This is a genomic window from Thioalkalivibrio sp. ALgr1, from assembly GCF_000378285.1.
Lineage (GTDB): Bacteria > Pseudomonadota > Gammaproteobacteria > Ectothiorhodospirales > Ectothiorhodospiraceae > Thioalkalivibrio.
Window position 1 is genome coordinate 1 of sequence record NZ_KB905136.1, and the last position, 57,671, is coordinate 57,671.

Below are 57,671 nucleotides of genomic sequence, written 5' to 3' on the forward strand. Positions count from 1 at the left end.
TCCAGCTCCCGGATCCGTCGCTGCTCCGGCGTCAAAGGCCGGCCATCGCCGGCCTCCCCGGCACGATCCGCCTTGAGTTGCTCGACCCAGCGCCGAACGGCCGTCTCGCCCACCCCGGTGTCCCGCACCACTTGCGGCACACTCTGGCCCTCATCCACCACCATCCGGGCCACCCGAAGCTTGTACTCCGGATCAAAATTCCTGCGTCCCATATCGTCTCCTCGATCAGATCCCAATCATTCCACCGATCGAGGTGTCCACGAAAATTAGACCAGCACACATCAAATGCGCTGATCGCCGGGCGTTCGTCATCTCCTTTCGCTTGGAACCTGAACGCACTTATCATCGTCCGCTGTGACAACGTATATCGAAACATTCGACCAGCGGGGCCGCTCGTACAACAACGCGATGGCAGAGTTCCCTAATGCCCGTGATCAGGAACTTGCCGAGCTACTGAAAAGGCTGTCGCCCCTTGCAGGGGAAACGATCGTGGATGCCCCAGCGGGGGGTGGGTACGTTGCCGACCGGTTGAAGACCCGGGGCGCTGAAGTGGTGTGCATAGAACCCTCGTCCGAGTTTGCGACGCCGCTCGAAGCAAACCATACGACGATCATCTCTCCAATCTGGGATATACCCCTTCCGGATCAAAGCGTTGACAAGGTTGCGAGCCTGGCGGGGCTGCATCACCTTTCTTCTGCGGAACGTCGCGGCTTCTTCAACGAAGCCTGGCGGGTGCTGCGGCCCGGCGGGCAGATCGTTGTCGCCGATGTTCGGACAGGATCAGCCGCTGCAGCTTTCTTGAACGGACCCGTGGATCGTTGGACCGAGACTGGCCACCGCGGCGTCTTCTTTGCCCTCGGTGAATTGCGCAACCACCTAGTTCAAGCCAAATTCCTGAACACATTCGAGACCGAAGAACGCGTCACTTGGCAGTGCCCCGACTTGCCCTCCCTGGCCCGCTTTGTCCACCAGTTGTTCGGTATGGTTCGACTGCAGCCACCGGACGTTATGGGGCTCATTGTCGACCACTTGGAAGCCTACGAATCGCTCGGTGGCGCCTACATGCCATGGTCTCTCGCCTATGCTTCAGGTACCAAGCCCTCAGATCCGAGTTCCGCGTGAAGTACCTGAACCGAACCCTACTGGCGGGGATTACACTCTGGTGCTGGATTCGGTATCCCCTTCCCACATTACACACCCTCCGCCGCGCACGTCGTCTCCCTTGTGCCGGCCTGCCCGTCACCGGAAACGACAAGTTCTTCTGGCGCAAGATATTCGATCACGACCCCCGCTTTGTCATCGTCAGCGACAAACTCGCCTGCAAGGAGTGGGTAGCGGCCCGCGTCCCCGAGCTCTCCATTGCTTCGGTGCTCTGGAAGGGTACTGACCCGCGTGACATACCGGATACCCTCCTTCGGCGCCACGCCGTATTCAAGGCGAACCATGGTTCTGGCACCAACCATCTGATTCACCAAGGCCACTACGACCGGCGCCACGTCGAGCAGCTGGGATCCCGGTGGATGTCTCAGGCTCACGGCCGACGGCATCACGAGTGGGGCTATTTCGGGATCACCCGCCAGCTATTCCTCGAAGAAATGATTGCACCCGACACAGGCGGACCGGACGAACTCAAAATCTACACCTTTGGTTCTCGTGTGGTGCGCCTCATCCACATCAGCGGCCGTTTTCAGGACATGCGTGCGAACGTCTGGAATTTCGACCAATCGGGAGAACCTATTCGCAGCGAGGAGCGGGCCGCAGTCGCCCCGCCATCCCCCACCCAGCCATTGCCACCATCGATCGATGAAGCTCTGGCGATCGCCCGAAAACTGGGACAGGAGTTCGACCACGTGCGGGTCGACCTTCTCTGGGATGGCGAACGCCTCTGGTTCGGAGAACTAACACTCTATAACCAGGCCGGACACTTTCCGGGCCGTTTGGGAACCCACAAAGACTCACCACTCACCCAACACTGGACTGTGCTCGACAGTAGCTTCTTTCGACGACAACTATCAGGCTGGCGCAACTGGTACAGACATGCGCTCCAGCGCGAGCTGACCTGAACCACCCGCAGCCTGAGCACACGTTTTCCCCCTAGCTCCGCCTATCAGTAACCCCTGACAAACTCAACGCGGCCCACAAGCCCATGGCATGCCCGATCGACCCGGCCAGCTCATCCCGACCCAGCTACCCCACCACGGTCATCCCGGCCACAGCGCAGCTAAGAGCCGGGATCTCCCGCGCTGGCATTACCATCCGGCCGTGCCCCGGCCCCAACGCCGAGATCCCGGATAACCGCAACACGGTTTCCGGGAAGACGATGCCGATACCCCCTGTAGGAGCGGCCTCGGCCGCGAAGCCCCCGCCAAACCCCGAAAACCACCAATGGCCCCACGGAACTTAACCCCGAACCCGATCCCCAGAACCCTTCCCCGTAACCGTCAAAACCAGATACCGGAAATAACCCACAAGCGTCAGCGACTCAATCATCTGCGCATCCACCTCGGCCAGCCTCTCGGGGTCCGACATATCGATCCCGTTCACCTGCGCCAGCCCGGTGATGCCCGGGCGCACCGCAAACACCCCGCGAGCCTCCCGCGCCGCGATCAATTCCACCTGACCCACCAGACAGGGTCGCGGCCCTACCAGGCTCATCTCCCCCTTCAGCACATTCCAAAGCTGCGGCAGCTCATCCAGCTTGGTTTTGCGCAGAAAGTGGCCCAAGCGCGTAATCGACGAAGCCTGCGCCAGATGCGTCGCCACCGACGCCGTATCCGGCCGCATCGTCCTAAACTTGACCAGCACAAACGGCCGCTGATGCCGCCCTACCCGCTCCTGCCGAAACAACGGCGAACGCGACTCCAGCCAGCCCAGCACCCACAACACCGCCATCACCGGCGCCGCCACCACCAGCCCCACCAACGCCAGCACCACATCCAGAACCCGAATCAAAACGCCTCCCAAATCCCAACTAATAACCCCCGTCCCCTGGTCCCCCCGCAGGAGGACAGCCCCCTGGCCGATTGGATGTTGGACAAGCCCCATCGGCCAGAGGGCTGGCCTCCTACACCGAGTGCCGCCCCCTGCGGGCCTGGCCTCAAAGAACCCGCTCCAGCGACTGAATACCCGCTTCCACCGAACGCCGAACGGCGTCATGGATGCCAGCCGGGAACCCCGCCGGCAATTCATATTCCACTCGATCCAGTGCGGATGGGGCCTGCAGAACCACGGATGCCAGGACCTCGTGCACCATCGCCGCAGGCAGTCGTGCCGAAGCGCCCGTCTGCAGAAAATGGCGACCCTGGATGCCATCCACCCGATAGTGGTTGCGCCGCCCCACAGCGAGCGCCAGCCGAACCTGCTTGCGCTCAACCTGGCGGCTAGCCACGCTGGGTAAAATCGTCAACACGTCATACAGCGGCGTCAGCCGGTACCCGCCGCCGGGTTGCAGGAACACACTGAAATTCTTGGCGTGCCCATCCGTGGCGCCGATCAGCCAGAACAGGACTTGCGCCTTCAGCACCGTCGCCTGGTCCGCCCCCGGCGTATCACTGCCCCGCAACAGCCCCAGCACATCCACCAGCCCGGGGCCACCTTCGCTCTGATACTTGCGGCTTGGCGGCACGCCCAGTGCCTGGCAGCAGTCCTCCTGCGGCAAGCGCAGTAACCGCCCATCGCGCGCCCAGTGTCGATCAAACCGCTCCACTACCAGCGCCCGCGCGCCCCCAAAGCGCCCGATCTCCGCACGCGCCACCGGCATACCGAACGCCGCCAGCAATCGCAGGCAGTAAAACTCGTTCTCCACACTATCCGACAGATCCAGCCCATTGGGTAACTGCCCAATCGCGGGCTTCAGGATATGCGTCGTCGGCGTCGAGCCATGCGGCTTGAGCCAGCGACCCTCATGCCACAGTAGTGCCGTCTTCTCCTGGGCACCAGCAATCGAAATGCGGAAAGCATCGTCGTCGCCCAGACCCAGCGGCGCCTGTGCCAAACCGCCCAGCAGCTCTTCGATGCCCCTATCATCGAGCGGCTCCCCACGAATCCCTCCAGCGGGCTCGGACTCCTGCGCATCCGACAGCGAAAACTGCAAAGCCCCCACACAATCATGCCCGATCGCCGCCAGCAGGCTGTAGGCATCGGTGCCGGCCGCGCCCACGCGTTGCGCCACGCGCCGTCGCAGGGCATCCGCATCCGGCAACAGGTTCTCGAACACCGCGGCCACGGCCGCACCGTGGTAGGCATCTTCCCGCAACGGAAGCGACAGCGAGACCGGCAGCGCATGCTCCCAGCCTAGCCAACTCACGTCATACTGAAAGCGAACCGCCCCGGCCGCCGACTTCTCCAGAAACCCCACCAGGCGACCATTCAGCAAGACACGCAGCGGCGGATGGCGGCGCGTGCGCGGCATCAGAAGATTTCTTCAATGGACGCAGCCGACCGCGCACGGGGAGAAACCTGAAACTCCAGATCCAGCGCCGCCAGAACCGCAAGCAACGTCTCCAACCGGGTGGCCGGGTTCCCGTTCTCGATCAGGGAGATCGTCTCCTGGCGCAAGCCCGACTTCTCGCCAAGCGCGGCCTGCGTAAGGCCCTGCTTTCGCCGGACCCGGCGCACAATCGTCCCAATCTGCTTAGGTGTTCGCGCAAGCAATGTCATAACGCCCAATTATGCGCCCAAACCGATAACCAATCAATATCGGAATCAACCCATAAACCAAGCACCCCGCCGCCCTCTGGCCGATCACCCACGCAAAACAACACCCCCCCTGTAGGAGGCCAGCCCCCTGGCCGATTGGATGTTGGACAGGCCCCATCGGCCAGAGGGCTGGCCTCCTACACCGACTGCCACCCCCCGTGGGAGCGGGCTCGCCCGCGAAGCCCCCGCCAAACCCCGAAAAACCACCAACCCTACCCAACCAACGACACCACCGCCCGCCGCAACCCCTCATCCACACTCACCGGCGGCTCCCACCCCAGCGTCTCCCGCGTATCCGAAATATCCACCTGCAGCGAATCCAGCAACCGCCGCGCCATCTCCCCACGCCCCACAGCACGCGCCCCGGCACGCAACAGCGCCGGCGGCACCGGCACCAACCGCGCCCGCCGCCCCATCGCCGCCGCCACCCGGCGCAACAGATCCGTAGTGGACAAGTCCTCCCCATCCCCCGCCAGAAACACCCGATTCGCCGCCGCCGGATGCTCCAGGCACGTCACCAGCAGATCCACCAGGTTATCCAGTCCCACCAGCGAGCGCCGGTTCCGCGTCACCGCGCCCAGCGGCAGCGGCACACCACGCGCAACCCATTCCATCAGCTTGCCAAAATTGCCCGGCGCATTCGGGCCGTAAACGAGCGGCGGCCGAACGATCACCACCTCCATCCCGGTCTCTTTGCTCAGCTCGGCCAACCCCTGTTCGGCTTCCAATTTGGAAACCGCATAGTGGTCCTCTGGAATGGGCTCATCATCAAAACGCAAAGGGCGCTCACTTGAGCGCCCCAGCACACCAATCGAACTCAGAAAGACGAACCGCCGCACACCTGCTTCCGCCGCCTGCCGCGCCAACTCCAGCGTGCCCTCCACATTGCAACGCCGAAACTCGGCCAACGGGTCAACGGCCGCTTCCTCCAGCACATGCGCCCGAGCCGCTGCGTGCACCACCGCATTCACGTCGTGCAGCGCCGCACTCCAATCCGCACCTTCCTCCAACGAAGGCGTAACCACCCATTCCCCGCCTTCCGACGAAGCTCCCTCTCGCCGCGACCCGGCCACCGGTAACCAGCATCCTTCCTGCGCCAGTCGAGACACTAGTGCCTTCCCAACAAAACCACTCGCCCCGGTAACCAGCAACCGCTCCATCATCTCGCACCGACCGTCATTGCGAGGGCCCACAGGGCCCGTGGCACCGCCCAGCCGAAGCCCCGTCTACCGGATGCAGCCATCCCAGCTTTCGCGCCAATCCAGGTAACCGATTGCGAACCATCGCCCGCCCCGTCTGATGCGCGAAACACCAAGCACTTCGCGCCAGTGACAGCTTCTCGAACTCTCGATAGACCCGCCAAGTGTACGTAGAAGTCGTTAACTTGTTGGAGGAGACCGAACCCGACCGAACCGTATAGCGCACCAGCGGCTCATTCAGCCCATGGGCGAACTCCACCCGCTTCAACAACCGCAACCACAGCCCATAGTCCTGCCGCCGAGCGATTAGCGGCATCGCTACCTTGCCAAAATACTGAGTGTCATACATCGCCGTAGAACAACCGATGTAGTTCGTCTTCAGCAAATCGCCATATGTAACCCGCTCCGGCACACCCGCAGCAGACAAACGATTCCCTTGCTCGTCGAACCGCTCCATGGCGGTAAAGCTGAAGACTGCACCCTCGCCCATCAATAACAACTGGCACTCCAGCTTCTCGGGCAACCACGCATCGTCACTATCGAGAAACGTGATATACCTCCCCCGAGCGGCCTCGATAGCGGTATTGCGAGCTACGGCGGCCCCTCCCTTTCGCTCAAGCCGGAACACCCGTATCCGATCGTCATCGGACGCAAACGCCTCGACGATCTCGGCCGAATCGTCCTCGGAAGCGTCGTCCACAACAAGGAGCTCCCAATCGCCCCACGTCTGCGACTGGACAGAGGCAATGGTCTCTCCAATAAACGTCGCCCCGTTGTGAACAGGCGTCACTACCGACACCACCGGCGTCATTCAAGCTCCCCCCGCGAGAATGGAAATCCGCCGCGCCGGCTCGTACGAACGGGCCGCTCCCGAAATTCCCCCAGTATGGAAATGATGATGGAGATACGTCATCTTCCAGTATATCTCGAGTTCTCTTGGTGTCCGTCGATGGCGGCCTGATACACCTCTTTCATCTTCGCAACACAGGCCGACCAACTGTAATTCTGGGCTACATGCTTCTGCCCTTCTTTTCCCATGTCGGCTCGAAGTACCGGGTCGCGCACCAACTTCAAGATAGCCTGTGCCGCAGCCTCCGGATCCTCCCGAGGAACAACGAAGCCTGTCTCACCATCTAGCGTGACCTCGGGCAACCCTCCAGCGTCCGACACAACAACCGGCCGGCCTGCAGCTCCCGCTTCAATGATCGCAACCCCGAAACTTTCACTATCCAGCCGGCTCAATGCCACATAGATATCCAATCGATCCAGTTCTTCCGGAACTTTTTCGTGGGCCACCCGCCCAACAAATTTGGTAACGCCCGCGACACCGCATTTTCTCGCCAGCTCTTCTAGTTCAGCCAATTGAGGCCCATCACCTACCAACCGCAAACACAGCCGCGAAGCCCTTGCATCCCCTTCATCCAACAACCGCCTGCGGGTACACGCGAAGGCCTGTATTAGTGTATCCACACCGTACTTCGCCGCCATACTCTTGACAGTTCCTACGACGATTGGCCGGTCCGGCCCTTCGTCCCCTCCGTCTCGCTGCCCCACGCCTTCGAACCGATCCCGCTCCACACCGAATGGCGTGATCGGTATCTCAGCCAGGTCCGGGGCCAGACCTTTCGTATGCGCGGCCATGCACCTGCTAGTAGATGCCACGATGTCCGCCGCCTCAAGATTCCGCCTCACCCAGTAACGGTGGAGCCGGCTTTTCGTGGGAAAGTCGTAGACATCACTACCCCAAACCGAGAGAACATAAGGCCGATATCCCACCAGCCGCGCCGTGGTGCCATATCCGCTGGCATAATGCGCGTTGACCACATCCGGCGCCAGCCTCCGAATGAGGCGCCTAACCGTCGGCACCATCGTGAAATACCCCAACGAACCCCGGTCGGGGAGAACATGAACGTTGACCTCATCACGAACCGGCTCCAAAAGAGGCTGCTGTGTGATCAGGTTCACCTCGATGCCCGCATCCGCCAAACCATTCGCCCAGCGGATCGTATGGATAGATGCACCACCGCTTAACAATACGAGACGAGTCACGATTTAATGCTTCCAACTTTCCGGTCATTAACAATAATTCTAACCACCAGTGCATTCATCCACCCATAGGCTCTCCCCAGCACACCCAATACGGTCACATGCCACCCCTTCTTACCCCGAACCCACCTTCGACGGGTCTGAAGGCGTTCCGCCTCGACCGCCCCTAACAATCTCTCCCGTTTCAAGGAGACCGGTGCGCACCGAAGATACCCCTCCAAGAATGCTCTCCCCAATCGAATCGGGTTTCGGCGCTTTTGCAGCCCCAAGAGCACCAAACACGACAACATATATCCCACGTCCAGCTCCGGGGCCTCGATCTTACCGCACTCTTTACCCGGATCGATCAGCGTTACCGTTCGCAGCACCCGATCCACGAAACAATGGTCCGGGCCGAAATCGCCAAACCTTGGACAGCCGTCTTTTCCTCCCGACGAATGAAAAATCGCAAGCCACCTCCCGGCCTGAGCCGCGCACTCCACACTTGGCAGTACCCGTAGTGGAATGCCATGCGCACGAGTCATCGTTATCACCCGCTCATGCTCATTCACATCGAGGACACTAGGCGCCTGATACCTCCAACCTTCGTACAGAACACCTCCGCCAATAATATCCTCGAGCCGCTCAACCGCGCGAACCTCTGAATATAGATCACGTCCTGCATCCAGTTTTTTAGTACACCATCCTGGACCCAACGTCACCACCCCGGTCCTCGAACGAATCACGAGCTTCTCACCGGCCATCGCTTCTATCACCTAAGCCTTTTTACCAAAATCCGGCTGGCCTCAACGGCCCAAACGCACCAAGGGAGCCCGCACAGTAGTTCAAAAACGCCGGGGCAATAAAGCCTTCTGAGATCGACAACCCGCAACAAGTACAGCACTGGCGTAAAACATCACCGCAATCATTGCCCAATGCGAATAACGGAAATAACTCACAATAAACCAATCTTGCCCAAACCAGAATACTGCCAACGAAACAATCAAAATACGCCAATTTTTACCGTCTTCACATCCCCGCTTAATCCAAACAAGCCACAAGGCGAGAAGAAGCGGAAGATAAAACAAAACGAATCCCATGACCCCGAAACTATACAAGACCTCAACATAGTTATTGTGCGAATACCCCCCGAAACCAGACAGATACTGAAATGATCGCGCCCCCTGGCCTATGATCGGTGATTCAAGCCACGCGACCGCACCATATTCCAGGAGCGCCAAACGGTGCGGGATGCTACCCTCACCCCTAGGGATTCCCGTTCGCACTAGATCGAACACATTGCCTAGGCGTTCAAGCTGAGGCACACCCTGAATTGTTGCGATCAACAATGCGACCAAAGCGAGCAAACCCAGACTTAACCAGCGCCAACTCGCCCCCATATAAAGCATAACTAGAGACGTTACCACACTTAGCAAAAGTGCCTGCCTGGAGCCGGATAACAGCACTGCCAACAAAAGGATGGCTAAAACCAAAAGTAATAAACCACTACGGGCCAGTGAAAACATGGGATCACCATAACTCTTAGTGGTCGGCCTCATAGAAGGCAGCAAAAGCCAAACCGACATGACTACCGCCAGCGCCACCCAAAGTGCCGCTTGGTTGGTAGCCCCCCCATACAACCAATGTTCTCGCAAATCCCAACCGAACCATCCGACTCCGATATAGTACCCTCCAATAACGAGACCAACTGCCGGGAACGCCCACAACCACCCACGGCGCAATTGATCTCCAATCATCACGACCATTGCTGCTGTGCCCGCTTGATACACCACGGCCGCGCCAAGCGCCGGACTAGTTATTTCCCTAACTAGCACGTCCACCATCACGAATACACCGAACGCTAAGGTGCAAGCCCCCATAATCAACAGTAAGCGTGATACCAGACGCTCTGCCGCGGCTCCCGACATTGCGCCAAGCACTATAAAAACAACCCCAGCGCCCAAAACGGGAACCAAGTATCCAAAGTCCGAATAAGTTAACACCCCAAGCCCGAACACGTACAACGCTAAGAGGGGCGTTAGAACCCTACCGCAGCTCATTTCGCCCTTCGATGCTCAAGCAACCCACGAACCATCGCTTCAATCATCTCAGCGCCCCAATCAAACTCTAATCGATCGACAAGACGTTTTGACTGCGATTCTAACGCGTGATATTCGGATACGTCTTGCATAATCCGACTGATTTTTAGCGACAACGCCTTATCGCTCGGCTCAAAAAGTAATCCACTCTCCCGTCCGCAAATCTCTTCCGTCATCTCTGTTCGTGCGACTATAAACGGAACATCCCAACGTCCAGCCTCCAGCATTACGTTAGGGAACGAATCGTATAGGCTTGGCACCACAACGAGGTCCACCACATTATAGAAGTCATCCAAATCCGAGATGAAGCCGAGGCAACGTACTTTTCTGCCCTTAATTGCAATGCCTCTTACACCCCCCAACACCAGTTCAATGGATGCACCTTTTGCCCACAGTCGTTCAACCGCGTCCAACAGCAGGAACAGCCCCTTCCTAGGTGAGGCGTTGCCGATAAATCCCACTCGAAACTCCGCCTTCACTCCTTTCTTTCGGTCCCACTTGGCTCCAGGCCGGATCCACGACGCGTTCGAATTATTCGGCACAACCGCATAATTCCAGCTAGTTTTATACATACGCTCGAACTCTTTTGCTTGTGCTGACGTCTGAAAAATTGCGAAATCACATGGAATGTACAAGACACTAAACAGAATCTTATAGATCCTTAAACGAAAACGAGAATACGACCACGAAAAATGGGAAACCTTGTTTCCGCGCGGGCAAAAGGCAATCCGTGCCCCGCGTGCTTTTAGTAGCCACGCGTAAAACAGATATCTCTCGTCGAATACAACGACTACCGCCCCTTCAAGACCAGGGCCGATTAACGCTCGGGAAAGATCTTTGACGCCCGCTACCATCCTCGTTTTGTACCCGAGCCGTCGACTGGATTCATACAGTTCTGAAAACCGCCGCACTCCACCTGAAACTAAACCGCTCCCATTGGGACCCGGTGGACCGCAGAAAATAAGTGTCAATAGCTTTTTCATGGGCACCTTGTATCTAGCCAGCACCGATCCTGGGCCACCGAATGTCCGGCAACGATTGCAATCGCACCGCGCCCATATCGTAAACACGAAGCTTTCACGGCAAACAATACATTAGACCCTCGATACCTTGCGGACCTCCGAACTTTCCGACTTATAACGAGTGTCTTGTGCATACCTAGACCAATGGCATACTAATACGGAAATTCGTATCCAAATGTCTCCAATTCACGCGAATGTATTCGCTCGACCAAACTGACGCACTCTCCATCGTAGAGTGACTTCGGATCAAGGTTCTTCCTATGGCCGCTTTTCGCATTAGGCATGTTTGCGCCGTCCAGACTGATTCCAATCCGCATTCCGACTTCCATTAAGTCACTTGACAGCGTTTCGTACCGTCCAACGAAATCGAGAGCAACCTCATCATTAATTGAGTAGATCATCCAGTTACTTTCGGGAAATGGAACCAGCCCCTCGGGATCGCTTCGAAGTCGATCTGCTTTCCGACGGAGGAATTCCTTGAATGAAACGATCGCATGACAGCGTTTGGCACGCCACCAATAATCACTAACCTCAAACTCAAATGGATTTCGCGTAAAAGAGAATTTAAAGTATTTTTCCCAAGTTACTGGATCAAATTTTTTTACCGACTCCGCTGGAGGACAGGATGCATTAGGACCCAATTCGTTAATGTACTTTTTCTTGATAGACCCATTAGCTACATATCCAATATCCAAAGCGCCAAATTTCTTGACACTACTTAACGCAAGGCGAGCTACCAAAGGCCACCGAAGAGGCGAGCCGCATGCATCCACTAAGGCCTTCCGGTTGATTCTACCACCAGCCGCAAGCGACTCAGACCAAGAGCCTATCTGAATATCTTGCGGCCCCAAGGTTTGGTTAAGCATTACTTCGATCGAGCTTCCAGCGCATTTTCGACCGTGCATAAAAATATATTTGTGCTCGTGACTTATGATCATGATTGCCCCTCAAATGTAGCCGAAAACCCCACGTAGCCAACCGGTCATCTGCCAATCCGGGAATGTGGATTTCTCGTACGCTCCCCGTAAAACTCGAGGCATGGCTCATCGCGCAACACCCCAAAGCGACGAGTTACACGCTCATGGCTTACCATAGCCTCTCATGTTGTAGGTCCGCATCACATGAGATGAGTCGACGACGAAATGAGAGACGAGGCAGCCTCCGCGATGGACAAAGGACGCATAGGCCACGCCAGAGTTGCACCTATCGTCTCCCTGTAAGACTCACTTGGATCTCTGCGAGCACTGAAACCCTGGGTCATGTCAGCTGGGATAAGCAATGCTCGAGCCTCTCATCTAACGCGCTCCCGGGCGATTGGATCTCAATTACCTCGATTCCCTGAGCGCGCAGCATACCAACCGCCAGCCGTGAAAGCCGTTCTGATTCCTCTAAATATGGCAAGAGACGCGCGTTGCTGCCATCACGTGCGATTAATCGTTCACGTAAGCTGATAAGAGGTCGGCTAACATGGATTGCCAAATTTGGCGGCGGCATGATATTAAGGAATTGCCTCAGGGTTCCTAAAGCGTCGCGCTGCATTAGGCTAAGCGCTATCCCTTTTTGAATAATCCCTTCATCAAATACCACACACTCGTCATCCCTGCATTTATCTTCCAGATAGATTCGGTCCGCGAGTGCTTGCAAAAACCATTGGTAGCGTCGGACCGTGTCCGCAAGCGGGGCGCACGATCCATTCTCAAGACCATACAGCACATAGCGGATGAGCGGCGACCACTGACCACTGGATCTTTCGAGGCTATCCCATACGGACGGCGATTGATAGGGGGCGATTATCGCGCGCCGCAATCTGTCATTCTGGCCAAGAGCCCAATACAACGTCCCAATTACTTTTGACCGGCTATATTTTTCTTTCCAGACTTCCTTGAATTTTGCATCCAGGAAGCCTGTCCACTTGGTTTCCGCGCTTTGCGGACGGGTTAGGCACTTGAAAAGTGTAGACTTCCCAGCGCCCATCGGGCCAAAAAGCTCCACGGGTTTCATATTGCAACTCCGGAATTTATTTCTTCGGCCGGGAGCACTGTAGAGTTCACATGGAGACTGAGCGAATTATTGGTTTATCGGAACCTAGCGGCCTTGAGCAGCGAGATCGAGGTCTATGATTTTATGACACTTATCGACCGTCGCAAGCCGATGCGCGATGGTTATTATCGTCTTGGAATGCGAAAGTGTATCCACGGATTGCATCACCGCATTCTCAGTCTTATGGTCCAATGCGCTGGTCGCTTCATCTAACACAAGTACCGGTGGATCGTGATACAACGCTCGCGCAATACCGATTCGCTGGCGCTGCCCGCCTGAAAGGCGTACACCACGCTCGCCAACGACGGTGTGGTAGCCCTGAGGCATATCACCAATGATGAACTCGTGTACCTGCGCCATGCGGGCACAGCGCTCCACCTGCTCGTGGTCGATCTGTTCCGGCGGTACACCCAGGGCGATGTTCTCGGCCACCGTGGAGTCAGTCAGGAAAATGTCCTGCGGCACGTAGCCGAGCGCCTGCTGCCAGGCGCGCAGGTTGTCGTCGGTTATGGGCTCGCCGTCGACCACGATAGCGCCTTCGGTAGGGCGCAGTAGGCCCAGGAACACATCCACCAGCGTGGTCTTGCCGGCGCCGGAGGTACCGATGATACCCACTGAGCTGCCCACGGGAATCTCCAGGTCGATCCCCTGCAGGGCCGGCCGCTCGGCGTTCGGGTAGGTGTAGTGGATGTTCTGTACCGCGATGGTCTGTTTGGGCTCCAGCGGCTGCGGGGCGCGCTTGTACAACTCGGCCAACGCGGACCGCTGATATAGGTCGTTGTAGACACCATCCACGGCGGCGGCGCCGAAGCGCAGCTTGGCCATTCCTTTGTAGATTTTCTGAGCAGCCGGCAGCAGGCGGTATCCGGCAAAGGCATAGAGTCCGAGGATGGGCAGGATGTTACCCAGGGCGTTCCCGTCGGTGCCGCCCTGGGTGGCCAGCAACACCAGTGTGAGCGCTATGACGCCGCCGAAGCCGACGGCCTCGATGATGAACTTGGGCACCTCGCCAAGCGTCTGGTTGGTGGCCTGGTGTCGGGCCTGTCGTCTGGAGGGGCCGTCGAATCGGGAGAGGTAGGCGTTTTCGCGGCCGAGCAGTTTGATGTCCTTGATGCCGCCCAGGGCCTCGCTGGCGGCGGTGAAGCGCTCCTGGTTGGCGCGGGCCCGGTCGCGGCCCACCCGGCCCAGGATGCCGCGCACGGCACCAAAAATAAGCGCATACATGCCGCCAATCACCACGGCCACGCCCAGCGCCAGCCAGGGGTCCACTACGATCAGCAAGATGACCAGCGCGAGGATGACCACGCTGTAGGCGACCATCTGCATGCCGGGGCGGAAGACCTGCTGCACGAGCTGGTCCACTTCGGAGAGGATATTCTTGGCCATGTCACCGCTGTGGCGGTCGAGGAAAAAGGCATAGGGCTGACGCAGGTAGGTCTCCAGCAGCCGCTTGCCGATGCTGTGGCGGCGCATCTCGACAAAGCGGTTCATCGCGTAGTGCGTGAGCGAGCGGAAGAAGGCGGAGAACAGGATGAGCCCGAAGGCGGCCGCACCCAGCGCGAGGACGAACGCATCCACCGAGGCGAAGCCGAGCCCTTCGTAGACGGTGTTGAGCACCGGGTTGGTCTGCACCACTTCGGGGTTGCCCAGCACGCTTAGAAACGGCATGACCGAGGCGACACCGGCGGTTTCCAGTACGGCCATGATGATGACCATGCCGAGGACGAGGCCGCCGCGGCGTTTTTCCCTGGGGGTTAGGAGGGCCAGGGCTTTGCGGTAGGTGCTGAACATTGCTGGGTACTGGATTCCGGGTGCTGGTTCTGGAGGGGGCAGCGCATGCGAGAGGGGGTATGGCTCGCCTGGGTTTTCGCGTGCAAGCACGCTCCTACAGGGGTGTGTTCAGCGGTTGAACGCCGATTGGACCATGGTTGGGGGGTTGGGCTCAAGGTTTGGGGGGTGGCTCGGGCACCAGAAAGCACGCTGGCCGGCCGCAGGTAACGATGAAGAGCCCAGTGCTCTGGTCAGATGGATTCGGGTTGTGCCCCATCGCGCAGGGAATAGCGCTTCTGCGACCGCGGTGCAATTTGCCGTATGAGCGTGTCTGTAGGCGAAGCCTCTGCCGGCGTCCGACGCGGGCAGGGGCTTCGCGGCCAAGGCCGCTCCCACAGGGGGGCTAGCATTGGGTAGGGGACGCCAGGCCTCCTACAGGTGGGGTTGAGACCTCTGGCTGTGGCGGGAATCAAGCGGCCCGGGATCGCAGGAGCGGCCAGGCACCCTGTTTGGATGCTTCAAGGATCACGACTTCGACGATCGTTCCGTCTTCTGCGTAGCTCACGTGCGTATTCCAGTCCTGTGAGCATTCCCGCGTAATCGGCTTTTCCGAGAGGTGGAGTACGAGAATGTCGTCCGCTTCGTCATAAGTAGTGCGCATTGTCACTCTCCCCAGTCAAAGTGGTGCATAACGGTTTTGACCACCAACTGCTCCTTAAGGAAACACTGATTAATGTACACACTCGCGTTGGTACCCCAGGTTTTCCGAGACAAGGCGCGTCGTGCAGCGGGTAGTGGTTCTACCCGCCCGTTTCTGATTGATTCGGGGCGCAACGCAGGATCGGGGAACCTGGGGTACCAACCCCACAAGCCATTTAATGCGGGGGCTCGGCCGCTTTTGCGCGGGAACAGCGTTGCGGCTCCTTTGTGCAGAGTGACTGCACGGCAGTCACCGCGCCTTGTTCGCACGCAAAAGCGACTCGAGCGCGAGCGTGTACATTAATCAGTGTTTCCTTAAGGATCACGGCTGCACAGATAAGATTATCGGACCGCCCCTCGAAGTGTTTCGCCACCCAAAGCCGTATCTCGTCCTTGTAACGCAAGTCGCCGCGCTCAATCAATTCAAACAGTTCGTGTTCAGAGATACCGCGCTGCTTCATGCGCTCTTGTGCGTGGCGAGTGATCGCTACCTGCCGTTCAAATCTCTGGGAATGCATTCCATTGCGTTCCATAAAATCTTCCGTAGAGGAGGCTAGCCTCTGGCCGATTGTGCGTTAAGGGTTGCGGATGAAGCCCATGGCTTCGAGCTTGAGCAGGATGCGGTGGGCGGCTTCGTCCGGGGTCATCTCGCGGGTGTCGAGGCGCAGCTCGGGGTTTTGTGGCTCCTGGTAGGGGTCGTCGATGCCGGTAAATGCCTTGATGATGCCGGCGCGGGCCTTGGCGTAGAGGCCCTTGCGGTCGCGTGCCTCGCAGGTTTCCAGCGGCGTGGCGACGTGGACCTCTATAAAGCCCCCTACCCGCTCGATGCGTTCGCGCACGCGGCGGCGCATGTCGGTGTACGGGGCGATGGGGGCGCAGATGGCGCAGCCGCCGTTCTTGGTGATCTCGCTGGCGACATAGCCGATGCGCTGGACGTTGATGTCGCGGTGTTCCCTGGAGAAGCCGAGCTCGCTGGAGAGCTCCTTGCGCACGATGTCGCCATCGAGCAGCGTGACGGCGCGCCCGCCCAGTTCCATCAGTTTGACCCGCAGGGCATTGGCCATGGTGGATTTGCCGGAACCGGACAGGCCGGTAAAGAACACGGTGAAGCCCTGGCGGTCCCGCGGCGGGAAGCTGCGGCGAAGCTCCTGCACGACTTCCGGGTAGGAGAACCACTCGGGGATCTCCAGGCCTTCGCGCAGGCGGCGGCGGAATTCCGAGCTGGGGAGGCTGAGGGTGTGTTCGCCCTCGCGCACCTCGTCAGCCGGTACGAAGTCTGCCCGATCCTGCACGTAGGTCATCGCCTGGACTGGGACCATCTCGATGCCGATCTCTTCGGCATGGCGCTGGATTAGTTCCTGTGCCTCGTAGGGGCCGTAGAAGCCCCGCTCGTCCGGGCCTGCATCGGGGCTGGCATGGTCACGGCCAACGATCAGGTGCGTGCAACCGTAGTTGCGGCGGATGATCGCGTGCCACAACGCCTCGCGCGGGCCGGCCATGCGCATCGCCAGCGGCAGAAGGCTCAATTGGGTGGTCTGCTCCGGCGCCTGGCGCAGCACATGCTCGTAGCAGCGCACGCGGGCGTAATGATCCACGTCGCCCGGGGCGGTCACGCCCACGACCGGATGGATCAGCAGGTTGGCCTCGGTCTGGCGCACGGCGCGACGGGTGAGCTCCACCTGGGCGCGGTGCATCGGGTTGCGCGTCTGGAAGGCGACCACACGGTTCCAGCCGAGCTTCTGGAAGTATTCCCGCAGCTCTCTCGGGCTGTAGCGGTAGTTGCGAAAGTCGTGGTGGACCGGGGCCTCCAGGCCGTGCAGCGTTCCGCCCAGATAGACGGGGCCCGTACGATGCAGCAGCTCGTTGACGCCTGGGTGCGCGGTATCGGTGGTGCCAAGCACCTGTTCCGCCTCGCGCGTGCGATCGGGCGTCCAGCGATGCTCCACGCCCATCACCGCGATGAGCATGCCCTCGGCATCGCGCAACGCGATGCGGCTGCCCTCCTCCACCTGCGCGGCGAAGGCTTCGGTCACGTCCAGCGCGATCGGCATCGGCCACAGCGTGCCGTCGGCCAGGCGCATGTTGTCGAGCACGCCGTCGTAGTCCGCCGGGCCCATGAAGCCCGTCAGCGGGGAGAAGCCCCCATTCAGCAACAGCTCCGCATCGCACTGCTGGCGCAGGGTCAGGTCCCAGGAGGGCATATCCCGCGCCGCTTCATTCAGGTCGCGCGCAGTCGCCTCGTCCACATACCGCTCGCAGAGCGTGCCGCCATACGGCGTAATCAATTCCAATCCGTCATCCGTTCTCGTTTTGCATTCTGCAAGGAGCCAGCCCTCTGGCCGATTGGGGTATCACAAGCACCCCATCGCGCAGAGGGCTGCGCTCCTACCGTTTCGGCCAGATGACGCCGTGCGGGAGTTTCCGGGTCACTGTGGAATGCGGTGCACGCGCAGGCCCGGAACCTTTTCAAAGTCGCCATCCCCCGTCACGAATGCGCCTCCCGGGTCGGCCGCGAGCAGGGACGCGGCCTGGATAGCGTCGGGTGTGCGCAGGCCATGGTGCGCACGCAGTTTTGTTGCCTCGTCCAGAACGGCCATATCCAGCGCAACGACCGACAACCCCGGGTCGCCGAAAAACACATCCAGTTGTTCAAGAACCCGGGTGTTCGATTCGCGTAGCGGGCGTACGCGGCATTCCAGACGACTCAAGGCGGACACCGCCGGCGACGGAGGGCCGTCGCTCTGCTCCAGATTTCTGAGCACCTGTCGGACCGACTCTCGGGTACGGGTATCACCCTCCAAGAGGTAGATGATGGCGCTGGCATCCAGAAACGCCAGCATCAATCGGACCAGCCTTCGCGTTCGGCTTGCAACTCACGGTCCAGGTCCGCCCGGCTTCGGGGTGCAGCCGGCGTTGCATCGTCTTCCAGCAATCGGTGCCACAACCGTCCCCTGGCCTCGGCGCCCTCGGCCAAACGCTGGTAGGACTCCTCACTCAGGATCACGTAACGCGGACGATTGCGCTGGATCACATGCACCGGCCCCTTCTTTAGCGCCCGATCCACTGCGCTAATGCCGCGCCGCTTGATCTCCTGCGCCGAAATCACGTTCTCCATACACCCTCCGGTACCTCTTTCAGTACCGATTATAGCACCCCTTCAGAAGGCCAGGCCTCTGGCCGATTACGCCGCGGAAAGCCCATACAACGCGCATTAGCGGAGCAGAAGCTCCTGACGCGTCCGGCACCTGTAGGAGCCGCCTCGGCGGCGAAGCCCCTGCCAAGGTCCGGCACGGGCATGAGCGTTCGCCTGCAAGCAGGCTCCAACAGGATGCTCAAGGGGTGGCTGCGAATTTGACCACGCATACGCAGGGTGGACAAACGCGGGGGCCAACAGACTTCTGCGACGGAACTAACGGGGGCATCGGTGCCTGGTTCCCTTTGTTCGGCGAAATCCGGAGAATGCGTGCACTTGCACCATGACTCGAGAACCAACCGATGCCACCGAACGCCGACAAATCCAGCCCATCCGCGTCTCCCAGAGAACGCGACGAGAGGCACTCCGGTCCCTACGACGATGAAATCAGCCTGATCGACCTGTGGCGGGTGCTTGCACGCCGCAAGTGGTGGATCGCTGCTGTTACGGTCATTGTATTTGTCCTGGGAACCGGCTACGGCTTGCTGCAAACCCCCACTTACACCTTTCTGACCACGATCCAGATCGGACTGGATAACAACCGGAATCCGATTGAAAGCCCTGAAGTGAAGGTCTCGTTCCTCAATGACGTCCTGATCCCTGGAATTCGACGCGACATGCAGGAGGAATACGAGGAGGGCCGCCCACCGGAAGCGCGAAGCCGACATGTCGAGGGCACAAATTTCCTCCAACTGACGAGCTCTTCCCCTCTCGATCGCCGCGAAGAGGTACGGGAACTCCATACACTCGTCACCCGTGGCCTGCGCTCGGAGTTCAACCCCAGGGTCGAAGACCTGCGCTCCAACCTGGAGGACGACCGCGAAGAGCTCATCTTGAGCCATCAGGCAAGAATGCAGGAAATGGCATACGAAGCCGACTCGATTGACGAGCGGATCACCCTGACCAACGAGCGCCTGGCGTTGCTTGAAGAGGAGAAAAAGCTCCTCGCGGAACACATCGACCAGCTAGAACCTCTCCGCGAACGGCTTGAAGAAACTCTGGCCAATCCACAAGACAACTCGCCGTTGTGGGCACTGATGCCACAGACGTCGATCGTCGAGATGCGACACAGCGCGGAGCGTGGCCTCCTCACGGACCTGCCTAATCGCATCCAGGAAACGCGACTACAGTTGGCTGAGCTGGAAGCGTCCAGCCAGAAGATTCAAGAGCAGATGGCGCAAGAAGAGCAACGGCACGAACGTTCCCTTTCCGCGCTTAACCGTGAACTAGAGCGAATCCAGGAGGTGGTCGCCCGCGGCTCGGATTACGCCCTGGCGTCCGAGCGTCCCGAGGGACCTGGCCGCTCCCTATTCGCCGCGCTCTCACTGGTTCTTGGCCTGATGCTGGGCGTTTTCGGCGCTTTCTTCCGGGAATTCCTCGCGAATGTACGGGCCGCGGAGAACAGTTAGAAACTCGCATTGCTCATCCGGCCAAGCCGCATCACTCTCCACTGTCACCCCGGAAACCGCGGGGCGGTTATCCGGGGTCTTTGTCGTTTGGAGTGCCGCACCGTCGGAGATCCCGGCTCTTCGCTGCGCTACGGCGGGGATGGTGTACGCCTCTAATGGTTGATGGATCCATTGGAGGACGAACCTGCCGCGATTCTGTGGGAGCGTGCTTGCACGCGAAGGGGTGCCAAGGGATAGCTTTGGCGGGGGCTTCGCGAGCAAGCTCGCTCCCACAGGTTGTTGGCCGGGTTCTGGTTAGTCGCTGTTGAAGAGGTCGCGGGTGTAGATCTTGTCGGTCTGGTCGCGGATGTCGTCGGTGATGCGGTTGGCGACGATGACGTCGGCGATGCGCTTGAACTCGTCGAGGTCGCGGATCACACGAGAGCGGTAGAAGTCATCGTCCGGAAGTTCCGGCTCGTAGACGACGACCTCGATGCCCTTGGCCTTGATGCGCTTCATCACGCCCTGGATGGCGGAGGCACGGAAGTTGTCGGAGCCGCTCTTCATCACCAGACGGTAGATCCCGACAACCCTGGGGTTACGCCGAATGACAGCGTCGGCCACGAAATCCTTGCGCGTGCGGTTGGCATCCACGATGGCGCCGATGATGTTATTGGGGATCTCTTCGTAGTTGGCCAGTAGCTGCTTGGTGTCCTTCGGCAGACAGTAGCCGCCGTAGCCGAAGGACGGGTTGTTGTAGTGACTGCCGATGCGCGGGTCCAGGCAGACGCCGTCGATGATCTGCCGGGTGTCCAGTCCGTGGATCTCGGCGTAGCTGTCCAGCTCATTGAAGTACGCCACGCGCATCGCCAGGTAGGTGTTGGCGAACAGCTTGATCGCCTCGGCCTCGGTGGAGTTGGTGAACAGCATCGGGATGTCATCGTCGATCGCACCCCCGGCGAGCAGGTTGGCGAAGGTCTCGGCGCGTTCGGACTGTTCACCGACGATGATGCGGGACGGGTGCAGGTTGTCGTACAGCGCCCGGCCCTCGCGCAGGAACTCGGGCGAGAAGAGGATGTTGTCGCTCTGCATCTGCGCCTTGATCTCGCGCGTGTAACCGACCGGCACGGTGGACTTGATCACCATGGTGGCGTGCGGGTTGATCGCCAGCACGTCGCGGATCACGGATTCGACCGTGGTGGTGTTGAAGTAGTTGGTCTGCGGGTCGTAGTCCGTGGGGGTGGCGACAATAATGAAGTCCGCCCCATCGTAGGCCTGCTGTTTGTCGAGCGTGGCGGTCAGATTGAGCGACCGGTTCTGCAGGAAATCCTGGATCTCGGCGTCGATGATCGGCGATTCCCTGCGGTTGATCTGCTCAACCTTCTCGGGCACCACGTCCAGCGCCACCACCTCGTGGTGCTGTGCCAGCAGCACTGCATTGGAAAGGCCTACATAGCCGGTACCGGCGACTGCGATCTTCATCCCGAATTCCTTGTCGTTCCCATTTATTGATGTGCTCATTGGTTGAGGTCAGGCACCTTTTGCGGCTGTCCGGTACCGCATCGGCGCAAATACCCGCCTTCCCGCCCCGAAACGGTAGGAGGCCAGCCCTCTGGCCGATGGGGCCTGTCCAGCACCCCATCGCGCAGAGGGCTGCGTTCCTACAGTGACAGCCCGCTGGGCGGTCGGGGTCCCTAACCGACTCGCTGCGTTAGCGCGCGCAGAATACCGGCGCCTGGCGATGGCAGGTCGTGCACAGTGCGCGTTCCATAAAGGGCTATCGTGGCTTCAGTCACGTTCCTGACGCCGCACCTCGGCCCGTAGCTGTTCGATCTCGGCCATCAAGGCCTCGTGCTCCGCGCGTTTGCGCTGCAGGAAGTAGTACGCCAGTCGAGCCTTTTCGCTCACGCCGCTCGGGGTGAGCTTGTAGAGATAACCGCGCTTGTTGCCGCTGCGCGTGAAATTCTGCGCCTTAACCCAACCACGCGCGAGCAATGCCCGCAGGGCATGATTCGTACCGCCGATGGAGACCCCCAGCTCGCGCGCCAGCGCGCGCTGCGAGCGCGTGGGGTCTTCCTCCAGCAAACGCAGGAGTTTGAATTGGAGTTCGTCGGAAGGCATTGGCTCGCAGTTTTTGGCTGCGCGGGGAGCAGCACGGCTTTAGCTGTTCATTCAATGAACGGCGATTGCAGCACGGGACCCTGTCTGCTGCAAGCCTCCATGCCACGGAGTAATACGGTCATTCCGATGATGACGCCACTTTGCCGTACGTCTGTGGGGTGTGATCAGCCGGTGCGTACTCATGTACGACACTGCGCAGTGCGCGGCAGGCCAGATCGACTTCCATTTCGCGATCCGCGCGATCGAGCTGCACGAGCGCTGCGCGCACATCCTCAGGGGTTACGCAGTCCTCACGGGCACGCATGATTCGAGGGTGCACGGTGGCTTCCACGTTGTCCCCGATCAGCAGTTCCTCGTAGAGCTTCTCACCCGGGCGCAGTCCGGTAAACACAATCTCGATGCCGTCTTCGGGGTAGCCGTCTTCCTTCACCTGGCGCCCGTGCAGCCGGATCATTCGGCGCGCGAGGTCGACGATGCGCACGGGCTCGCCCATGTCCAGCACGTAGACCTCGCCGCCTTCGGCCATCGCCCCGGCCTGAATCACAAGCTCGGCTGCCTCCGGGATGGACATGAAGTAGCGCGTGATCTCGGGATGGGTAACGGTGACCGGCCCGCCATCGCGAATCTGCTGGTGGAACAGCGGCACCACCGAGCCCGAGGAGCCCAGGACGTTGCCAAAGCGCACCATGCTGAAGATGGTCCCGCGCTTCTCGCGGGCACGGTCCTGCAGGACCATCTCGGCCATGCGCTTGGTCGCGCCCATTACGTTCGTAGGCCTGACGGCCTTGTCGGTGGAGATCAGGATGAAGCGCTCGACCCCGGCCTTGAGGGCGGCATCCGCGAGAATGGCCGTACCGAATACGTTGTTCCTCACGCCTTCGATCAGATTGGCTTCCACGATCGGCACGTGCTTGTAGGCGGCAGCGTGATAAAGCGTCTGTACGCCAAACTCCTGCAACACCGCCGCCACCCGGCGCGGATTGGCAACAGACCCAAGAACTGCGTGAATCACCGGCATCCGGCCGGTTGGCACCGATCGCTCCTGCAACTCGCGCTCGATGCTGTAGAGGGCGAACTCGTTGCGCTCGTAGAGTATCAGCGCGGCGGGCTCCTCCAGCACAATACGCCGGCACAATTCGGAGCCGATGGAGCCGCCGGCCCCCGTAACCATAACCACGCGACCGCGAATGCTGCGCTGCAGCAACTCGGGCTCCGGCGGGACCGGATCACGCCCGAGAAGGTCCGCCACATCGATGTCTTCCAGCTGTTCCAGGCTGGCCTGCCCAGAGACGACCGCCTCCATCGACGGCACGGACTGGACATAGAGCGGCAGATGCTCAAGCTGCTCCAGGATGTGTCGGCGTTTATTGCGGCTAGCCGAGGGGAGCGCCAGCAGCAGACGCCCCACACCGAATCGATTCACCAGCTTCGGCAGGTAATCCGGAGAATGAACCGGCACACCATCGATCGAACTCCCCTGCAGGGCCCGGTCTTCGTCCACGAACGCGACGATGCGGAAACGACCACCGGCCTTAAGCGCGGAGAGGAGCTGGACCCCCGTCTCGCCCGCGCCATAGACGACCACGGGTTCTGCGCCCGACACGGCATCCACAACCGAGCGATACCAGGCCCGAACCAGGAAGCGGCTACCAGCCACATAGAGAAACGCCACGATGGCGAAATTGATCGGAACCGATCGAGGAAAACCCTCCAGCTGGACGACCGCCACGGCTGCCCAGATCAGCATCGCCAGGATCACCACCCCGGAGCTGACCGCCCAGATGGCGCGCGAGCCCATAAACCGCACCACCGCGCGGTACAGACCCAGACGGGTAAACAGCGGGATTCCCACGATGACGATCAATGGGAACAGCCACCAGGTCTGCTGCATGATCGGCGGGAAGGGTTCCGCCAGGCGAATCATGAATCCGGACCACAGGGCGAGCGGCAGCATGACCACATCCGCGGCGATCATCAGCCAGCGCTTCTTGCCGCGCGGCAGTCTCAGCAGACGTTCCAGCCCACGATTCAGCATGGTGTGTTGTGCGCGTCCGGCATCCTGATCCTGACCTAAAACCCTATATACAAAACTCAGCCCGACCACACTACATCAAGTGCCGGTCCCTGGCGCCCGCCGCACCCCATCGCGGCGCACGAAGCATAAGCAACCCCTGATGAAAATGCACTTCTGGCGATGGGCTGATCTCTTGGAGCTGTGTGTTGCCATTGTTCGCGCTGGCAGGGCTTCGCGGGCAAGCCCGCTCCCACACCCACTCGAGCCGCCCAGGATGGGCCGAGCTGTGGGAGCGGCCTTGGCCGCGAAGCCCTTTTGGAGCCGGAACCCTACAACCAAATCGCATCCCACAGCGGATAGTGGCGCAGGTTGCTCACGAGCCCCGCCCGCAGAGGATTGGCCACCACATAACGAGCCACGGCCTGGAGGTCCTCCTCCCGGCGCAAAGCGCGGTCATGGAAACCCGGCTGCCAAACCCGGCACGGCCGGCCACGCAACTCCCCGATTCGGCGAGTCGTGGAACCCTTCACCTTCTGCACAACGCGGGAGAGATCTCCAGCTTCGAGTTGCATCAGCCAGTGCATATGGTCCGGCATGACCACGAAGCAGAGCGTATTTGCTTCGCCTTCCAGCTCACGCATCGCATGGACGCAACAGCGCCCATGCTCAAACCGCGAAAACCAGGCCTCCCGGTCGGCGCAAACCGCCGTGACCAGGTAAACCCTTCCGTGCTCGCTGACCCGCCCAAACCGCAGCCGGTGGGATCGTGCCTTCCGTGGCATTCGAACCTCCCGTGATTGTTACAGCTATACCCTTTCCACTGCCCGAAACTTGTGTGGGAGCGGCCTTGGCCGCGAAGCCCCTGCCAGAGCCGACCCGGGGCAGGGGCTTCGCGGGCAAGCCCGCTCCCACAAAACCAGCCCCACAAGACCAATCCCACCAAGCCACTTCCTCCAACCCGATCCCACGGGAGGTCTTGTCAGGAGAGGAGCTGGGCGAGGTCGTCGGGGTCGAGGATGGGGATGCCGAGGGATTCGGCTTTGGTGACCTTGGAGCCGGGGTCGGCGCCGGCGATGACGGCGGTGGTCTTTTTGGAGACGGAGCCGGTGACTTTGGCGCCGCGGGCCTCGAGGGCGGCCTTGGCTTCTTCGCGGGTCATGGTGTCGAAGCTGCCGGTCAGGACGTAGGTGTTGCCGGCCAGCGGGGCCGCGTCACCCGACTCTGCCGCTTGTGGCCGGGGCGGATCGGGCCAGTGGACGCCGGCGTCGCGCAGGGCCTGGATCACGTCGCGGTTGTGGGGCTCGGCGAAGAAGTTGGCGATATGTTCGGCGACGATGGGGCCGACGTCCGGGACCTCCTGCAGGGCCTCGGCATCGGCCTGCATCAGTGCGTCCAGGTCGCCGTAGTACGTGGCCAGGTTGCGGGCGGTGACCTCGCCCACTTCGCGGATGCCGAGGGCGAAGATGAACCGCGCCAGCGTGGTCTCGCGCGCCTGTTCCAGGGCGTTGACGAGGTTCTCGGCGAGCTTGGGGCCGACCCGCTCCAGGGCCTCCAGGCGCTCGGCGTCGAGCGCGAACAGGTCGGCCGGGCTTTGCACGATACCGCCATCGGCGAGCTGCTCGATCAGTTTCTCGCCAAAGCCCTCGATGTCCATCGCCCGGCGCGAGACGAAGTGCTTCAGCGCCTCGCGGCGCTGCGCGGGGCAGACAAGCCCGCCGGTGCAGCGCGCGACGGCCTCGCCCTCCGGGCGTTCGATGTGCGAGTCGCACTCCGGGCAGCGGGACGGCATCTCGATCTCCCCGGTGTCCTCCGGGCGCTCGCCGCCGGCGCGGCCGACTACCTCGGGGATCACGTCGCCCGCGCGGCGTACGATCACACGATCGCCGATGCGGATGTCCTTGCGCGCGATCTCGTCCATGTTGTGCAGCGTGGCATTGCTAACCATGACCCCGCCGACCAGTACCGGCTCCAGCCGCGCGACCGGGGTCAGCGCCCCGGTGCGGCCAACGCGGAAGTCGACGGCGCGCAGGGTCGTCGTCTGCTCCTCGGCCGGGAACTTGTGGGCGATCGCCCAGCGCGGCGCGCGCGAGACGAAGCCCAGGTGCTGCTGATCCTCCAGCGAGTCGACCTTGTAGACAATGCCGTCGATCTCGTAGTCCAGCTCGCGACGACGCTCGGCCAGGCGCTCGTAGTAGGCAAGACAGCCCTCCACCCCGTCCAGCACCGCGCGCTCGGGGCAGACCGGAAAACCCAGGTGGTGCAGCCAGTCCAGCGTGCCGGACTGGGTGCCCGGCAAAGTGCCACCCTCGACATGCCCGACGGAGTAGGCAAAAAAGCTCAAGGGCCGCCGCGCCGTCACCTTCGGGTCCAGCTGACGCAGACTGCCGGCGGCGGCATTGCGCGGGTTCATGAAGCCGCGCTGGCCATCGGCCTCCAGGCCCTGGTTCAGGCGTTCGAAATCCGAGCGGCGCATGAACACCTCACCACGCACCTCCAGCACGCCGGGCGCATCGTCGGTGTAGCGATCCCCCAGGTGCAGCGGGATCGGGCGCACGGTGCGGACATTGCCGGTCACGTCCTCGCCGGTCTCGCCGTCGCCGCGCGTCGCGGCTTGCACCAGGCGGCCGTTCTCGTAGATCAGGCTGATCGCCAGGCCGTCCAGCTTGGGCTCGGCCATGTAGGCGACCGCCTGCTCAACGCGGTCGGGCTCGCCAGTCTGTTTGGTCAGGCGCTCACGCACGCGGCGGTCGAAGTCGCGGATCTCGTCGGGTTCGAAGCCGTTGGCCAGGGACAGCATCGGCAGCCGATGCCGCACCGTGTCGAAACCGGCGGCGGGGGCACCGCCGACACGCTGGGTGGGCGAATCCGGGGAGACGAGTTCAGGGTGTTCGGCCTCGAGCTGTTCGAGTTCGCGCATCAGCGTGTCGAACTCGGCGTCGGAGACCTCCGGGTCGTCGAGGACGTAGTAGCGGTAGTTGTGGTGCTCGATCTGGCGCCGCAGCTGCTCGATCCGTGCGCCCGCCTCCCCCGCCGCGCCCTCGCGGGACGCGGAGAGCGAACTCACCGCGCCCTCCGCCGCCGCAGCAGATCCGGGCGGTGGCGCATCAGCCACTCGTTCAGATCCTCACGCATGTAGGCGAGCGTCTGGTTGGTGGCGGTGGACTGCTGGGCGTCGAGGATGGAGCCGCCGAGATCCCGCGCCAGGCCGTGTGCATTCTCCAGCAGTGCCTCGAACGCGCGTTGCGGATCGGCGCTGTTGTGCACCTGCACGAACAACGTGATGCCAGGGGTCATCGTGTCCGTCAGGTCCTGTTCGCGCAGCGTGCCCGGCGGCACCATGTTCGCGGCGGAGAACAGGGCCTGGCGGCCGTCGATCTCGGCATCGTGGTAGTGGTAGATGTCCATCGCGCCCGGCTTGAGGCCCGCGCGCTGCAGCGCAGCCCCCAGGGCGACGCCGGTAAACGGCCGGTTGCGCGGCGCGACCACATGCAGCAGCAGGATCTTTTCGTCCGACCCCGGGCCACCGCGCAGCGGGTTGCGCCCCACCACACGCGGTTCGGACACAAACTCGCCCAGGGTCTCCATGTCGGGCGCCGGCTCCTCGATCAGCTCGGGGTCGACCTCGTGATCCGGGTGCAGTTGTTCGCCGAGCGTCTCTTCCGCACGCGGGCGGCGCAGGCGCGTCCCGCGCAGCGCGGCGATCCCGGAGCGCATACGGCCGCTCAATTGGCCCATCACGCCCTTCGCGGTTTCCGCGGCGCTGGACCTGGCTCGGCGTCGCGGCGCATCCTCCGGGTCCGGCTCGAAGGCGCCATGGGGCGGCGGCGGAACCGGCTCTTCGTCGTTGTCCAGGACGCCGTAGATATCCTGCGCTCGGTCGGCATGGCGCTCGCCCGGAGGCAGTGGCTCGTCGTCGTCCGCCGAGGTCACGCCCAGGTGCGGCTCCGCGCGGTCGTGCTGGGGAATGCGCACGTCGTCGAAGTCTTCATCGGGATCGGCAGTATCGGCGTCCCGCGTGTACTCGCGCGAGGTCTCCAGGGGATCGGCCCAGCCCGCCTCGGCCCCAAGGCTGTCGGAATCGCCCTCGCGTCTGCGCGGCGCGGGGTCGTCCTGGGCGCGAATGTGCACCGCGTCGTCACTCCAGTCGGTGGCGTCATCATCCAGATCCTGCGCGCGATCGCGCGTGCGCAGGCGATGGGCCATCCAGATACCGGCGACCAGCACGATCCCCAGGATCACCAGACTGATGCGCATCCAATCCACTCAATACCTCGTCTTTCCGGTTGTACGACCGCGCCCCAACCCGTGGGATCGCAGGGATCAGGCCTCGGCCAGTTCGACGGCCTCGTCGATATCCACGCTCACCAGGCGCGAGACGCCCGGTTCGTGCATGGTAACGCCGATCAGCTGTTCCGCCATCGCCATCGTGGCCTTGTTATGGGTGATAAAAATAAACTGGATCTGCTCGGACATGTCCTCCAGCAGCTCGCAGAAACGCCCGACGTTGGCCTCGTCGAGCGGCGCATCCACCTCGTCCAGCATGCAGAAGGGTGCCGGATTCAACTCAAAGATAGCGAACACCAGCGCCGATGCTGTGAGCGCCTTCTCGCCTCCGGACATTAGATGGATGGTGGACAGGCGCTTGCCCGGCGGGCGGGCCATGATGTTCACGCCGGTATCCAGCAGGTCGTCACCGGTCATCTCCAGGCGCGCCTCGCCGCCGCCAAACAGGCGCTGGAACTTCTGCCCCAGCCCGGCGTTCACCTGATCGAAGGTCTGCTTGAACAGCTGACGCGTCTCGCGGTCGATGCGGTGCATCGCCGCCTCCAGCGTCTCCAGCGCCTCGATCAGATCGGCATGCTGCTCCTCGAGGTAGCGTGAACGCTCCTCCAGGCTGCGCGCCTCGTCGATCGCCGCCAGGTTGATCGGCCCCAGGCGGTCGATCTTGCGGTCGAGTTCCGCGATCGCCTGCTCCCAGGCCGGTACCGTCGCATCCCCCGCGAGCCCATCCGCCAGCGGGCCGGCCTCGAATCCCGACTCCTGGAACTGGCTCTTCAGCTGTTCGATCTGCACCGAGCGCTCGCGCTGATCCAGGCGCAGCTCCTCGCAGGTGGAACGCTGCGCCTCGACGCGGCTGTCCAGCTCGCTGGCCTGTGTGGCCAGTTCCCGCAGCCGCGCATCGCAGGCCTCGAGATCCGCGCGCGCCCGGGTCAGGCGTTCTTCCGCCTGCTGGCGCTGCTCCGCGGCGGCCTGCAGATCCCCACGCCACTGCTCCAGCGGCCCCTCGCGCCCGGCCAGGCCCTGCTGCAGCTTTTCCAGGCGTTCGCGATCCTCCGCGCGCTGGCGTTCCAGGCGCTCGCGTTCGCTTTGCTCGCGCTCCAGCCGGTGGCGCGCCTCCTGCTCCGCCATGCGTGAACGCCCGGCAACATCGCGCGCCTCGCGGACCGCATCGCGGGCCTGACTATGGGCGTCGCGCGCGGCCTCCAGTCGACTCTCCAGTGTGCCGCGGTCGGCCTCCAGTGTTTCCAGCGTGGCGAGGGCCTGGTTGCGTTCCTGCTGCGCGGTCTCCAATTGCTCCCGGGCGCGAGCTGTTTCTTCTTCCAGTTCGCCCGCCTCGCGGTCGATCCGCGCCTGCTGCTGTTCCAGCTGCCGGGCCTGATCGCGCAGGCGCTGGATGCGCCGGTCGCGTTCGTCGATCTCGCCCTGCTGTTCGCGCAGCTGGGCATCCAGCCGGTCGCGCTCGGCCTGCGCGGCATCGATGGCCTCGCCCCGTTCCGCCAGGGTCGCCTGGTGCTGCTCGACCTGCCCCTGCAGCTGCTCTTCCTGCTCGCGCAGCTCGCGCGCCAGGCGCACCCGCGCGACCGCACCGGAGGCCCCACCTTCCAGCGTGCGATGCGCGACCCACCCCGGCCCCATCCAGGTGCCATCGGGCGTGATCACGCTCTCGTCCGGTGCGAGGTTCGCAACGCGGCCCCGGGCCTCGTCCAGATCTCGCGCGCAGTGGATGCGTGACAGCCACTGCGTCACCGCCGCGGAGCCGCGCACGCGGCCGGCGAGCGAGTCGTCCGAGGTCGCCGCGGCGGCATCCGCCTGCGTACTCACCAGGCGCAGCGCGGCATCCGGCCAGTCCTGCGTGGCCTCGGGCGCGTCCAGCACGGCGGCCTCCAGCCAGGCCCCCAGCACCAGCTCCACGGCCGTATCCCAGCCGTCGTCGACCTCCAGCTGCTGCACCAGGGGCCGCGAGAGGTCCAGCCCCTGTTCGCGTGCCCAGGCCTCACGGCGCTCGCGTGTCTGCGCCGGGTCGTCCTCGCCGGCGAAGTGTTCCAGCCCCGCCAGACGCCCCGCGACCTCGCGCGCCTCGCGCTCGGCCTGGTGCAGGGCGTCGCGGGCCTCGCGGCGGGCCTCGGTGAGCTGGTTCAGTTGTTCCTGCTGCTGCTCGTGCTGCTGGCGCAGCTGCTCCAGGCGCTCGGCCAGGGCATCGCGTTCGCCCTGCATCCGTTCGGCCTCCTCGCCCGGGTGGGTCTGTGGCAGGGCCGCGCGCTCGGCGTCGAGGCGTTCGCGGCGCTGTTCCAGGCGCGCGAGCTGGTGCTCGGCGTGATCCATGCGCGAACGCGCGAGCTGCGCATTCTGGCGCGGCTCGGCCAGGGCGCGTTCCCACTCGGACTGGGCCTCGCGAGCGGCCTGAAACTCGGTTTCGGCCTGCTCCGCTGCGGCCTCCAGGCGTTCGCGCTCGGCCTCGGCGGCCCCCGCCTCCTGCTGGCGCTGGTCGCGTTCGCGTTCGGCCTGGGCAATGCGCTGTTCCAGCGCCGCGAACGCCTCGCCGGCCGTCTGCAGGCGCTCTTCCAGCTGCCGCAGTTCCGCGCGCTCGCGGGCCAGTTCGTCCTCCGCATGGCGGATCGACTGCTCCAGGCGCGAGACCTCGGCGGCGCGGTCGTAGTAGGCGGACTGCGCCTCGGTAGTGGCCGCCTCCAGGTCCACGCGCGTCTGGCGCTGCTGTTCGGTCTCGGTGCGCACCTTTTGCGCCTCCGCCTGGGTGCCGGCCAGTTCGGTCTCGGCCGCCTGCAGGCGCTGTCGGCTCGCGTCCAGTTCCTGTTCCTGCGCACGCAGACGCAGCAGGATCGCCTCGGCGCGTTTCTGGCGCCGCTCGGCGGCGAGGGTCTGATACTTCTCGGCGGTGGCGGCCTGGCGATTGAGGCGTTCGGCCTGCTTGGCGACCTCGTCGCGCACGTCGTCCAGGCGCTCCAGGTTCTCGCGGGTGTGGCGCACGCGGTTCTCGGTCTCGCGCCGGCGCTCCTTGTACTTGGAGATGCCGGCGGCCTCCTCGAGATAGACGCGCAGTTCCTCGGGGCGGGCATCGATCAGGCGCGCGATCATGCCCTGCTCGATGATCGCGTAGCTGCGCGGGCCGAGGCCAGTGCCCAGGAACAGGTCCACCACGTCGCGCTTGCGCGCGCGCTGGCCGTTGAGGAAGTACTTGGACTGGCCATCGCGCGTCAGCGCGCGGCGCACGGCGATCTCGCCGTAGGCGCTGTACTCGCCGCCCAGGCGACCGTCGGAGTTGTCGAAGATCAGCTCGATCGAGGCCTGCCCGACCGGCTTGCGGCTGGAGGAGCCGTTGAAGATCACGTCCTCGCTGGAGTCGCCGCGCAGGTGCTTGGCCGAGGACTCGCCCATCACCCAGCGCACGGCGTCGATGGTGTTCGACTTGCCACAGCCGTTCGGCCCGACGATGCCCACCCGGTTTCCGGGCAGCACCAGCGTCGTCGGGTCGACGAAGGACTTGAAGCCGGCCAGCTTGATTCGGGCGAGTCGCACGTTCGGCGTAATCCGCGGTCAGGACACTCGGGGGTAGAATGGTACACGCTTGTGCCGGTAACGTGACCGGTCCATTCGCCATCACAACATAACGACGGTGGGAGCCTGCTGGCAGGCGATCGTCCGCACGCGGGCAGGCGCTTCGCGTGCAAGCACGCTCCCACATCTCTTATCCGCAACGAGAAACCGACATGCCCAGCCAGCCGAGCAAGACCCTGGAGACCTTCGACAACCCGGCGCCGGAGAACGACTTCGCGATCTATATCCGCATCCCGGAGTTCACCTGCCTGTGCCCGGCCACCGGTCAGCCCGACTTCGCGGAACTGCACCTGGAGTACGTGGCCGACCACAAGTGCGTGGAACTGAAGTCGCTGAAGAATTATATGTGGTCGTTCCGTGACGAAGGCGCCTTCCACGAGGCGGTGACCAACCAGATCCTGGCGGATCTGGTCGCGGCGACCGAGCCGCGCTTCATGCGCCTGACTTCGTATTTCAACGTACGTGGCGGCATCTATACCTCGGTGGTGGCCGAGCACCGCCAGCCCGGCTGGGCCCCGCCGGAGCGGGTCACGCTCCCGCCGCCGGGTCGCAGCCCACTGCATTCGGGCCTGTAGCCGGTCCCCATGCACGCGATCGGCCTCGACCTGGGGACCTCCGGCATCCGCCTGGCGCTGGTGGATCCGGACGGCGCGCGGGTGTACTCGGCCGAGCGCGAGCTTCCGGAGTCGGAGACGGACGGAGACGGCATCGCGGAGCAGGACCCCGCGCAGTGGTGGACCCTCGTGCGGGAACTGCTGCGCGAGGCCGCCGAGCACCTGAAGGGCGAACCCGTCGCGATCGCGGTGGACGGCACCTCCGCCACGCTGTTGTTCCTGGATGCCGATGGTCGGCCAGTGCGCCCGGCGATGATGTACAACGACGCCCGCGCCACCGACATGACCGCGATCCTCGCCGGGGTCGCGCCCAGTGGATCGGCCGTACACAGCCCCAGCTCCTCGGCGGCGAAGCTGCTGTGGGTACGCCGCCACGAGAGCCTCTCCGGGGTACGTCGCGTATTGCATCAGGCCGACTGGATTGCCGGGCGCCTGCGCGGGCGCTTTGACGTGATGGACGAGAACAATGCGCTGAAGCTTGGCTACGACGCCCTCTGGCAGGGCTGGCCGGACTGGCTGGAGGACATCCTGACCACGGATGCCAACCTGCTGCCGGAGGTCGTGCCGGCGGGAACCAACCTGGGGCCGATTGCGCCGGAGATGGCGCAGCACCTGGGGCTGAACCCGGCCTCGCGGGTGATCGCCGGGACCACCGACAGTATCGCCGGCTTTCTCGCCTCCGGGGTTGAAGACGACCGCACCGGGGTCACCAGCCTGGGTTCGACCATGGTGATCAAGCAGCTCTCGTCGGAGCCCGTGTTTGCGCCCGAGCTGGGAATCTACAGCCATCACCTGTTCGGCCAGTGGCTGGTCGGCGGCGCCTCCAACAGCGGCGGCGCGGTACTGCGCCAGCACTTCGACGACACCACGCTGAAGCGGCTGAGCGAGCAGATGGCCCCGGATACGGACACGGGCCTCGATTACCTGCCCCTGCCCCGACGGGGCGAGCGCTTTCCGGTCAGCGATCCGGAACTGGAGCCACGCCTGACGCCGCGCCCGGATGACGACGCGCGCTTTCTCCAAGGACTGTTCGAAGGCATCGCGCGCATCGAGCGTGATGGCTACCGGCGCCTGACGGAGCTTGGGGCACCGCGCGTGGAGCGCGTGATCACGCTCGGTGGCGGTGCCGCGAACCCCACGTGGACGCGCATCCGCGAGCGCATCCTGGAGATCCCGGTGACGGGCGCGGACAACGACGACGCCGCACACGGCGCCGCACGGCTGGCGCGCATCGGCATGGGACTGGAGGCCTTCTCGCCTTCTCGCTGAAGCCAACGGCGATCGGCCAGAGGGCTGGCCTCCTACGCAACCGGGGAGACTCGCGTTTCTCTGGATACGTCACCGCCAGCGCCGGTGATCGGTGCTACATTCAGGCAAAGAACCACAACAAGAAAGGACGTAGACATGCACTGGAGCCGTATTCTCGGAATCGCCCTGCTGGTGGGTGGCGTCATCCTGCTGGTGATGGGCTACAACGCGACCGAAAGCCTGGGTGAAGAGCTGCACGAGACCTTCACCGGACGCTACACGGACGACACTCGCATGTACCTGATCGGTGGCGGCATCATGGCCGCAGTGGGTCTGGTCCTGACGTTGTTCGGGGCCCGCCGCTGAACCAGCGGGCAAGACCCCTCTCGCCGCTTTACGCGTTCCTCGCCCCGTTCCGGGGCCTGACACGCGTCCACGAGCCCGCCCTGCGCGGGCTCGTGATCATTCCGCTGATCATCAATGTCCTGCTGGTGGGCGCGCTGGTCGCAGCCGCGGCGGTGGGCTTTGACGCCCTGCTCGCCGCCTGGCTGCCGCAGACCCTGGACTGGCTGGCCTGGCTGCTGTGGCCGCTGTTCGCCCTGTTCCTGCTGCTGGTGGTCGGGATATCCGCCGTGGCCCTGGCCGCGATCGTGGCCAGCCCCTTCTCCGGGCCGCTGGCCTACCGCACGGCCGAAGGTCTGGGCCACCCGCCCCTGGCCGCGCCGCGCTCGCTGACCGCGGAGTCCGTACACGCGCTGGCCACCGCGGCGCGCAAGCTCGGGTATTACGCCCTGTTGCTGATCCCGGTGCTGATCATCACCTTCGTTCCGGGGCTCAACCTGCTCGCACCCGCTGCCTGGTTCCTCTATGGCAGCTGGGTCCTGGCGGTGGAGTTCATGGAGGTCCCGCTGGCCAACGACGGCCTGTCATTCGATACGGTGCGCCAGCGCCTGCGCGAGCGCCGCCTGCAGACCCTCGCATTCGGCGCCGGGACGACGCTGCTGGCGATGGTGCCCATGGTGAACCTGCTGCTGGTGCCGGCCGCGGTGATCGGCGCCACGCACCTGCGCACACGGCAGTTGGCCGCAACCCCATAGACCGCCGACCAGGCAATCATTCGGCGCGCAGGAAACGCCGCTGCAGTGCACGCCGATCCCCCTGTACCGGGCTCAACGTCGGTTCCAGCCGCCGCTCCGCGTACTCCGCCAGCATCCAGAGCATGCGCTCCACGCGGTGGGTGCGCTGCAGCACGCGGTCCAGTGCACCCCCGGGCTGGAAATGATCGGGGTCGAGGTAGCGGGCACGCAGGGCATCGAAGCGGCTGCGCTGATTGGCCGTCATGTCGCGCAGCCAGGCCAGGTCGTCGGGGTCCGTGGAACTCGCGGCCATGGTCGTGGCATCCAGCAATCCCCGCAGGGCCTCAAGAACGCGGCCTTCCAGGGCCCACGCCACCTCGTCGGCTGCGATCTCCATATCCGTCACAGTCGCGCGCAGGTGGTCATACAGCTGCTGCTCCAGGCGCGCGACCAGCCGGAAGCGGTCACGCAGGGCCTCGTGCCGGCGCGCGGCGGCCTCCAGCAGGGGCTCGCCCGCCAGCCGGTCCAGCTCGGCGAACACCGGCTGCAACAGGTATTCGAAGTCCTTGTGCAGGCGCTCCAGCTCCCCGGAATCGGCCGGGCGGGCCCGCCCCTCGTTATCCTCGGTGAGGTAGCCGGTCAGACTGGACCAGGCCTCCGGTTCGCGCTGCGCCAGTGCCTCGAGGCGCCGTTCCGGCAGGGTATGCGGATCCCCCATCTGCAACGGGTTGGGACGGCCCCAGTAGAGAACGCCCAAGCGCGCCAGGAACAGCAGCACGATCACCGCATGCGTGGCGATCAGGATGAATCCGAGGCTCAGCTCCACCGGGGGCCAGAGCAGGATCAGCGAATAGAGAATGCCGCCCAGGACCGAGATCTCGGCGAAGGAGTCGCGCTTGAGCATGTCGATGTTGAAGTCCGAGCGCACCACATCGCGCATGATCACGCCGAACGAGGCGGTCACCACGGCCATCACCGGGCCCCAGAGCCACAGCGGGCTGGCCTGCGATTCGACCGCCACCCCGACGCCGATCACGGTGAACGAGGCCACGGCCCAGGCATCCAGACCCCGCTGCAGATTCCCCACTACGCGCCCGCCCAATCCCTTCTGCTGCCGCGCCAGGAGTTCCTGGACGAGATGCCAGCGCACCAGCACATGGTCATGCAGCTTGTACAGCACGAACCCGACTACCACGACCACGATCGGGACCAGCAGAAACTCCGGCGTCTCGAAGATGAAGATCGGGTCGCGGCCCAGCAGCAGATCGCGCAGCACGCCGCCACCGATGGCCGGCAGCGAGGCCAGGACCAGGGCACCGAACAGGTTGTAGCGTTCGCGCCGGGCGAGGATCAGCCCGGAGGCGGAGAACGCGAGAATCCCCAGCAGGGTGAGCGTATTGAACCAGGTCTCGCTGGTAGCCATCGAGAGAAACGCGGGCAGCACATGCTCGACTTCCAGCGCGGCCATCCGGCGGCTGTCCCCCAGCGCCTGCAACTGCGCGTTGAAGTTCTCGACGAAGGACTCGGGAACGGTGGCACGGGAGAACATCACGCGCACGCCGACGGTCCCCAGGTCCAGCGGATGCGTCTGGATCTCGCGGGCGCGACCCGTCCGCGCCAGCAACAGATCCACGATCACGGGGTCTGCGACAAAGCCGTCGATCCGACCCTCGATCAGCGCCTGGATATGGGCCTCGTCACCGGCGGCGGGGTACAGGCGCGCGGCCTCCCCCGGATCCGCGACCAGATCGGCCAGTTCGCTGGAGGCGTAGGCATAGCCGGTGGTCACCCCTAGCCGGAAGTCTCCGTCGCGAACCGCCTGGACCAGGCCGGCGCGATCCTCGAATGAATAATCACCACGCTCGCCGGCGCGCACATAGAGGGCGTTGCGTTCCTGACGGTAGGGTTGCGAGTACTGCGCATAGTCGAGGCGACCGGAATCAAAATAGCTGCCGATGACGAAGTCGATCGCGCCGTGGCGCAGTGCGGCGAGCTGGTCGTTCCAGGAAAGCGGCGTGAACTCGGCGCCATGCCCGACACCGGCCAGCGCCTCCTGCGCGACCCGCACGTCGAGCCCGGCCGGGGATGCCCGGGATGCGCTGTCGGAACCGGCCTGATACGGGGGACGTTCGAACCAGCCAGAGCGCAACGTTTCGGGCGCCGATTGCTGCGCGATCGGGATCGGGGTGCCGATATCGGCCGCGGACGGGGGCGAGGACGCACCGGCCGTGAACGGCGCGAGGATGGCCAGCGCCAACCCCACCCACAGCCCCCCCAGCCAACGCGCAACCCGCGAACGTCGGCCCCGCGGCCGCTCCCAACCGCTTCTCTGGCGCCACCGCGACGCCCGAATAACGCCCGCCTGACGGCTAGCGCGCGACTGGATGCGCCCGCAGGAACACCTCGGTATGCTGTCGCCGTCTAAGACCCCCCACGGCCGACTCCCTCCCCATGGACGCTGCATACGCACGATTCCCCAATTCTGCGGCCCATGGCCCGGGCGCCGGCATGCGCCGCGTACTGGCCCTGGCGGCTGTCCTGCTCCTTTGCGCCAACACCGCGCTGGCCGACACGCAGACCCTGCGTTTTCAGCCGCACTGGGTCCCCCAGGCGCAGTTCGCCGGCTTTTACCTGGCCAAGGAGATGGGCTGGTACCAGGACGCCGGACTGGAGCTGGAAATACTCCCGCACGGCGCGGAGCACCCCGCCCCCGCCACGCTGGCCCGCCAGGAGGCCGATGTGGCTTTGCTCTATCTCACCCAGGCCCTGGAATTGCGTGAACAGGGCGTGGACGTGGTCAACGTAGCACAACTGATCCAGGACTCCTCTCTGGTGCTGGTATCGCTGGCGGAGTCCGGGATCCTGGTACCCGAAGACCTGGACGGGCAGCGCGTCTCGCGCTGGGCCAGCTTCAGCCTTCAGCCGGAGGCGTTGTTCCGCACCTACGGGGTGCACCCCGAGACGGTCGATCAGGGGGCGACGATGGCCGCATTGCGCACCGGCGCGGTCGCGGCCGCCACCGCCACGCGCTACAACGAACTGGTCGAGCTGTATCTCAGCGGTCTGGATCCGGACGAGATCGAGGTGATGCCACTGGAGGATCACGGCGTGGGCCTGGCCGAGGACGGGATCTATGTCCTGGAGTCGACATTGCGCGAACGCCCCGAAGCCGTCCGCACGTTCGTCGAGGTCTCACTGCGGGGCTGGGAGTACGCGTTTGCCCATCCGGACGCCGCAGTGGACGCGGTGATGGATCGCGTCATCCAGGCCGGCGAGCCGACCAATCGGGCGCACCAGCGTCTGATGCTGGAGGCGCTGCGCCCGCTGTATCTGGAAGACGAGGCGCTCCGCGGCCCGCACCTGGATCGGCAGGACTACCAGCTGGCCGTCAGTCTGATGCGCAACCTGGGGCACCTGGAATGGGAGCCGGTACCGTACGAACAGTTTCACCAGGACGTGACGCAATGAACGGCCGCAAGAGCCTCGCCGTCCGCCTCGCCCTGGTCACCCTGCTGACGACCGGGTCGATCTTCTTCATCTCCTCCGGCGCGCTGTACCTGATGGTGCGCGATATCATGCTGGAGCACGCCGAGGACCAGGCGCGCGAGCTGACCCACGCGACGGCCAACCGCATCCGCTCGTCACTGAACGAGGTGGCCGGGTCGGCACAGGGCCTCGCCAGCGCCCTGAATTCGGGACAGATTCGACCCGACGGCCTGTTTCCCGTGCTGGACAACGTGACGCTCCAGTCGGATGCGGTCCAGGGCGCCGCCGTGACCTACGAGCCCTATGCCGCCGACCCCGACGAGCGCTACTACGGCCCATTCTCCTACGAGACGCCCAACGGCATCACGCGCATGCACCTGGGCGGCGACGACTTCGACTACTTTACCCGGGACTGGTACCAGATCCCGGCGCTCACGCGCAGCGGCTTCTGGACCGAGCCCTTTCCATCGGCCGCCGACCCCAACCGCCTGATCACCACCTACTCGCGCCCGTTCTTCGACCCCGACGACGCCGAGGCACTGCGCGGGATCGTGACCATGGACATCGAACTGCCAGCCCTGACCGCGCGCGTGGACGAGGTGGAGATCTTCGACAGCGGCTTCGCATTTCTGGTCAGCCCGCGTACGCGCTTTATCACCTATCCACAGCGCGACTGGATCATGCGCGAGAGCCTGTTCAGCCTGGCCGAAACCCTGGGCGAGCCGGAACTGCGCGAACTCGGACGGCGCATCCAGCAAACCGACGAAGGCTTCTCCCGCGTGCCGGAGGCCCTGCTGGAGGAACCCGCCCGGCTCTATCACGTGCGCCTGCCCGAGGCGAACTGGGCGGTGGGCGTGATCATCCCCGAGCGCGAACTGTTCGGGGATATCCTGCGGGTGATGCACTGGGTGCTGATCATCGCCGCGATCGGCTTCTTCATCCTGCTCGGCACCATCATCGGCATCTCGCGCGGCATCACCCGCCCGCTGAAGGGCCTGGCGAGCAGCGCCGGCGAGATCGCCCGCGGCAATCTGGACCGCCCGCTGCCGCCGATCCGCACCGGCGACGAGGTGGGCCAGCTCGCCCATTCGCTGGACGAGATGCGCCTGTCGCTGAAGGACTACATCAACGACCTGACCGCGACCACCGCCGCCAAGGAGCGCATGGAGAGCGAGCTGAAGATCGCCCGCAACATCCAGATGAGCTTCCTGCCCAAGCGGCTGGACCTGTCCGACCTGGATGTAGGTATCGACCTCGCGGCGCGCCTGATCCCGGCCAAGGAGGTCGGCGGGGATCTCTACGACTTCTTCCCGCTGCGCGAGCACAACGCCCTGTTCTTCGCGGTCGGCGATGTCTCCGACAAGGGCGTTCCGGCTGCCCTGTTCATGGCCGTGACCAAGACCCTGGTCAAGGGCATCGCCGAGCAGGATCCGCGCGACCCGGGCGAGATCCTGACCCGCGTCAACAACGAGCTGTGCCTGAACAACGACAACGGCATGTTCGTGACCTACCTGTGCGGGGTACTGGACCTGGGCACCGGCGAGGTCCGCTTTGCCAACGCCGGCCACAACCCGCCGTTGATCCACCGCGCCGATGGCACCTACGACTGGCTGAAGCTGCCGCCGGGGCTGGTGCTGGGGGCGATGGAAGACATGGAGTACCCGGTGCAGACCGTCCGCCTGGCGCCTGGCGATGCGTTGCTGCTGTATACCGACGGGGTGACCGAGGCGGCGGACGGGGAGCAGAAGCTGTATGAGGAGGACCGGCTGTTCGCCTTGTACGGGGGGATCGCATCCCAGCCAGCACGGGAGCAGGTCGATGCGGTGCTGGAGTCCGTCGAGCGTTTCGCGGATGGTGCTACACAGGCGGATGACATTACCGTGCTGGCGCTGCGTTACTGCCCGGGGGATGGGGAGTGCGTCAGATAAAAGCCTGGGCAGGGGGTTCGCGGGCGAGCCCGCTCCCACATCGCACCCAGAGACCCTGGCGCTAGCGGATCATCGCGTCGAGGGGGTTGTCTCGGGGTAGCGCGCGCATGCGGCCCTCGCGCATCTCATGGGCCACACCCTGCAGGCTGTGGCGACGGCTGGTCACGCCATCCAGCGACAGGAACAGGAAGCGGCGCGTGGCCTCCCCGCGCCAGACCAGCGCCATGCGCTGGGTCTCGCCGGTCGACTTGTCGATGAACTCGAACCAGTCCCCGACCTGTACCCGCGAGGCCTCGAACACATAGGGGTCGTCCTGGTCCGCCAGCAGGTCCGGATCGTCGTCCTCGAAGCGGACGGAACGGCGCGCCCGAATGCGCTCCTGCGGGTCAAAGCGCGGCTCGTCTCCTGAGGCCCGGATCCGCTGCAGATGGGCCTGCCCCAAGTGCTGCACCACGGCCTTCACGCGCTCCTCGGAGACCCCGGCCTCGCGCGCGGTCGCCACAATGCGCTGCACCATCGGGTTGACCTCCTTCGGGGTCGCGCGGTTGCAGATGGCCTTGGCCACGTCCTTGACCACCTGGTCCAGCCGTTCGGCCGAGTCACCATCGGCGGCCAGCAGGTCTTCCCAGGCCTCGGCGATCTGCTCAGCCGAACGTTCCGGCAGCTCCGCGCCGGTCTCCAGCACGCAGATGGTCAGGCTGCGCCGCGCGCGCGCCGCGCGCTCCTCCTGGCGCAGTGGATCGATATGGGGATCCTGCAGCTCCTGCCAGCGCGCATCCTCTTCCTCGATCGCCGCCAGCCAGTCGTCCACCAGGGCCTGCGCGGCATCACGGTCCATGCTGTCGGCTTCGTGGCGCAGCCGATTGACCGACTGCTGGATATGCTGCAAGTAGGCCTCAATGGCGTCGTTGCCCTCGGCCTGGTCATCCGGGCTGACGCGCACGCCGGTGTTGATCAGGCTGCCGATCCACAGGCGTAACGGGTGCGAGCGATCGCGGAAGAACGAGAGATCACGGATGACCACGCGCGCCAGGGAGAACTGCATGTCGGCAATGGCCGCACGCACGCGCGAGTTGAACCCGACCTGCCGAAAGATGTGATCAAACATCCCCTGCAACAGATCGAGGATGAACGGGGTCAAGGACTCGCGCGAGAATTCCGCTGATTCCGGGGCCACACGCTCGCCGCCCGCGCCCCCGGCCCCGGAGCCGGCCCCATCCGGCACGCCGGCCGCATGCGGCGAACTGGCGGGCAACCCCTGGGCCTGCACCAGGGCGCGGGCCCACAGGGCCCAGGCGGTGGGGTCGGCATCCGGCGCGGGCATTTCGCGTGTCCCGCTGGAGCCCGCCGCCCCCAGCCCCAGCGTCGCCGGGTCTCCGCCGGCGGTTGATTCGGAGGCGGATCGCGGTGGGCTGCCCGCGGTGTAGTGGGCCCAGCTCGCGCGCTGCTGGGGCACGCAGTCCGACTCGTGCGCCTCCGGACTGCGGGGCGGCTCGGTCACCAGCCCGCACTCGTCAATCGTCTCCACCACGAAGGCCAGCATCGGGGCGCCTGTGCGCCCCATGCACTTCACGTAGGCCCGCATCAGGTCCAGGGTCATGGCCGTGCGGCCGAACTGCCGTTCGGCGGCCTCGATCACCCGTTCGTACCAGTGCAGCGGAGACCAGGGCGCCCAGCCCGGGTGCTCGAAGCGGTGCTCCTCGCGCGCGGCCTGCTGGAACATGTAGTAGGAGTAGCGGTTGTGCTCGCGGATCACGCCCTCGAGCTTGTGCCGCAGGGAGCGCCGGGTGGACTGGTAGTCGTCGAGCACTTGCAGCCCGGAATCACCACCCGCATAGCGCGTGCCGGAGAAATCGTATTCGGGCGGATAGGTGGTGGTGCGCAGGTCGCGGTTCAGTGCCTCCTCGAACTCACGCCGCAGGACGTACTGATAGCCATGCAACTGGTTGGCCCATTCGACCGCATCACTTTCCTGGTCGCCCCAGACGCGCCCGGCGCTCCATTCGGTCGCGACCCACTCCATGCATTGATCCAGGTGATCGACCACGCGCGGGGCGACACCGGCGGCCAGCTCGGAACGCTGTGCCTCGGACAGCCCCGACAGACCGCTCCAGATCGCCGTGTCGTCCTGGTAGTTTCCCTGTTCTCTGGAGTCCTTTCCCGCCATGCGCCCTGCCTTCGCGACCGGCCGCGGCGCGGCCGTTAGCCCAGTGTTAATCGGCCAGTGTACAGGTCAGAAAGCGGCAAAACAGCCACAAGTTGCTATTTTGCACCGTAGCGCGGGAGGTTAACTGGAGAGCTTAGTCGTCCAGCGGCTCGGAACCCACCTGAACCATGCCGCCATGCACGCGAGTCGGGAAACGGGTCAGCGGGTCCTCCGCCGGGGGCTCCATCACCTCGCCGGTGCGCAGGCAGAACTGGGCCTCGTGCAATGGGCAGGTGATACAGTCATCGTCGAGCTCGCCATCGGCGATGGGCACTTCTTCGTGCGTGCAGAGGTTTTCGACCGCGAAGAACTCGCCGTCGAGGTTGAAGATCGCAACCTCGGTTCCCGCCGTATCTACCAGACGATGTTCACCGTCCGCGATACTGTCGACCGGTGCCACGTCGATCCACTCGCTCATCTCTCCTCCAGGGCCTTGTGGTTGGGCTTCAACTTGCCGCCCAGCGAATCTCCATCTTGGGAAACACTGTCCCTAAGGCGTCGCATCCAGGGCTGCCGTTGCGGCCGGGTCGATCTCGATCAGGCGGCCTTCTTCCGGGTGGTAGCTGAAGCGCCCGACCACGCGGATATGTTCCCCCAGCCGATCCGATACCTCGTCGTGAGGCTCGACCGCCACGCGGTTCACATCCTCGTCTTCCAGCCAGTAGTGGTAGCGTTCGGGGTCCTCGTCAAAGCGCTTGACCACACCCTCGGTCTGCACCAGCTCACCGTTGAATTCGCCCGCCGCACCCGCCAACTGGGCCAGCGTTACCTCGGACACACGCTCACCACCCCCGCAGGCGGCAAGCCCCACCACCAGGATGGGCGTCAGGAGCAGGGGGCGCAGCGAATGTCTCATGTGAATCTCCGGGCCGAAGCAACGTTGTAGTACGCTCGCGAGGGTACCGAAACCTGCCTTCAACGTCTCGATTCACCCCAATCAAGCCGGTAATGCCAATGGCCAAGACCTTCCCTGCCCTCGACGAACGACTCACGGGCTTCATCCTCGAACAGCCGGTTTATTTCGTGGGCTCCGCCCCGCTCGCGGCCGACGGCCACGTGAACCTGTCTCCCAAGGGGCTGGACACCCTGCGCGTCCTGGGTCCTCGCCGCGCGGCCTATCTCGACCTGACCGGCTCCGGCAACGAGACCTCCGCCCATTTGGCCGAAAACGGCCGCATTACGCTGATGTTCTGTGCCTTTTCCGGAAAACCGAAGATTCTCCGGCTATACGGCCGCGGGCGAACCGTGCTCCCGACCGATGGCGACTGGGAATCCCTGTACAGCGCGTTCCCTGCACATCCGGGAACGCGGCAGATCATCGACATCGAGATCCACCGCATTCAGACCTCCTGTGGCTTCGGCGTACCCGAAGGCGAACTGCAGCCACGCCCCACCCTGACCGAGTGGAGCGAACGCAAGGGCCCCGAGGGCCTGGAACGCTACTGGGAGGAAAAGAATGCGGTCAGCATCGACGACCTGCCGACCCCACTTGGGAAACGCTGAACGAGCCGCCTACCGGGCTTTTGCCTGACGGGTCAGCAAGCGGTCGAGCTGGTTGGCGAAGGCCTGGCGATCGGCCTGGCTGAAGGCGGCGGGACCGCCCGTATCCACGCCGCTGGAGCGCAGGGTCTCCATGAAGTCGCGCATGCTGAGGCGCTCGCGGATCGTCCCCTCGGTATACAGCTCGCCGCGCGGATTCAGGGCCTGGGCGCCCTTGGCAATGGCCTCGGCCGCCAGCGGGATGTCGGCGGTGATCACCAGGTCCCCCGACTCCAGCCGCCGCACGATCTCGTTGTCGGCCACGTCGAAGCCGGCACCCACCTGAATGGCATCGATCCATTTCGACGGTGGGGTGCGCAGCGGCTGATTGGCCACCAGGGTCAGCGGCACCTGAGTGCGGTTGGCCGCCCGGAAAAGAATCTCCTTGATCACCGCGGGACAGGCGTCCGCGTCTACCCATATCTTCATGCTCACCGATCGTCGATTCGAGAGAAGTTCCGCAGCATAGCCGGTTCGGCGAAGCGCAACACACTCCACCGCTTTTCGATTGGCCCTGCCCCCGGCCGCATGCCATGGTGCTACGCTCAACGGACACGGCACTCGCGCCGACAAGGAGCCCCCATGGGTATCGAAGTCACCGGAATTCTCGGTCTGATCTGGCTGATCATCGTGATCTGGGCCATCGTCCGCACCGCGCAAAGCCCGGCTGGGCCAATGGTCAAGCTACTGTGGATTCTGATCCTGCTGTTCCTGCCAGTGGCGGGGCTGATCGCCTGGCTCCTCCTCGGGCCCAAGTAGCCCGGAAGACGGATCGGTCGAATCATCGCCGTTCGGGTTGCCGATGGGCGGGGACGGGGCTACACCGTCCCCGCGCCGCTCAAGCTGCTCGATCAGTAGCTGTCCCTCGTCGCGGGAATCGCGCAACCACTGCAACAGGTCCTGCTGCGAGCCGAACACCGCCACATCCACCCGGTGTATGGCATCGGGTTTCGGGATCGGCGTTGGGCGCTCGCTCGCCGCCAGCGGGCCGTAGCGGCCAAAGTCGGGCGTCACCACGTTTTCGGGCGGCTCCGGGCAAGCGGCATCCTCTCCGCGGGTTGCCTGTTCCAGACGCGCGCCGATGCGCTCGAGTACGTCTTCGGAGGTCTCAGGGTGCTCGAGCAGCCATTCGATCAGCGCCTCCGGATCCACCGCGGGGATGCCAAAGCGATCGCGATAATCGGCCTCCAGCGTCTGGATCCACTCGGCCAGCGCGCAGGGCTCGTCGACCGCGCTCGCCAGGGCACGGAACTCCCGCCGCAGGGCCTCGAACCGCTTCTTCACCTCACTGCCGGACTCCGGTGCCGGGACTTCCACATCCGGAGTGGCACCCCGTTCGGCAAGCGGCTGCTCCGACGGGGTGTCATCCGCCCCGGCGTCAACCGCCACTGGCTCGCTCGATGCGGGTTTGCGCAATAGATGCCGGAACCAGAAACGGCTGAACGAGGCCTGGTTCGAGGGGTCCCAGGAGAGATCGTTCAAGGCCTGTGCCAGCCGCTGAAACGGGCGTACTGACGGATCATGCTCCGAGAACATCGCTACGGGGTGCTGCAGGGTCACCGCCGCACGCAGGCTCTCGTCGCGCTGAATGAACCCGAGAAAGCCCACCGAGATCTTCAGATACTTCTCCACCGCACCACTGAAGCGCTGATACACCGCCCGCGCCTCACTGATGTCGGCCACCATGTTCACGACCACCTGACAGGTGAGCGGATACCGCCGTAGCGCGACCTTCAGCAACGAAAAGGCATCGGTGAGCGAGGTCGGCTCCGGCGTAATGACCAGCAGCACTTGGTGTCCGGCGGCGACGAAATCCAGGGTGGTATCGCCAATCCCCGCAGCGGTATCCAGGATCAGGTCATCGAAATGCTGCTCGATCCGCGCCAGCTCGGTCACCAGCCGCCGCTGTCGGGCCGCCGACAACTCCACGCAATCGCGGATACCCGAGGCCCCCGGGATGACTTTCAGGCCATGGGGGCCCTCGAGAAGGACATCCTCGACCGGACACTCCCCCGTCAGGACCTCGGCCAGCCCCTTTTGCGGGTGCAGCCCCAGCAGGATGTTCACGTTGGCAAGCCCCGTGTCGGCATCCAGGATGCAGACCCGGCGCCCCGCCCGGGCCAGGGTAATCCCGAGGTTGACCGCGATACTGGACTTGCCCACCCCGCCCTTGCCGCTGGTCACTGTCAGGACACGCGGCTGAGCTGACTGGACGCGAGCCGTGCCAGACTGCCTGTCGATCATGGGCTTCAAAGCTTCCTGCCTCCGAAGTGGCCTCACGGGATAGGCCTCACGCACGCCTAACGTCTCGTCTACTGGAATCGCTGGCGCAACGCAAGTCCCAGCAGTATAGTCGGGAACCAGGGCGAGAAGCCGCGACGCAGCAACGGATCGGGGCAATACAAGGGCACCCTCTCGGGTCCCGGGGAGAAGCATGGCCACGGCGCATACGGCAACCGAAACCATCCCCAGCCTGCCACAGGCCCTGACGTCCGTTCTCGATGCGGGCCAGGCGGCGGAGGCCGATTTCGAGGCCCTCAGCCGTGCCATTCTGCGCGACACCGGCATGACCACACGCCTCCTCGCGGCAGCCAACTCCCCGTTCTATTACCGCGGCTCGCCGTGTCGCACCATCGATAGAGCCCTTTTCAGCCTGGGGCTGGACACCGTGCGCAGCCTCGCCCTGACCGCCGCGATCCAGCAGCTTTTCGGCCGCTACCAGCCCAAGCGCACCAGCACGCTTCGGACCATCTGGCGCCGTGCGCTGACCACCGCCATGCTCGGCCAGGTCCTCGCCTCCCTGACACGCCACCCACGGCCCGAAGAGGCGTATCTGTCAGGGCTTCTGGTTGATCTCGGCAAGCTGATGCGACTGGCGTCCGACGAAGCGCGCTACTGGCCGCTGCTCGAGGCCAGCAGCGACCACCGCGAGCTGGTCTCCCGTGAACAGGCGACCTACGGTCAACACCATGCAGAACTGGCCGCCGAACACCTGGACCAATGGGGCCTGGACGGCTTCGTCACCGATGCGGTGCGTTTCCACCTCGAACCCACGGCACAAGTGCGCGATGCACACCACCTAGTGAAGATTGTCCATCTCGCCAGCCGACTTGGCGACGAACCACCCGACGCCATCGGCGACCCGGCCCTGGCAGCCGCCCACGACCTGTTTGGGCTCAATGACGGCCTGACCCGGGAACTGCGCAACCGCATCGAAGACGATGTCACCCGGGTTGCCGGTTCCCTGGGTATTGAGCTGGACGCGGGAGCCGAAACCGCGAATATCGAGGCACATCACCCCGATCAGGCGGCGCGCGAGGCGCTGGGGATGCGTGTCCGCGACCTCACCGAGCTGGAGCGGCTGTCCGGCGAGCTTCGCGCCTCGCGGACCCCCCGAGAACATTGTCTGGCCGCCCAGCGAACGCTGTTTCTCACCCTGGGTGTCGAACACAGCCTGATGTTCCTGACAGACGCGGACGGTGCATCGGTCTCCGCCTGGCTCGGCGAGGAAGACGAGCCCGACTTCACCCTGCCCCTGCTGCCGGGACGGAGCCTTGTGACCGACACCCTGCTGGACCGCGAGATGCGCCAGCACAAACCCGATGGCGAGACACCTGCACCGGTCATCGACCAGCAGTTGTTCCGGCTCTGCGGTGCCGAGGTGATCTGGGCATTCCCTCTGCTGGCGGATGCCAACTCCTCGCCCGCAGGGGTGCTGATCCTGGGACTGGACCGAGAACGTGCCCAGACCCTGGAACCCCGAACCGGATTTGTCCGGGCCCTGGCGCGAGAGATTGCACGCGCGCTGTGCACCTCGCAGTCCGACCCGCCCGAGCAAGCGCACACCGACGATACGACGCAGGAGCGAATCCGCGAGACGCTGCACGAGGCGGGCAACCCCCTCAGCATCATCCAGAATTATCTGGGTGTGTTGAACACAAAGCTGGGCGATGAGCACGAGGCCAGCCAGGAACTGGCCCTGATCAAGGAGGAGATTGATCGCGTCGGCCGCATCCTGCTGCGTCTAAAGGAACCCGACCAGGCAGTGGACGGACCGCCATCCTCGCTTAATCGGCTGGTCCAGGACGTGGCCGACATCGTGGACCGCTCTCTTTGCCACACGCGGGGCATCCGCCTGGAACTGGATCTGGCACCCGGCGATGCGCCCTTGTCTGTCTCCAGCGACCATGTGCGCCAGATTCTGACGAACCTGCTCAAAAACGCCGCCGAGGCCCTGCAGCCGGGGGGCGTCATTCGGCTGCAGACCCGTGACCCCGAGAGCTTCAATGGGACCAGCGTGGTGGCACTGGTGGTCGCCGACGACGGCCCCGGGCTTCCCCCGGAGGTCCGCGCGGCCCATTATCGGCCGGTGGAGTCGCACAAGGGCGAGGGGCACGCCGGGCTAGGCCTGAGTATTGTCCGCCGCCTGGCGGACGAGATCGGCGCTCACATCCAGTGCGACAGCGACCGCGAAGGAACGCGGTTCGAGATTCGGCTCCCCCATCGCGAGGCCGAAACCGGAGCCCTCGGGGCGGGACAGGGATAGCCCCCGCGATGATGCGAGACCACGGCGGGAGCCGCACATGAACGAACCCGGCACACCACAGACCCCTCGCATCCTCGTCGTCGACGACGACCCGCGCCTTCTGGAAAGCGTGCGCCAGCTGCTGGAACTACAAACGTTCAACGTGGAAACCGCGCCGGGCGGCGGCAGCGCTATCGAGGCCCTGCGGCGGGATCCGCCCGATCTCCTGCTGCTCGATCTGTGCATGCCGGAACTGGGGGGGCGTGATGTCCTGCGCTTCATCCAGGCCGCCGGGCTCGCGGTCCCTGTGGTGGTCATCAGCGGCAACACCTCGGTGGACGATGTCGCCGGCGCCCTGCGCGACGGGGCCTCCGACTACCTGAAAAAGCCCTACCAGCCCGACGAGCTGCTGGCGACCGTCCGCAATGCCCTGCACAAAAAAGACCTGGAAGACGCCAATCGCCACATGCGGGCACGCCTGGAGCGTTCCGAGCGCCTGCACCGGCTGATCGTCAACAACTCGCCGGACATCGTGTTCATCCTGGACCGCGACGGTCGGTTTCGTTTCGTGAATTCGCGCGTCCACGAGTTGCTCGGCTATTCCCGTCAGGACCTGCTGGACACCCGTGTCCTGGATCTGGTCGAAACCGACGACCACGAGAAGGCGGAGTACTTCTTCGAGCAGGCCGGGCGCAGCCATGCCCACATCCGCTCCGTGGAGCTCGCGCTCAAGCCGCGGGAGATGGCCCGCACCCGGCGCTATTTCGAGGTCGCGGTCTGGCCGACGGCGGCCAGCGACGATACAGGCGAGACCCTGGTCTACGGGACTGCCCGCGACATCACCGACCGCAAAGAGTCAGAAGCCTTCATCAACTTTCAGGCCTACCACGACCTGCTTACGCGCCTGCCCAATCGTGCCCTGTTCCGCGACCGGGTCGATGTGGCCATCGCCCAGGCACAGCGCCAGGGTCACCCCCTGGCCGTGATGTTCATCGACCTCAACCGCTTCAAGGTCATCAACGATTCGCTGGGGCACACCATCGGCGACCGCCTGCTGCAGGCCGTCGCCCAGCGCCTGCTGGGCTGCATTCGCAAAGGGGATACGCTGTCGCGCTTCGGCGGCGACGAATTTACCCTGCTGCTCCCTCAGATCAGCCGCCAGGAGGCCGCGGTTGATGTAGCCGAAAAGATCCTCGAAAGCCTCAATGAACCGTTCCACCTGGGGGGCGACCACGAGTTGTATGTCGGGGCCAGCATCGGGATCGCGATCTACCCCGAGGGGGGCGACACGCTCGAGACCCTGATCCGGCATGCCGACATCGCGATGTACCGGGAAAAGAACACGGGCAAGAATGGCATCCGCCTGTTCGCACCGGAGATGCACGGCAACACGCCACACCGCCTGCAATTGGAGCAGGACCTGCGCAAGGCCCTGGAGCGCGAAGAGTTCCACATCCTCTACCAGCCGCAGGTCGATGGCGAGACAGGACAGCTCCTGGGCGTCGAGGCGTTGGTTCGCTGGAATCACCCCGATCGCGGCATGCTGGGCCCAGCCGAATTCATCCCGGTCGCCGAAGACACACGTCTGATCGTCGACCTCGATCGCGCGACCCTGCGCAACGCCCTCGGCGACATACGCAAAGCCCATCAACACGTACCCAACCTGCGCCTGGCTGTGAACCTGTCACCGGTACTGATCGAGCGCGACGACTTTGTCGACGGCGTACTGGGACTGCTGGTCGAGACCGGCTTCCCCGCAGAACTGCTGGAGATCGAGATCACCGAAAGCCTGTTGATGAGCGACACCCACGATACCGTGGCCAAACTCAACCGCCTGTGCGAAGCCGGCGTCCAGGTGGCAGTGGATGACTTCGGCACCGGTTATTCGTCGCTGAGCTATCTGCAGAAGCTGCCGGTCCACACCCTGAAGATTGATCGCAGCTTCACCCTCACCATCTGTACCGACGGGGAGGCCTGTATCGTTAACGCGATCGTATCGATGGCACGCGGCCTGCAGATGAACATCGTCGCGGAGGGCGTGGAGACCGCAGCCCAGCAGGAGTATCTGCGCCGCCTTGGCTGCCCGATGATGCAGGGCTTCCTGTTCGGGCACCCTTCCCCCCTCGCGGACCTGCTACAGGCGGAATCCGACTTCGGGCGTCGAACTGCCCGATCCTGAATCCGGTTTGCGGTCCCGTCCCGCCCTCGCAGCAGACTATGCGCCAATGCCTTGCAAGGCATTATCGGCCGGGGCCGGGCGGCCCAGCAGGTAGCCCTGCCCGAAACGGCAGCCCTCGCGTAGCAGGAACGCTTGCTGGCCCGCTTCTTCCACACCCTCGGCAATCAGGTCCAGCCCCAGTGCGTCCGCCAGGGCAATGATGGCGCGGATAATCGATTCGTTGTTGCGCGAGTGCCCGATATCGCGGACCAGTGACTGGTCGATCTTCAGCCGCCGCAGCGGCAAGCGACGCAGATGCGCCAGGTTGGAATAGCCCGCACCGAAGTCATCCATGGCCAGCGTCACGCCGAGCGTTTCCAGGCGGTGCAGCACGGCCAGCGCCCGCTCTGGCTGCTCCATCATCATGGTCTCGGTCAGTTCCAGCTCCAGCCGGTCGGGCTCCAGACCGTGGTGCTCCAGGATCTCCTGGATCGCCGCCACCAGAGTTTCGTCATGCAGCTCGCGCGCGGACAGGTTCACGGCCACGGTCGGCACGCCTCGGCCGTCCTGGTCCCAATGCGCCAGCTGGGCACAGGCCGCGTTCAACACCCAGCGATCAATGGCCTGGATCATCCCCGTCTCTTCCGCCAGCGGGATGAACTCCGCGGGGGACACCATTCCGCGCTGTGGATGACGCCAGCGCACCAGCGCCTCCATCCCCACCAGCCGGCCCGACTGCATCTCCAGCTGCGGCTGAAAGTAGAGCAGCAGCTCGTCGTTGGCGATGGCGCTACGCAGGTCGTTTTCCAGGAACAGACGATGTTCCGTCTGCGCCCCCATTCCGGGCTCGTAGACATGCCAGGTGTCCCCGCCAACGCTGCGCGAGGCCGCCATTGCGAGTTCCGCGGCGGTCAACAATTCGTCACGCGTGTTGCCATGTTCGGGGAACGTCGCCAGCCCGACGCTCGCCGTGGTGACCAGCGCACGCCCACCGATAGCGCAGGGTTCGCGCAAGGCTTCCAGCAGCTGCTCGAGGAAGGCCTCGGCGCCGCCATCCATCGGCGGGTTTTCGATAATCAGGCAGAACTCGTCTGCCCCCACGCGAGACACCGTATCCTGCGGCCCCAGTAACCCCCCAAGCCGTTCCGCAATACCTTCCAGCACGCGGTCGCCCGCCGACGTTCCCAGGGTTTCGTTAACATTGCGGAAACGATCCAGGTCGATCAGCACCACCCAGCGCGCAAGACCATCGGCCATCGCGCGTTCCAGGGTGTGTCCCAGCCGGTCGTGCAACAGCACGCGGTTCGGGAGGCCGGTACGCGCGTCGTAATGGGCCATCTGCCGCAGCGCTTCTTTCTGCTCCATGCTGGCGGTGAGATCCGTCCAGCTGCCGACCACCTCGGCCCCGCGCTGTCCCTGATTGCCGCCGGGAATGATCCGCATCTCGTCGCGGATATGGCGCAGCTTGCCCCAGCCGTCGAACAGGCGCAGTTCACGGACCATGTGGCGTTCCTCCTGCAAACGCCGGTTCTCGCGCATGGCCGTGGCCCGGTCCTCCGGATGGACTTGCTGCTCCCACCAGCCCGGCTGCAGCGCCACCCTGGAATTGAATCCAAACAGCCGCGCGAAGTTGCCACTCACCCAAAGCGGCTTGAAATCCAGCGCATTGAGTTGATAGAGCACGACCGGTCCACTCTCGAGCAGGTGTTCGAGACGCTGATTGGCCTCGCGCAGGGCACGTGTCTGCGCGCGCACGGTGCGTCGCAACCAGACCGCCATCAGCCCCAGGACGAGTGCGATCACGGCGGCGGACGCCAGCGCCGACCAGGCCCACGTCGGGATTTCCCCCTCCCCGAGGGGTGGTTCCAGTGCCTGCTCCATCGCGTGCTGATAGGGCGACCCCGCGTCGCCCTTCCAGCGCTGGAGGTAGGCGTCGATCACCTCCAGTCGGTCATCCTGCCGCCCAGGGGCAGCGGCGTAGTAAAGACCGACCTGGTCGAAGGTGACGGGGGTTTCCACCAGCATATGCTGGCGTGCATGACGCCGCGCATAGAAGTTGTTTGTGATCGCCACGTCGGCATCGCCCGACGCGACAGCAGCCAGCACGGATTCCATGTCGCCACGGGTCACAAGGGTCCAGTCCAGGCCGGTGTCCAGTGCGTACTCGCGCAGGTAGTCGTATTGAATCGATCCATCGAGCACCGCAAGGCGGAGGCCTTCCAGCGCTTCGATGCGATCCAGCCCCGAATCGATCGGCGCCAGCACCTGGCTCCATGCCTGAGCCACCGGGATCGAGTGAAACGCGAGGCTCTCGCGCCGCTCCGGCGTCAGCGCGACATCCGGCATCAGGTCGATCTCGCCCGCCTCCAGGGCCTCCAGACAGGCCGACCACTCGCACGAGACATACTCCAGCCGCCAGTGCTCGCGTCGCGCGATGGCGTCCAGCAACTCGACGAACACGCCCCCTGCCGCCCCATCGTCACCCGTGCCGACCTTGGGCACGTTCTCGTACAGCCCTATGCGCAGGGGATCATCCGCGCCGGCCCCGGCGGGCAGGCACAGGGACACCGCCAGCAGGACAGGCATGACCGCACGGCGCCATCGCGTCCATTTGCTCCTGGTTCTGGGTTTCCAATCAGGCACGACGCGCCCCTGTGCGTTCGGTACCGCATAGTGCCATGGATGGCCAGGCCACGGACCGCCCGTTGTTATCCGTTCGTTAGACCGATCGCGCCCCTCGCGCCTCCACCAGTGCGCGCGTACGCTCCATGATCCAGCGCCCGGGCTCGCCCATCGCCTGCTCCAGCGTGATCGTGCCATCACAAAGGGCGCGCGCGTCGGCGAGCCCCACCGCCTCGAGTTCCTCCGGGGTGGCATCGATCGAACCGGCCACGGCGACGACCGGCACACAGCAGCGCCGTGCCCGCCGAACCACCTCGGCCACGACCTTGCCATGCGCGGTCTGGCCGTCGACCTGCCCCTCACCCGTGATCACCAGATCGCTCCCGGCGATCGCCGCATCGAGATCGATCAGATCCGCCAGGTACACCGCCCCCATGCGTGACTGCCCGCGCAGGACACAGGCCAGTGCAAAGCCCAGTCCGCCGGCAGCCCCCGCCCCGGGCATGGCGCCCGGGCGGCGCAACTCCCCCGCCTCGTCAATCGCGCGTTCCAGCCGCTCCATGTAGGCATCCATGCGTGGCACGTCTTTCGTGGCCAGGCCCTTTTGCGGGCCGAACACCGCCGCAGCACCCCGGTTGCCCGTCAACGGGTTGTCGACATCGTTCAGCACCGTGATGCGGAGTCCCGCAAGCCGTGGCTCCAGACCAGAGAAATCGGCACTTTCCAGGTGCTCCAGCCGGTCCGGGACAGGATCCAGCTCGGCCCCTTCTCGGTCCCGAAAGCGGACCCCCAGTGCGTGCAGCATCCCGGCACCGCCATCCACCGTGCCGCTGCCCCCGAGGCCGATCAGCACATGCCGGGCACCGGCATCCAGGGCGGCAAGGATCAGCTGCCCCACGCCGCGGGTATCGAGCCTCCACGGATCGCGCTCGGCCTCGGGCACCAGGTCCAGCCCACAGGCCGAGGCGACATCAATCACCGCGCGTCGGGTGACGGCATCGCACCCCCAGCCCGCCGAGACATGCTGCCCACGCGGATCACGGACATCGGACAAATGCCAGGCCCAACCCATCGTATGGCTGACCAGTTCCGCCGTCCCTTCTCCTCCATCCGCCATCGGCAACGCCCGGATGCGGGTGGATGGACTCGCGGCATGTACACCGCGAGCCATCGCCTGGGCCACGTCTGCCGCATCCAGACTGCCCTTGAAGCTGTCCGGACACAGCACGACCCGCCTCAGCTCAGACAAAGACGAGCCCCAGCAGGTAGATCACGATCATCGCGCTCACACCCTGCAACAGCGTGGCGGTCGTATAGGCCTTGTAGGCGGTCGACACCTTCATGCGGCTGAACTGGGTCACCACCCAGAAGAAGCTGTCGTTCGCGTGGGAGACAGTCATAGCGCCGGCACCGACAGCCATCACCGCCAGCACCATGCCCATGTCGGAGTCCAGGCCCAGCGAGGGCAGCAGTGGTGCCACCATGCTCGAGGCGGCCACCAGCGCAACCGTCGACGAACCCTGGGCCGACTTCAGCGCAGCCGCGAGCAGGAACGGCACCAACAGCCCCAGTCCAAGACCGGTCAGCATGTCGCCGAGCTGGTCACCAATCGGGGTCTCCTGCAGCACGGAGCCAAACGCGCCGCCGGCCCCAGTGATCAGCAGGATCGGCGCCGCGAGCAGGACCGCATCGACCGTCATCTGGTGGAAACGCCCGCGTTTGTCACCACCCTTCACCAGCAGCAGGGCGAACACCACGCCAATCGCCAAGGCGACCACCGGCTGGCCGAGGAAGATCAGCCCCTCCGCGAACATGCCGGGATCGGCATCGCGCGTGGCCAGCGACGCGATCGAACCGATGGAGATCAGTACAATCGGCGCCAGGATCGGCATGAATGCCGCCAGGGTGGACGGGCGATGGGCCAGATCGGGCTCCGGCTTCTTCACCTCCTGGCCAGTCGCCTCCTCGATCGGGTCTGGCTCGAGCAGTTCGTCGTCGTTCGCGTGGGTATAGCGGCTCGCCCAGAGCCAGCCCACTGCCGCCGCCACGGCGGCCACCAACAGGCCGAACAGGATCACCAGCCCTAGCGCATCGGCGATGCCGATGTTGCTGGCCGCGGCGATCGGACCCGGGGTCGGCGGGACGAAGTTATGCGTGGCGAACAGACCCGTCGCCAGTGCCACACTCATCGCCACCAGGGACACGCCCGCCTTCTTCGCCAGCGCGTTCTTCAGGGAGTTCAGGATTACGTAGCCGGAGTCGCAGAACACCGGGATGGACACGATGTAGCCGATGATCGTGGCCGTAAGGTTCGGGAATCGATCCGACAACGCCCGAATGATCGCCTCCGCCATCACGATCGCCGCCCCGGTGCGATCCAGGATCACCCCGATGATCGTACCCAGCGCGATCACGATCCCGATATAGCCGAGCGTACCGCCGAAGCCGTCGTTGATGACGCTGATCGCCTCTTTCGGGGCAATACCTCCGATCAGTGCCATCACGAAGGCCGCCAGCAACAGGGCAAGGAAGGGGTGGACTCGCAGCTTCACGGTGGCAAACACCAGTGCCGCCACGACGATAATCAGGCCAACAATCAGCATCTCGCGTCCCCGTCTTGTTGTGGTTATCGAGTTAAGAGCATAGACCCTGTAACCCTTATTGGGACGAGAATTTCCATACTGATTTCGATCCGCGCTGGCACGCCATACCGACAAAAGAAAAGGCCGCCCGAAGGCGGCCCTGGCGCGAAGCGCGATGATGGAGGCTGGGGTCGGAATCGAACCGGCGTACACGGATTTGCAGTCCGCTGCATAACCACTCTGCCACCCAGCCTGTATCGGGTGGGTCCCGGTCCGCATGATGCCCGCGTGATGCGACAGGCGGCGGCCGAAACAGAAAACCCCGGCCGAACCGGGGTTTCAGGAATCTGTTGGAGCGGGAAACGAGATTCGAACTCGCGACCCCAACCTTGGCAAGGTTGTGCTCTACCAGCTGAGCTATTCCCGCTCTTCGTTAACGGCGCGTATTCTACCGCACCGGGGGCGAACGTCAATACCCCGCCGGTGTTTCCGTGCGGCCAATCAGCGCCCGCGCGCAGCCGCCAGCATGTACTGCACCATCGAGACCAGCGTCAGGATGGCCGCCAGATACAGCAGCCATTCACCGATCGCGAAAATCGGCAGCCCGGCGACCGGCTCCGCCCACAGCAGGAGGAAGATCGCCACCATCTGGGCGGTGGTCTTGACCTTGCCGACCCAGGATACGGCCACCTTCGCGCTGGCGCCGACCTCGGCCATCCATTCGCGCAAGGCCGAGATCGCGATCTCGCGCCCGATAATGACGACCGCCGCCAGCGCCAGGCCCACGCCCGGGTTGTGATCCACGACCAGGACCAGCGCGGCGGCCACGATCAACTTGTCCGCCACCGGGTCGAGGAACGCACCGAAGCGGCTGGTCACCTCCCAGCGCCGGGCCAGGTAGCCGTCCGCCCAGTCGGTGATCGCGGCGAGCGCAAAGACGATCGCCGCGACGATGCCGGCCGTGGGCATCGGCAGCGCGTAGAACACGACGATCAGCAGCGGGATCATGACGATCCGCGACCAGGTCAGCCAGTTGGGGAGTTCACGGATCATCTGCTGGTCAGCCCTCGTGAAACTGGTCGTAAATCGCCTGCGCGAGCCGCCGGTGGATGCCCGGCACCTTGGTCAGCTCGTCGACGCCGGCCCGGGCCACTCCGCGCAGCCCCCCGAAGTGGCGCAGCAACGCGCTGCGGCGCTTCGGCCCCAGCCCCGGGATCGACTCCAGGGTCGATTCCTTGCGCGCCTTGGCACGGCGCGCACGGTGCCCAGTGATCGCGAATCGGTGCGCCTCGTCGCGAATCTGCTGGATCAGGTGCAGCGCACCCGAGTGCGCGGGGAGTATAGAGGGGGCCTCCACCTCGCTCAATATCAGAGTTTCCATACCCGGCCGGCGTTCCTCGCCCTTGGCGACGCCGATCACGCGGATGTGATCCAGCCCGAGGTCCGCCAGCGCATTGAGCGCCTGCGTAACCTGCCCCTTGCCACCATCGATGAACAGGATGTCCGGCTCCTGCCCTTCCCCCTTCTTCAGCCGCGCGAAGCGCCGGCTCAGGGCCTGATGCATC

At 64.2% G+C, this 57,671-nt stretch carries 48 protein-coding genes and 2 tRNA genes (1 of these 50 running past the window's edge); 13 read left to right on the top strand and 37 right to left on the bottom strand.

Going from position 1 to position 57,671, the window contains the following annotated elements:
* A partial coding sequence (locus F466_RS13190) for a transposase (RefSeq protein WP_018872425.1) occupies positions 1-212 on the bottom strand: 212 nt, incomplete at its 3' end.
* Positions 213-354: 142 nt separating this feature from the next.
* Here F466_RS13190 and F466_RS0111055 point away from each other — a divergent pair.
* Positions 355-1,122, top strand: coding sequence for a class I SAM-dependent methyltransferase (locus F466_RS0111055; protein WP_018994112.1), 768 nt, complete (start codon positions 355-357; stop codon positions 1,120-1,122).
* The gene (locus F466_RS0111060) at positions 1,119-2,063 is read left to right on the top strand and encodes an ATP-grasp fold amidoligase family protein (RefSeq protein WP_018994113.1); all 945 of its coding nucleotides are present in this window, start codon (positions 1,119-1,121) and stop codon (positions 2,061-2,063) included. The genes F466_RS0111055 and F466_RS0111060 overlap by 4 nt, the downstream gene beginning before the upstream one ends.
* A 337-nt stretch (positions 2,064-2,400) precedes the next feature.
* On the opposite strand, the gene F466_RS0111065 is transcribed toward F466_RS0111060, so the two are convergent.
* The 16 genes from F466_RS0111065 to F466_RS0111125 all read right to left on the bottom strand — a co-directional run bounded on the left by F466_RS0111065 (position 2,401) and on the right by F466_RS0111125 (position 18,667).
* Entirely contained in the window at positions 2,401-2,952 is a 552-nt protein-coding gene (locus tag F466_RS0111065; RefSeq protein WP_026296452.1) for a sugar transferase, read from the bottom strand.
* 145 nt (positions 2,953-3,097) lie between these two features.
* Entirely contained in the window at positions 3,098-4,411 is a 1,314-nt protein-coding gene (locus F466_RS0111070) for a type II toxin-antitoxin system HipA family toxin (RefSeq protein ID WP_018994115.1), read from the bottom strand.
* Positions 4,411-4,659 carry a helix-turn-helix domain-containing protein gene (locus F466_RS0111075; protein ID WP_019583480.1) on the bottom strand — a complete coding sequence of 83 codons (249 nt, stop codon included), beginning with the start codon at positions 4,657-4,659 and terminating at the stop codon, positions 4,411-4,413. The genes F466_RS0111070 and F466_RS0111075 overlap by 1 nt, the downstream gene beginning before the upstream one ends.
* A gap of 251 nt (positions 4,660-4,910) precedes the next feature.
* The gene (locus F466_RS0111080; RefSeq protein WP_038082778.1) at positions 4,911-5,861 is read right to left on the bottom strand and encodes an NAD-dependent epimerase/dehydratase family protein; all 951 of its coding nucleotides are present in this window, start codon (positions 5,859-5,861) and stop codon (positions 4,911-4,913) included.
* Between the two features lie 13 nt (positions 5,862-5,874).
* Positions 5,875-6,708: a glycosyltransferase gene (locus F466_RS0111085; protein ID WP_018994118.1), complete on the bottom strand. Its 834-nt coding sequence runs from the start codon at positions 6,706-6,708 to the stop codon at positions 5,875-5,877.
* Between the two features lie 98 nt (positions 6,709-6,806).
* Complete coding sequence (locus F466_RS0111090; RefSeq protein ID WP_156820967.1) at positions 6,807-7,946, bottom strand: glycosyltransferase; 1,140 nt, start codon at positions 7,944-7,946, stop codon at positions 6,807-6,809.
* A gap of 821 nt (positions 7,947-8,767) precedes the next feature.
* Positions 8,768-9,766 (bottom strand): O-antigen ligase family protein, encoded by a 999-nt coding sequence (locus F466_RS13525; RefSeq protein WP_232199157.1) that lies wholly within the window; start codon positions 9,764-9,766, stop codon positions 8,768-8,770.
* 212 nt (positions 9,767-9,978) lie between these two features.
* Complete coding sequence (locus tag F466_RS13530; protein ID WP_083918095.1) at positions 9,979-11,004, bottom strand: glycosyltransferase family 4 protein; 1,026 nt, start codon at positions 11,002-11,004, stop codon at positions 9,979-9,981.
* Between the two features lie 191 nt (positions 11,005-11,195).
* The gene (locus tag F466_RS13665) at positions 11,196-11,981 is read right to left on the bottom strand and encodes a sulfotransferase family 2 domain-containing protein (protein ID WP_156820968.1); all 786 of its coding nucleotides are present in this window, start codon (positions 11,979-11,981) and stop codon (positions 11,196-11,198) included.
* Between the two features lie 319 nt (positions 11,982-12,300).
* Complete coding sequence (locus tag F466_RS13670) at positions 12,301-13,044, bottom strand: hypothetical protein (protein ID WP_156820969.1); 744 nt, start codon at positions 13,042-13,044, stop codon at positions 12,301-12,303.
* A gap of 84 nt (positions 13,045-13,128) precedes the next feature.
* Positions 13,129-14,874, bottom strand: a complete 1,746-nt coding sequence (locus tag F466_RS0111100) for an ABC transporter ATP-binding protein (RefSeq protein WP_018994122.1) — start codon at positions 14,872-14,874, stop codon at positions 13,129-13,131.
* A 448-nt stretch (positions 14,875-15,322) separates the two neighbouring features.
* Positions 15,323-15,514 carry a DUF2283 domain-containing protein gene (locus F466_RS0111105; protein ID WP_018994123.1) on the bottom strand — a complete coding sequence of 64 codons (192 nt, stop codon included), beginning with the start codon at positions 15,512-15,514 and terminating at the stop codon, positions 15,323-15,325.
* 214 nt (positions 15,515-15,728) lie between these two features.
* The gene (locus F466_RS13750) at positions 15,729-16,085 is read right to left on the bottom strand and encodes a DUF4258 domain-containing protein (RefSeq protein ID WP_198004214.1); all 357 of its coding nucleotides are present in this window, start codon (positions 16,083-16,085) and stop codon (positions 15,729-15,731) included.
* A gap of 42 nt (positions 16,086-16,127) precedes the next feature.
* The gene (locus F466_RS0111115; RefSeq protein ID WP_018994125.1) at positions 16,128-17,843 is read right to left on the bottom strand and encodes a bifunctional sulfate adenylyltransferase/adenylylsulfate kinase; all 1,716 of its coding nucleotides are present in this window, start codon (positions 17,841-17,843) and stop codon (positions 16,128-16,130) included.
* A 135-nt stretch (positions 17,844-17,978) separates the two neighbouring features.
* Positions 17,979-18,392, bottom strand: a complete 414-nt coding sequence (locus F466_RS0111120; RefSeq protein WP_018994126.1) for a type II toxin-antitoxin system VapC family toxin — start codon at positions 18,390-18,392, stop codon at positions 17,979-17,981.
* Positions 18,392-18,667 (bottom strand): type II toxin-antitoxin system Phd/YefM family antitoxin, encoded by a 276-nt coding sequence (locus F466_RS0111125; RefSeq protein ID WP_018994127.1) that lies wholly within the window; start codon positions 18,665-18,667, stop codon positions 18,392-18,394. Before F466_RS0111125 ends, F466_RS0111120 begins: the two co-directional genes overlap by 1 nt.
* 380 nt (positions 18,668-19,047) lie before the next feature.
* Between F466_RS0111125 and F466_RS0111130 the strand changes: the two genes are divergently transcribed.
* Positions 19,048-20,154: a Wzz/FepE/Etk N-terminal domain-containing protein gene (locus F466_RS0111130; RefSeq protein ID WP_018994128.1), complete on the top strand. Its 1,107-nt coding sequence runs from the start codon at positions 19,048-19,050 to the stop codon at positions 20,152-20,154.
* 294 nt (positions 20,155-20,448) lie between these two features.
* Here F466_RS0111130 and F466_RS0111135 read toward each other — a convergent pair whose 3' ends face one another.
* The 7 genes from F466_RS0111135 to smc all read right to left on the bottom strand — a co-directional run bounded on the left by F466_RS0111135 (position 20,449) and on the right by smc (position 32,083).
* The gene (locus F466_RS0111135) at positions 20,449-21,615 is read right to left on the bottom strand and encodes a nucleotide sugar dehydrogenase (RefSeq protein WP_018994129.1); all 1,167 of its coding nucleotides are present in this window, start codon (positions 21,613-21,615) and stop codon (positions 20,449-20,451) included.
* Positions 21,616-21,921: 306 nt separating this feature from the next.
* Positions 21,922-22,254: a MarR family EPS-associated transcriptional regulator gene (locus F466_RS0111140; protein ID WP_018994130.1), complete on the bottom strand. Its 333-nt coding sequence runs from the start codon at positions 22,252-22,254 to the stop codon at positions 21,922-21,924.
* Positions 22,255-22,372: 118 nt separating this feature from the next.
* A complete protein-coding gene (locus F466_RS0111145; RefSeq protein ID WP_018994131.1) occupies positions 22,373-24,289 on the bottom strand; it encodes a nucleoside-diphosphate sugar epimerase/dehydratase in 1,917 nt (638 codons plus the stop codon).
* Positions 24,290-24,597: 308 nt separating this feature from the next.
* Positions 24,598-25,050 carry a transposase gene (locus tag F466_RS0111150; RefSeq protein WP_018994132.1) on the bottom strand — a complete coding sequence of 151 codons (453 nt, stop codon included), beginning with the start codon at positions 25,048-25,050 and terminating at the stop codon, positions 24,598-24,600.
* Positions 25,051-25,247: 197 nt separating this feature from the next.
* Complete coding sequence (gene ligA, locus F466_RS0111155; RefSeq protein WP_018994133.1) at positions 25,248-27,332, bottom strand: NAD-dependent DNA ligase LigA; 2,085 nt, start codon at positions 27,330-27,332, stop codon at positions 25,248-25,250.
* Entirely contained in the window at positions 27,329-28,522 is a 1,194-nt protein-coding gene (locus F466_RS0111160) for a cell division protein ZipA C-terminal FtsZ-binding domain-containing protein (protein WP_018994134.1), read from the bottom strand. Before F466_RS0111160 ends, ligA begins: the two co-directional genes overlap by 4 nt.
* Before the next feature lie 66 nt (positions 28,523-28,588).
* Positions 28,589-32,083, bottom strand: coding sequence for a chromosome segregation protein SMC (smc, locus tag F466_RS0111165; protein WP_018994135.1), 3,495 nt, complete (start codon positions 32,081-32,083; stop codon positions 28,589-28,591).
* Positions 32,084-32,274: 191 nt separating this feature from the next.
* Between smc and queF the strand changes: the two genes are divergently transcribed.
* The 4 genes from queF to cysZ all read left to right on the top strand — a co-directional run bounded on the left by queF (position 32,275) and on the right by cysZ (position 35,081).
* Positions 32,275-32,697 carry a preQ(1) synthase gene (gene queF, locus F466_RS0111170; RefSeq protein WP_018994136.1) on the top strand — a complete coding sequence of 141 codons (423 nt, stop codon included), beginning with the start codon at positions 32,275-32,277 and terminating at the stop codon, positions 32,695-32,697.
* Between the two features lie 9 nt (positions 32,698-32,706).
* Positions 32,707-34,005 carry an FGGY-family carbohydrate kinase gene (locus F466_RS0111175; protein WP_018994137.1) on the top strand — a complete coding sequence of 433 codons (1,299 nt, stop codon included), beginning with the start codon at positions 32,707-32,709 and terminating at the stop codon, positions 34,003-34,005.
* A 135-nt stretch (positions 34,006-34,140) separates the two neighbouring features.
* Positions 34,141-34,350 (top strand): DUF3185 family protein, encoded by a 210-nt coding sequence (locus F466_RS0111180; RefSeq protein ID WP_018138546.1) that lies wholly within the window; start codon positions 34,141-34,143, stop codon positions 34,348-34,350.
* A 56-nt stretch (positions 34,351-34,406) separates the two neighbouring features.
* The gene (cysZ, locus tag F466_RS0111185) at positions 34,407-35,081 is read left to right on the top strand and encodes a sulfate transporter CysZ (protein ID WP_081622312.1); all 675 of its coding nucleotides are present in this window, start codon (positions 34,407-34,409) and stop codon (positions 35,079-35,081) included.
* A 16-nt stretch (positions 35,082-35,097) separates the two neighbouring features.
* Here the strand turns inward: cysZ and F466_RS0111190 are convergent, their stop codons facing one another.
* On the bottom strand, positions 35,098-37,323 hold the full coding sequence (locus F466_RS0111190; protein WP_018994139.1) for a TRIC cation channel family protein: 2,226 nt from the start codon (positions 37,321-37,323) through the stop codon (positions 35,098-35,100).
* A 245-nt stretch (positions 37,324-37,568) separates the two neighbouring features.
* Here F466_RS0111190 and F466_RS0111195 point away from each other — a divergent pair, with 245 nt between their 5' ends.
* Both F466_RS0111195 and F466_RS0111200 read left to right on the top strand, forming a co-directional pair.
* Positions 37,569-38,528, top strand: a complete 960-nt coding sequence (locus F466_RS0111195) for an ABC transporter substrate-binding protein (protein ID WP_018994140.1) — start codon at positions 37,569-37,571, stop codon at positions 38,526-38,528.
* Complete coding sequence (locus F466_RS0111200; protein ID WP_018994141.1) at positions 38,525-40,474, top strand: SpoIIE family protein phosphatase; 1,950 nt, start codon at positions 38,525-38,527, stop codon at positions 40,472-40,474. The genes F466_RS0111195 and F466_RS0111200 overlap by 4 nt, the downstream gene beginning before the upstream one ends.
* A gap of 61 nt (positions 40,475-40,535) precedes the next feature.
* Here the strand turns inward: F466_RS0111200 and F466_RS0111205 are convergent, their stop codons facing one another.
* The 3 genes from F466_RS0111205 to F466_RS0111215 all read right to left on the bottom strand — a co-directional run bounded on the left by F466_RS0111205 (position 40,536) and on the right by F466_RS0111215 (position 43,536).
* A complete protein-coding gene (locus F466_RS0111205; protein ID WP_018994142.1) occupies positions 40,536-42,641 on the bottom strand; it encodes a DUF1631 family protein in 2,106 nt (701 codons plus the stop codon).
* Positions 42,642-42,774: 133 nt separating this feature from the next.
* Complete coding sequence (locus F466_RS0111210) at positions 42,775-43,098, bottom strand: non-heme iron oxygenase ferredoxin subunit (protein ID WP_012982964.1); 324 nt, start codon at positions 43,096-43,098, stop codon at positions 42,775-42,777.
* A gap of 72 nt (positions 43,099-43,170) precedes the next feature.
* Complete coding sequence (locus F466_RS0111215) at positions 43,171-43,536, bottom strand: hypothetical protein (protein WP_012982965.1); 366 nt, start codon at positions 43,534-43,536, stop codon at positions 43,171-43,173.
* Positions 43,537-43,634: 98 nt separating this feature from the next.
* On the opposite strand from F466_RS0111215, the gene F466_RS0111220 reads away from it, so the two are divergent.
* Positions 43,635-44,183, top strand: coding sequence for a pyridoxamine 5'-phosphate oxidase family protein (locus tag F466_RS0111220; protein ID WP_018138540.1), 549 nt, complete (start codon positions 43,635-43,637; stop codon positions 44,181-44,183).
* Positions 44,184-44,192: 9 nt separating this feature from the next.
* Here F466_RS0111220 and F466_RS0111225 read toward each other — a convergent pair whose 3' ends face one another.
* A complete protein-coding gene (locus tag F466_RS0111225; protein ID WP_018138539.1) occupies positions 44,193-44,648 on the bottom strand; it encodes a YaiI/YqxD family protein in 456 nt (151 codons plus the stop codon).
* 153 nt (positions 44,649-44,801) lie between these two features.
* Between F466_RS0111225 and F466_RS13540 the strand changes: the two genes are divergently transcribed.
* Positions 44,802-44,978, top strand: coding sequence for a PLDc N-terminal domain-containing protein (locus tag F466_RS13540; protein WP_012982968.1), 177 nt, complete (start codon positions 44,802-44,804; stop codon positions 44,976-44,978).
* On the opposite strand, the gene F466_RS0111235 is transcribed toward F466_RS13540, so the two are convergent.
* Entirely contained in the window at positions 44,904-46,463 is a 1,560-nt protein-coding gene (locus F466_RS0111235; protein WP_018994143.1) for a MinD/ParA family protein, read from the bottom strand. The genes F466_RS13540 and F466_RS0111235 overlap by 75 nt on opposite strands.
* A 190-nt stretch (positions 46,464-46,653) precedes the next feature.
* Between F466_RS0111235 and F466_RS0111240 the strand changes: the two genes are divergently transcribed.
* Positions 46,654-48,765, top strand: coding sequence for an HDOD domain-containing protein (locus F466_RS0111240; protein ID WP_018994144.1), 2,112 nt, complete (start codon positions 46,654-46,656; stop codon positions 48,763-48,765).
* A gap of 37 nt (positions 48,766-48,802) precedes the next feature.
* Entirely contained in the window at positions 48,803-50,923 is a 2,121-nt protein-coding gene (locus F466_RS0111245; RefSeq protein ID WP_012982971.1) for an EAL domain-containing protein, read from the top strand.
* A gap of 36 nt (positions 50,924-50,959) precedes the next feature.
* On the opposite strand, the gene F466_RS0111250 is transcribed toward F466_RS0111245, so the two are convergent.
* The 7 genes from F466_RS0111250 to uvrC form a co-directional block, all read right to left on the bottom strand.
* Positions 50,960-53,488 (bottom strand): EAL domain-containing protein, encoded by a 2,529-nt coding sequence (locus F466_RS0111250; RefSeq protein ID WP_018994145.1) that lies wholly within the window; start codon positions 53,486-53,488, stop codon positions 50,960-50,962.
* Between the two features lie 133 nt (positions 53,489-53,621).
* Positions 53,622-54,752: a glycerate kinase gene (locus F466_RS0111255; RefSeq protein ID WP_019592480.1), complete on the bottom strand. Its 1,131-nt coding sequence runs from the start codon at positions 54,750-54,752 to the stop codon at positions 53,622-53,624.
* Positions 54,753-54,765: 13 nt separating this feature from the next.
* Positions 54,766-56,127 carry a GntP family permease gene (locus tag F466_RS0111260; protein WP_018138533.1) on the bottom strand — a complete coding sequence of 454 codons (1,362 nt, stop codon included), beginning with the start codon at positions 56,125-56,127 and terminating at the stop codon, positions 54,766-54,768.
* Positions 56,128-56,285: 158 nt separating this feature from the next.
* Positions 56,286-56,359 (bottom strand) — tRNA-Cys (locus F466_RS0111265).
* Between the two features lie 98 nt (positions 56,360-56,457).
* Positions 56,458-56,533 (bottom strand) — tRNA-Gly (locus F466_RS0111270).
* Positions 56,534-56,607: 74 nt separating this feature from the next.
* Positions 56,608-57,159, bottom strand: coding sequence for a CDP-diacylglycerol--glycerol-3-phosphate 3-phosphatidyltransferase (pgsA, locus tag F466_RS0111275; RefSeq protein ID WP_018138532.1), 552 nt, complete (start codon positions 57,157-57,159; stop codon positions 56,608-56,610).
* A gap of 7 nt (positions 57,160-57,166) precedes the next feature.
* Positions 57,167-57,671: the end of an excinuclease ABC subunit UvrC gene (gene uvrC, locus F466_RS0111280; RefSeq protein WP_018994147.1), read on the bottom strand. 1,325 nt of this gene lie beyond the right edge of the window; only the last 505 of its 1,830 coding nucleotides appear in the window; the start codon falls outside the window, past its right edge — the gene reads right to left on this strand; the stop codon is at positions 57,167-57,169.

What these genes read in the sequence shown, in the direction of transcription:
- F466_RS13665 (WP_156820968.1), bottom strand. Translation starts at nt 11,981, where the DNA reads ATGATCATAAGTCACGAGCACAAATATATTTTTATGCACGGTCGAAAA.
- F466_RS0111075 (WP_019583480.1), bottom strand. Translation starts at nt 4,659, where the DNA reads ATGACATTGCTTGCGCGAACACCTAAGCAGATTGGGACGATTGTGCGC.
- F466_RS0111070 (WP_018994115.1), bottom strand. Translation starts at nt 4,411, where the DNA reads ATGCCGCGCACGCGCCGCCATCCGCCGCTGCGTGTCTTGCTGAATGGT.
- queF (WP_018994136.1), top strand. Translation starts at nt 32,275, where the DNA reads ATGCCCAGCCAGCCGAGCAAGACCCTGGAGACCTTCGACAACCCGGCG.
- F466_RS0111195 (WP_018994140.1), top strand. Translation starts at nt 37,569, where the DNA reads ATGCGCCGCGTACTGGCCCTGGCGGCTGTCCTGCTCCTTTGCGCCAAC.
- F466_RS0111215 (WP_012982965.1), bottom strand. Translation starts at nt 43,536, where the DNA reads ATGAGACATTCGCTGCGCCCCCTGCTCCTGACGCCCATCCTGGTGGTG.
- F466_RS0111250 (WP_018994145.1), bottom strand. Translation starts at nt 53,488, where the DNA reads ATGCCTGTCCTGCTGGCGGTGTCCCTGTGCCTGCCCGCCGGGGCCGGC.
- F466_RS0111205 (WP_018994142.1), bottom strand. Translation starts at nt 42,641, where the DNA reads ATGGCGGGAAAGGACTCCAGAGAACAGGGAAACTACCAGGACGACACG.
- F466_RS0111105 (WP_018994123.1), bottom strand. Translation starts at nt 15,514, where the DNA reads ATGCGCACTACTTATGACGAAGCGGACGACATTCTCGTACTCCACCTC.
- F466_RS0111140 (WP_018994130.1), bottom strand. Translation starts at nt 22,254, where the DNA reads ATGCCTTCCGACGAACTCCAATTCAAACTCCTGCGTTTGCTGGAGGAA.
- F466_RS0111235 (WP_018994143.1), bottom strand. Translation starts at nt 46,463, where the DNA reads ATGATCGACAGGCAGTCTGGCACGGCTCGCGTCCAGTCAGCTCAGCCG.
- F466_RS0111220 (WP_018138540.1), top strand. Translation starts at nt 43,635, where the DNA reads ATGGCCAAGACCTTCCCTGCCCTCGACGAACGACTCACGGGCTTCATC.
- F466_RS0111135 (WP_018994129.1), bottom strand. Translation starts at nt 21,615, where the DNA reads ATGAAGATCGCAGTCGCCGGTACCGGCTATGTAGGCCTTTCCAATGCA.
- F466_RS0111175 (WP_018994137.1), top strand. Translation starts at nt 32,707, where the DNA reads ATGCACGCGATCGGCCTCGACCTGGGGACCTCCGGCATCCGCCTGGCG.
- F466_RS0111130 (WP_018994128.1), top strand. Translation starts at nt 19,048, where the DNA reads ATGCCACCGAACGCCGACAAATCCAGCCCATCCGCGTCTCCCAGAGAA.
- F466_RS0111225 (WP_018138539.1), bottom strand. Translation starts at nt 44,648, where the DNA reads ATGAAGATATGGGTAGACGCGGACGCCTGTCCCGCGGTGATCAAGGAG.
- F466_RS13670 (WP_156820969.1), bottom strand. Translation starts at nt 13,044, where the DNA reads ATGAAACCCGTGGAGCTTTTTGGCCCGATGGGCGCTGGGAAGTCTACA.
- F466_RS0111085 (WP_018994118.1), bottom strand. Translation starts at nt 6,708, where the DNA reads ATGACGCCGGTGGTGTCGGTAGTGACGCCTGTTCACAACGGGGCGACG.
- F466_RS0111150 (WP_018994132.1), bottom strand. Translation starts at nt 25,050, where the DNA reads ATGCCACGGAAGGCACGATCCCACCGGCTGCGGTTTGGGCGGGTCAGC.
- F466_RS0111120 (WP_018994126.1), bottom strand. Translation starts at nt 18,392, where the DNA reads ATGCTGGCGTTTCTGGATGCCAGCGCCATCATCTACCTCTTGGAGGGT.
- F466_RS0111240 (WP_018994144.1), top strand. Translation starts at nt 46,654, where the DNA reads ATGGCCACGGCGCATACGGCAACCGAAACCATCCCCAGCCTGCCACAG.
- F466_RS13525 (WP_232199157.1), bottom strand. Translation starts at nt 9,766, where the DNA reads ATGGTGGACGTGCTAGTTAGGGAAATAACTAGTCCGGCGCTTGGCGCG.
- F466_RS0111100 (WP_018994122.1), bottom strand. Translation starts at nt 14,874, where the DNA reads ATGTTCAGCACCTACCGCAAAGCCCTGGCCCTCCTAACCCCCAGGGAA.
- F466_RS0111200 (WP_018994141.1), top strand. Translation starts at nt 38,525, where the DNA reads ATGAACGGCCGCAAGAGCCTCGCCGTCCGCCTCGCCCTGGTCACCCTG.
- F466_RS0111125 (WP_018994127.1), bottom strand. Translation starts at nt 18,667, where the DNA reads ATGGAGAACGTGATTTCGGCGCAGGAGATCAAGCGGCGCGGCATTAGC.
- F466_RS0111260 (WP_018138533.1), bottom strand. Translation starts at nt 56,127, where the DNA reads ATGCTGATTGTTGGCCTGATTATCGTCGTGGCGGCACTGGTGTTTGCC.
- F466_RS13530 (WP_083918095.1), bottom strand. Translation starts at nt 11,004, where the DNA reads ATGAAAAAGCTATTGACACTTATTTTCTGCGGTCCACCGGGTCCCAAT.
- F466_RS0111210 (WP_012982964.1), bottom strand. Translation starts at nt 43,098, where the DNA reads ATGAGCGAGTGGATCGACGTGGCACCGGTCGACAGTATCGCGGACGGT.
- F466_RS0111180 (WP_018138546.1), top strand. Translation starts at nt 34,141, where the DNA reads ATGCACTGGAGCCGTATTCTCGGAATCGCCCTGCTGGTGGGTGGCGTC.
- F466_RS0111160 (WP_018994134.1), bottom strand. Translation starts at nt 28,522, where the DNA reads ATGCGCATCAGTCTGGTGATCCTGGGGATCGTGCTGGTCGCCGGTATC.
- F466_RS0111080 (WP_038082778.1), bottom strand. Translation starts at nt 5,861, where the DNA reads ATGATGGAGCGGTTGCTGGTTACCGGGGCGAGTGGTTTTGTTGGGAAG.
- pgsA (WP_018138532.1), bottom strand. Translation starts at nt 57,159, where the DNA reads ATGATCCGTGAACTCCCCAACTGGCTGACCTGGTCGCGGATCGTCATG.
- F466_RS13750 (WP_198004214.1), bottom strand. Translation starts at nt 16,085, where the DNA reads ATGGAACGCAATGGAATGCATTCCCAGAGATTTGAACGGCAGGTAGCG.
- F466_RS0111145 (WP_018994131.1), bottom strand. Translation starts at nt 24,289, where the DNA reads ATGCTGAATCGTGGGCTGGAACGTCTGCTGAGACTGCCGCGCGGCAAG.
- F466_RS0111245 (WP_012982971.1), top strand. Translation starts at nt 48,803, where the DNA reads ATGAACGAACCCGGCACACCACAGACCCCTCGCATCCTCGTCGTCGAC.
- F466_RS13540 (WP_012982968.1), top strand. Translation starts at nt 44,802, where the DNA reads ATGGGTATCGAAGTCACCGGAATTCTCGGTCTGATCTGGCTGATCATC.